We start from the raw sequence: 57671 nt of genomic DNA, 5'->3' as shown, positions 1-57671 counted from the left end.
GAGAAATAGAAAAAAGTAAAGAATATAATTATAGAGAATTTAAGAAAATATATCTAAAAAACCTTGTAGATGAATTGGGTAAGGATAGTTCAAAAAAGCTAAAAGAAAGAACTGATGAAAATAGCCAATTGAGAGAATCTACTACTGAAGAAATTGATTATCAGATGCAGGAAGATGTAACTATCGAATCAGCTTCTTTAACAAAACAAGAATTCGATTTTGCATCAAGCAAAGTAACTACTAAAGAGATTAATGACGTAATAAATGAAATAGAAGAATCAAATGCTAGTTATGGAATTACTCCTGAAGATATAAGTAGTGTTTCCCGTTTTGATAGTAATTCACAAGAAGTGTTAGATCATTCTATATTTAATAGCACAGATGTGGAAGGGCCTAAATTACCCGAAATAAATGGAGGACAGTATATAGGAATAGCAGGGATTGCTGGTGGTATATTTGGTGGAGTGCTAGCAGTAGCTTTTGCAGGATTAGGATACTTTGTATGGCATAGAAAAAATAGGGAAGGTAGCTACGATGTTGAAAAAGCGATGAAAAACCTTCCTGAACAAGCTCAACTTGAGCATTCCGGATCTACATCAGAAATAGAATCTTTGCTCAGCAATGCTACATCGGTAGCACATCTATCTTCTCAGATTAGTGTCGAGTAAGATTCCAGAGTTTGATGGCACAACAGTGCCATCAACTTAGCTCTTACAGCACTTATATGCTCTGGAACCAAAGGAGAAGAAATTTTCCTGTCTTACAAAAAATTTTATAACTCTTTCTCTAATTTTATATCGTTTTTACTAAGGTATAATAAATTGCAATGAGAAATTCAGATATTAATATATGTATTATTTAGTATAATAAAAATATAAAAATCTTAGTGAAAAGATGTGGACTTAAATAATTTATCTTTTATACATAAGGAAATATTGGTCAGCTTGGGGGTCATATATGTCAAGAAGATTTAAAAATACTGTAGGAAAAAAAAGATCAATCAATAAGGAAAAAAGGAATAGATGGATTAGTATTGAATCAGAATTGCGAGATGTAGAACAAAACAGAACAATATATTTTCTATTGGGAGGAGGTGATTTAAAACTTAAGTATGTATGTATGCTTGACGATACATCTTATCGTATTCTTGTTGCTGAAGGAGAAATAGTGCATGCAGAAAATCCAAAAGTGATGATTGATGATATTGTTTCTGATCTCAAGAGTGGAAAAATACGAAGTTATAAAAGATATAATGCCAAAGAGTTTTATGAAAAGTATCTCAAAGAGTTTTTGAGTAATGAGAACTTGCAAAAGCTGGAAGCTGGTGATATTGAAAATACAACAGCAGAACTACCAAACTTAAAACAAGTAATGGAAGAAATGAAAAAATCAAACGCTAGCAATGGAATTACAATGCGAAATATAGAAAGTGTTCAAAATACGACGAATATTTTGGGTAATCCTATGATTCATGATACAAACTTGAGAGAGTTTAAATTATTGGAAACACCTTCAAACGAGAAAAATAATATAGTGTTCACAGTAGGTATGTTAGCAGTAACAGTAGCTTTGGTAGCAGCTGTACCATTTAAATGTTGGTTTTATAATAGAAAAAATAAAAGCCATAGTAGTGCTAAGGAAGAAACTCCATCTAGTTATTTATTAAGTGCAATAACTTTAGAAAGTGGAACTAATTCTATTCGTTAGCCAAAATATTGCAAAAATAGAATTTTTTTATTATTTTTTTACAGTTTCCTCATTTAATAATTTTTATGCTCTAATTATTATACTTAATTTATCATTACCTGTTGTGTAAACAGGATGAGAATTTTCAATAATCTACATCCTTTAGTAAGAAAAAATCAATACATTCACGATAAATTTACCTCATATCTGTGTTTTATATGTGGAATTTCGAATGGAAAATTATGCAGGCAAAGAAAGAAGAATAGTGAATATAGTTACTCAACATTGGAGTGATATAAAAGGATCAGATAGAGAATGGCCAGAAAGACATGAAATAGACACTGCAGAAATCATGGAGTCATGGCAGCATTGTTTTATCATTGAAGTTAAAGATCGAGGTTATATTTGTGAAAATGCAGGAGAAAAAGCTATTGAATTCTATGGTTTTGAAAAAAAGATGTACATCGATGATAAGTATGCAATTGATGCACCATTTTTGCGGTTATATAAAATAGATGCAGTTATTGATAAACTTGAGACTGTAATAGAGAGTAAATGCTCAATTAACGAAGAGGAAGAAAGTGAAAGTGTTAAAATAAGGCAAGTATTGCTACCAATTGGGAATGAAGAAGGTATAACACATATACTGGGTGTGATTACATTCAAGCTGCTTTAAAATACAATTTTAATTTGATTCTTTAATAAAATTATCTATACTCATACTTAATTACTAATAAAGAACTAAATAGTGGTGTTTGTAAATTTGTTTAGAATATGACGAAAATAAAATTAAAAACAAAATCTTCTGTCAAAAAGCGCTTTCACCTTACAGCTAAGGGTAAAGTCATCTCTACTCAGTCAGGTAAGAGACATGGCATGGTAAAAAGAAGTAAATCTAATATTCGTAATCAACGCGGTACAACGATTCTCAATAAATCTGACTCGCGTATAGTTAAACTTTATATGCCTTATGGTATTTAATAAAATGGAGGTAAGATAAAAATGGCTCGGATAAAGCGTGGAACCGCTACTCATGCTCGTCATAAAAAGGTATTAAAATTAGCAAAGGGTTATAGAGGACGGGCAAAGAATTGTTATAGAATTGCATTACAAAGGGTTGAAAAAGCACTACAGTATGCTTATAGAGACAGAAGAAATCGCAAGCGTGATTTTCGTGGTTTGTGGATAATACGTATTAATGCAGCGGCAAGAGAACATGGACTTACTTATGGTAGGTTTATGCATGGTCTTAAACTTGTTGGAGTTGATTTGAATAGAAAAATTCTTGCTGAGATGGCTGTTAATCATAAGGATGATTTTGCTAAATTAATAGAAACTGTAAGTAGTAAGTTAGCAGAAAATTCCTAAAGCAAACACACCTGAAAACATGAGAATTATTTTCATGGGGTCACCGGGGTTTGCTGTTGGTGCGTTAAACTTACTATTGAAATTACAGAGTGAAGTAGTAGCAGTATATACCAAAGCTCCAAAGCCTTCTGGACGTAGGCAGAGGTTAACAAAATCGCCAGTACACATCGTTGCTGAAAAAAGTGACATAGAGGTATGTACTCCTGCCTCTTTAAAATCTTCGATAGAGCAAGAAAAGTTTGGAAATTTTAAGCCAGACGTTGCAGTTGTTGCTGCGTATGGATTGATACTTCCAAAAGAAATTTTAAATATTCCCAAATATGGTTGTATTAATATTCATCCATCATTGCTGCCTAGGTGGCGCGGTGCAGCTCCGATACAGCACACAATTTTAGCCGGAGATCAAGAAACCGGAGTTAGCATTATGCAGCTAGATGAAGGATTAGATTCTGGCCCTATTTTAAAACAGAAAAAATTTCTTATTGAAAAAAGCGATAATTATAAGACGTTGTATGATAAATTGTCTGAATTAGGTAGTGATTTACTGCTGAAAGTACTAAACGAAATTGAAAAGCAAGTTCCCTTAAAACAGAGCGATAACGATGCGTGCTATGCTGACAAAGTAAAAGACTATAAAATTTACGCAAGTGACACCTGTGAAATTGCTTATAGAAAGGTTAAAGCATTTTATCCAAAAGCATTCATTAAGGTAGAGAATAAACGTATCAAGATACTTGATGCTGAATTTGAAGCCTTCACTTCAGGACAAGGTGAGATCATTAATGATAATATGCATATAAGTTTAAAAGGTGGTACTTTAATTCCTAAAGTTGTACAAATGGAAGGAAGAAATCCTTGCGATATTAAAGATTTTGTTCGTGGCTTAAAATCAAGTTTAACAAAAAAATTTATAGAATAGACTACTTTGAAAGGAGAGTGAGGAGAGCTAAAGCAACTTCTACAATTTGGTATTCCGCTGCTTGTTAGCGGAATCTACAACAAGATACCGCGTTTTGGTGTACGAACATTGCAATTTGCAGGTAATTTGAGTAGTAGATGGTCAGTGCTTGACACTGGAATCCAGTTTCTATTACCTGGTGTGCTCATTTAAAGTGAAGTTTTCTGGATCCCAGTGTCTGGGGACTGGGATGACATCTTTCTTGATCTCTTGTATCACAATGTTCGTACAGCTATGTGCTTGTTAGCGGAATCTACAACGAGATACCGCAGTGGTATGACGTAGTAGCTATATATAGACAAATTTTCTTTTCTTAGATATAATCTTAAGAAACCTTCCATATGAAAATTAAAAGAGCTTTAATATCAGTATACGATAAGACAAATATAATTGAACTTGCATCGTTTTTGATGCAGCAACAAATAGAAATTCTCTCAACAGGGAATACTTATAAAGTGCTATCAGGTGCGGGAATAAAAACGCAAGAAGTTTCAGATTACACACAATTTCCAGAAATACTAGATGGCAGAGTGAAAACTTTACATCCTAAAATTCATGGAGGAATACTCTGTGATCGAAAAAGGCACGAAAAGGAAATGCAGAATCTAGAAATTAAGCCGATAGATCTGCTTATAACTAACTTATATCCATTTTGGAAAACGGTTAATAGCAACTCAAGTGAGAAGCAAATCATAGAACAAATAGATATAGGTGGAGTAGCATTAATTAGAGCTACAGCAAAAAACTTTCATTTCACTTCAGTGATTTCTAGCATTCAAGATTACGAAACACTGAAAGCTGAGATGATCAAAAATAACAATCAGACAACATTAGAATATAGAAAACATCTAGCAACTAAAGCATTTGCTCTGACTGCACAGTATGATTCTAATATTTACAATTGGTTTTTATCACAGGGTAAAAGCAATGAGTTACCAGAGTTTTTTACTTTATATGGATGTAAAGCACAAGGACTCAGATATGGTGAAAATCCTCATCAAAAAGCTGCATTTTATAGCAATCAATTTAGCAAGTATCCACTGGAGAAAATACATGGAAAAGAGTTGAGCTATAATAATATAGTCGACATAGAGTCTGCACTTAACATAATTTCTGAGTTTCAAGAACCTGCAGCAGTGATAATAAAGCACAATAATCCATGTGGCGCTGCTGTTAGTGATAGTGCTTTAAAAGCATATGAAAAAGCTCTATCATGTGATGAAATAAGCAGTTTTGGTGGAATAGTTGCTTTCAATCGGGAGATAGATTTAAAGCTAGCAGAGAAATTAAACGAGATATTTTTGGAAGTGATGATAGCACCATCGGTAAACAATGAGGCACTAAAAATTTTACAAAAAAAGAAAAATTTAAGAGTGATTATTCATCAATCTCTTCAGCAAAATGCAAAATATCAAATCAAAAATGTTGTTGGCGGGTTCTTAGTGCAAGAAAATAATAACCATACAGTAAAAGTAGAAGAAATAAACCGAGTGACAGAATGCACTACAACAAAAAAAGAGAAGGAAGATCTTATTTTTGCTTGGAAAATATGTAAACATGTAAAATCCAATGCAATAGTGATAGCAAAAGACGGTTGTGCTATTGGCATCGGTGCAGGACAAACAAGCAGAATAGATAGTGTGAATATTGCAGTAAAAAAAGCAGGTGAAAAATGTAAAGGCGCAGCGCTTGCTTCAGATGCATTTTTTCCATTTCCAGATAGTATAGTAGAAAGTGCAAAGCATGGAATTACAGCTATAATTCAGCCAGGTGGCTCATTGAAAGATCAAGACGTGATAGCAGCTGCAAATGAGAATAAAATTGCCATGTTTTTCACTGATGTTCGTAACTTTCTCCATTAAGCTTTGTATCCTGTCAAAATTATACCCACACAGGGCTTTGTTGCATAGCAGCTTATAGGTATGAAAATTGTAGTAAATTTATGTAGTTACTTTAAACTCAACTATACCTATCTGTAATTGTAAGCTGTACTCTTGAGCTCCTGATGCGATTTATAGCAAATCCTAAAATGCCTTGCTGTTTTTCCTTATAGACATTCAGCTTACCTTGTACATTAGCCTATCTGGATGACATTTTACTTTTTCTAGAATATAATAATTCCCTAGAAATTACCCTACTCAATTCTATTGTACCTTGTTTAACATTGAAACATGAGTCTGGAATCTAGAAATTTTTTAAGAACAAAAGTTATTCTAAGTTTTTGTTGGTAAGAAAGACTGGATTCCAGTGGGCTTTGTTACATAGCTCAGATAAAAAGAACTGGAAGTTACTGACGAAATTCACTATAAAACAGGCATTTAACCTACGAAAGAAAAATATGTCACAAAAAATGAGAGTCAGTAACTGCCATGGATATAACAGATTTCTGCAAGAAAGAGGAAATATTTTTCATTTTATTAATGAGGCAATAGAAAATTGGTACGAAAATAGCCCCAAAATGCGAGGTGGAAATTATATTTATAGTAATAAAGTTGTGATTTTAGTGCATATAGTCGCTAGTCTCTTTAGAATTGGCTTAAGACAAACGGTAGGGTTTATAAAAGGATATTTGCAGCAAGTAGTTAGCAGTCATTAGCTATTCGCAGGCTTCAAGAAGGTTTCAATATTAAGATCAATGATTGCAGAGTTGATAAAAACAATATGGAAGATATTGAAATTGCCATAGACAGTACAAGTATCAGATAATACACCTGGTCACAGTAAGGAAAATAGCGAAGTATCGCAGTTATAAACAGGTAAGAAAGCTACACGTAATATTGAGTATAAATAGTAAAAAAGCTATAGCTGCACAATATAGCAATGGTGCCTACTCCGACCATTATGGTGCTTGCGACTTGCTCAGCTTTCAGCATGCTATAAAAGCATTATATGCAGACAGAGCCTATCAAGCTTTATAAATTGTGCAAAAAATATGATATAAAGACAAAATTTTACCGAAAAATCGTGCAGCGGAGCATACAAAATTGGATTATATGGCTGAAAGGAATGCTGCCATTAGATTATGTGGTAAAGACGGTGTGAAAGAGTGGAAGAAGGAAGCAGTTTATGGAAAAAGGTCATATATTGAAGGATTTTTTTCAAGATTAAAGCAAATATTTGGGTTTAGTTTTAGAAATAGATCTGAAGTAAATCGAGAAAAAGAGTTGCTAATAAAATGTTACTTACTCAATAAATTTACTGATATTGGCATGGCTAAGTTTTAGGTAGTTTCATGAATTTTTTATGCTTTACCCACTATCCGATAAGCGATGCAACAAAGCCATCCCAGTGTAAGCTACTCGGTTGACACCATCATAGAGATCAGCTACTTGGATGATAAAAGTAAGAAATATCGAAGTGTTGTGCTAGACTTTATACCTCTTGCATTCAAACTCACATAAATCATGAATTGTGCACGCTTCACACAAAGGTTTTTGTGCCTTGCAAATGTATCTACCGTGTAAAACTAGCCAATGATGAGCATAAAGTAGGTATTTTTTTGGCACTACATTCAAAAGAGACTGCTCTGTTTTAAGTACATCTTTTTCTTTCACAAGCCCAACTCTATTGCTCACTCTAAAAACGTGAGTATCAACTGCCAATGTTGGAATACCAAGCCCTGAATTTAAGAACACATTAGCGCTCTTTCTCCCAACCCCTGGTAAAGATACCAAATCATCGAAATTAGTAGGCACTTTGCTATTGTACCTCTCAATCAATATTTTGCTGAGCCCGATTATATTTTTTGCTTTGGAATTATATAAACCAATACTGCTTATGCATTTTCTCAGCTCACTTTGCCCAAGATTCAACATCTTTTCTGGCGTATCAGCGATACTAAATAGCTCCTTTGTAATTTTATTAACACTTATATCGGTCGTCCGCGCTGACAGAACTATTGCAACTAATAACGTAAAATGATTGGTATAATTTAGCTCTATTTTTGGCGCAGGATTTGACTGTTGAAATTTTTCAAATATTAATTCTACTTTTTTTGAGTCCATGCATAGAGCTAAAAGCTTATACTATACTGTTTGCTGTGCAAATTCAATTGCTTGAGGATTAGATAGTCCTTCAGTATTAACATCAGACATATCAGTTTTTACCTCATCAAAATTCCTCTCAGCAAATTTGCTTGCCACTTCTGCAAAACACTTTCTAACAAGAGGCATAATTATCGGCATTAATAGCCTTCGTGGATCATACCGTCCTAACAGATCAGTCTCCTTTTGCACTCTATCTCTTGGATCCTCTTCTAGTAAATCTTTTGTGTGCTTGTCAGCATATATTTCACAGCCTTTTGAGAAAACAGGAGCTAACATTTCAATTAATACTGCCAATAACAATAGTGGACCAAGTACAGCTCCACCAACAGTTAATCCATTAGCAATGAAATTTATTGTAACTAAATAAACAGAAAAAGCAGCTAAAGGATAGTTGATAAGAAGCTTACTACTTAGCTCGATATAGCTCATTTTACTCATGAATTCATCAGTAGAAATTTCTGAATTTTTATACTTTTCCATATAATAATTCACTAATAAACCAGAGGCTCTACTAATAGCGATGTTAAATGCTATGATCCACCATGAAAAATAGCAACCTATAGTAACTGTAGTTAACAGGCCTAAGGGTAGAACACTAAGAGTCCGAATAAATAGTAAGGCATTTTTACGTTCTATAAATCTTAACGCTAATTCTTTTTTATCCTCATCTACTAGGTTCTTTTTTTCCTTTAGAGGAGAAATATAATTGAATAATTGTATGCTTGGCTTTGCTATATATTGATATAACTCTTGCATTAACTTTGCACTTTGTACACTCCTCTGAAAATTATCTAAATTTGGATTTAGCAAAATCCTCTCTATTTGAGCCTGAAGTTCATTATAGCTTTTTAGGTCTTCTCCAAACGAACAATCATTTCTTTTTAGTATAGCAATCAACCCATCAAAATCTTTACCTACAGCTTCTTCCTCACTGATTTTTAGCTCGTTAAACAACTTTCTCCTATAGTGAAACTCTCTTGCCGTTAAACGTCCATTACTTTCAGCATCAACGCTGACTTTAACACAAGGATTTCCTGACTCCAAAGGTTTAATGTACTTTTTTAGCTCTTGATAAGCTTTATAAATCTGATCAAATCTATTTTTGTTTCCACCTTTGTCAGGATGGTTTACAAGTATCAATTTATTATATTGTTTTTTCAGAAACTTGCTAAGAGCTTGATAATCTTTACCTACAATTTGTTCAGCTTTTATCTCTAGTACGTTAAACAGACCATTACTATCATAAAACTCCTGACCAGTTAACTTAAAATGTTGACTCATTACTACACCTCACATAAATACACGATGCTATCAGTATAATATATTTAATGTTTCACACAAGCATAAAAATATCAAGCAACCACTAAGAGAAGAAACCCTCTTTCCCATCATACAAATACAACTTATCCATTCTCACCACATCAAAATTGTGTTCCTCAAATTTGATTAGCAAGTTATTCACATCACTATTTGTAATTTCATTATTTGCAATAAACCTGCAGATTATTTGGTCACTTGAAGACTTTGAGCCTCCTGGCCAAATTGCAAGTCCTTTTGAGTATATTGCTATCATTTTCAGATTACTCGATTCAAATAACCTAACTATTTGATCAAAATTGTTGGATTTGTCCCAAGCAAGCGTTATATCACTACCCACTAGCTTTTTAACTTTGTAATCTTGTTCGTAATTGTCTTGTACTTTATTTATTTTACTATCCGAATCACTGCTAATTATAAGCTCAGATAACGTTGTGGGTTTTTTCCCTAGATTATCTATAACAGCTTTTGCAAATTCTTTTGTTCCAACCTTTTGTTTACTCTTTTTCTCCTTATATAAATCAGCGGTATGTACTCCATCTTCCAAAGTCTTGAGCCATGCATCGTAGATTAGTTTTGCAGTACTCACTTGACCAATATAGACCAACATATGTACTGCGGCATTTAAAAGACCAGAAGGATTAGCTATATTTTTTCCTGCAATATCAGGAGCAGAGCCGTGAACCGCTTCAAACATTGCATATTCATTACCTATATTGCTACTTCCTGCAAGCCCTACAGAACCTGAGGTTTGTGCTACTATGTCTGATAATATGTCGCCATATAGATTTTCAGTTACTATAACATCGAAATTCTCGGGTTCTGTGGCAACACGTGCCATTCCAATATCAACTATATAATGTTCCGCCTTTATATCCGGATATTCTTTTGCAATACGATCAAACGCTGCATGAAAAGCGCCGTCAGTCATTTTCATTATGTTGTCTTTAGTCAGGCAAGTTACTTTCTTTCTGTTATGTTTTTTCGCATATTCAAAAGCATACCTGCATATTTTTTCTGAGCCAGATCTAGTAATAATTTTAGTGCATTGGTACGAGTCACCAGTGAGCCTATGCTCTATTCCGGTGTAAACGTCCTCTTCATTTTCGCGTATTACAACAACATCAAATTTATCGAATTTATTTTCTATAACAGGGTGATACGAAATGCATGGTCTAATGTTTGCATACAGCCCTAAGTTCTTTCTGAGTGCAACGTTTAAGCTTTTGTGCCCTTTACCTTGAGGGGTTGTTGTTGGAGATTTGAGTAATATCTTTGTCCTTTCGATAGATTCCCAACCACTTGGAGAAATGCCGTGAGACCATTCTTTACTATAAACACACTCTCCTATTTCAATAATATCTACTGAAATCTTTGCTTTCGCTTCACGCAATATCGATAGCACCGCTTCCATAATTTCTGGTCCGATACCATCACCATACGCAACTGTGACTGATGTTGACATAACTTCCTTAACTGTAAATGATTTAATGTTAATTCAAATAATATAGTGGCACAAGCAGCTAGTACTGTACAAGTTGACATATTTACAGTTATTTAATAACATGTTCTTATGTCAGTTAGTAATGCGGGTGGGGTTATATGGATACTAAAATAAGCTATGCAAGAGTTACGAGACGCATTTTTGCATTTGCGTTTGATCATATTTTATTAACGGCGATAAAGTATTTTATTGGATTTAACGTTGGATGTACCTTAGGTTCTTTAACACCCAATGCGGTTAAAATAATTTCAGACAACGCAACAATTCTTAATGTAACAGCGCTAATATTGGCATTAGCATTTTATGCATTTACGATAATAGAATTCGGCGGAACTCCGGGACAATTATTGCTTCGTATGCATATAAAAGACAAAAATACACTTGAAAAAATCACTATAACACAAACAATAATCAGAACAGGAACTTTTGGAGTGTTATATTTTATAATTTTTTATACAATATTGAGTATTTCTAGTCTATTTATAATTTTACCAATTATTATCATATTGTTTGCAACATTTGATAAGCATAAACAGTTCCTTAATGACAAAATTGCAAAAACAGTAGTGATAGACTATAAACCTAGTTGATGTTTTTCTTTAGTTGTTATCACCAAGGGTGTTATTCCAGCGCGTGACCCACATCTGTACGAACATTGCAATTAGCAGGTAATTTGCATAATAGACGGTGTCATTCCAGTGCTTGACACTGGAATCCAGTTTTCCATATAATCTCATCGAAAACGTTGTAACCACTTTCTATGCTAGTGTGCTTTCATCAACCTGGATCCCAGTGTCAGCTACTTTCATGACAAGAAAAGAAGCACTGGTTTCACATGAATCTGAACAGATATCATGTTTTTCTTTAGTTTACTGCTTGCAAAGTGACTTTTTTCGTTTCTGCATGAGCTAAATTAACTACCAATATCATACCTGAAGAACCCACCTGACCATTCTAGAAAATTTAATGCTGAGTACACTTTACTTTTAGCTTCTTCCACAGTGTTTCCTTCTCCTACTATATTTAGTACCCTTCCGCCATCGGAAATCCAATTACCATTTTCATCTAGCTTAGTACCAGCATGAAATACTAGCACTCCAGGAATGTTTTCAATTTTATCCAATCCTTTAATTACCTCTCCTTTTTGATAATCACCAGGATAGCCTTTACTTGCAACGACTACACAAACTGTAGTTTTGTGATTAAACTCCACCATTTTTGTATTTAACTTGCCTTCTGCAACTGATAACATCAACTTTAGCAAATCACAATTTGGATCAAGTCTAGGTAACATAGATTGTATTTCCGGATCCCCAAACCTAACATTATACTCAAGAAGCTTTGGACTATCTTTGCAAATCATTAAACCAGCAAAGAGTACTCCTTTATAGGATGTTCCCATGTTAGTCAGTGCTTGAATTGTAGGATATATTATTTTTTGGATAATTTTTTGCTCCATCTCCTTACTTATAATCGAAGGTGATGAGTATGACCCCATGCCTCCAGTATTTTGTCCCTCATTATTTTCACCAACTCTCTTGTAATCTTTTGCACACCCAAGGGTTACTACCTTCAACCCATCAATAAGAGCAAAAAAACTTACTTCCTCTCCAATTAAAAACTCTTCTATGATTATTTCTTCACCTGACTCACCAAGATTTTTCTCCACTAGCATTGAATCTATTGCTGAAAAAGCCTCATTTTCTGTGTGGCATATTATGACACCTTTCCCTGCTGCAATTCCATTTGCTTTAATTACAAGCGGCAATTTTATTTTATTACTACGGACAAAATTTTTAGCTAACCTTTCATCAATAAAACGTTCATACTTGGCGGTCGGTATACCATATTGTTTACATAGTTCCTTCGTAAAAGACTTTGATGCCTCAAGTTTTGCAGCTGCTTGACTTGGAGCAAAAACGTTTATCCCCTCCGCAGTTAAATCATCAGCAAGTCCATTAATTATCGGTTGCTCTGGACCAATAATTACTAGCTCTATATTTTCTTTCTTGCAAAATTGTGTAACATCCACTGAATCTTGAATATTTATATTCACAAGAACTCCAAAATTCTCCATGGCCGGGCGACCAGGAGTAACATATAACTTAGTCAAGATAGGAGACTTCTTTAGAGCCCAAAGTAAAGCATGCTCACGCCCACCAGAACCTATAACCAAAACCTTCATCTTTATTTCCTCGCTTTTCTATATATGTCAAAATTATTGTTTGCTTATAACAGTATCATTACTCATGTATCTTTGCAACACGTTTGGTATTGTAACTGACCCATCGGAATTTTGATAATTCTCCATTATGGCAACAATTGTTCTTCCTATGGCTAAAGCTGAGCCGTTTAAAGTGTGAACGTATTTTTTTGTTTTTCTGTCATTTTCTAAGAAGTATTTAGTGTTCATTCTTCTTGCCTGGAACGTACCGCAATTTGAGCAGCTTGATATTTCTCTATATTTATTTTGCTCAGGTAACCATACCTCTATGTCATAAGTCTTTTGTGCAGCAAAACCCATATCGCCACTGCAAAGTAGCATTACTCTATACGGTAGTTCTAATTTTTTTAATATTTCCTCAGCAGCATTTGTCATGCGTTCAAGCTCATCATTTGACTGGTCTTCAGTTGTGATGCTTACCAACTCCACTTTACCAAATTGGTGTTGCCTTATCATACCTCTTGTATCTCGTCCTGCGCTACCAGCTTCTTTACGAAAACATTCTGAATATGCAGTAAAACGAATAGGCAGTTCTTTTTCTTCTATTATTTTGTCAGCAACTAAATTTGTTAAAACTACTTCACTTGTGGGAATTAATCTTAATTTATCGGTAGTTAAATATGAATCATCAAAAAATTTTGGTAGTTGACCAACATTATACATCGCCCTATCCTTTACTAAAACTGGATGATGCACTTCAGTATAACCAAATTCATTAACATGTGTTTCCAGCATAAAATTTATTAATGCTCGTCCAAGCTTAGCTAACTGTCCTTTTAGTATTGTAAACCTTGATCCAGAAATTTTTGCTGCTTGTTCAAAATCCATCAAGCCTAACCTTTCTCCGAGTTCATAATGAAATTTTGGTGTAAAATCAAATTTTCTTCTCTTTCCATATTTTCTGATTTCTACGTTGGAGCTCTCATCTTCACCTGTTGGTACATTTTGTGCAGAAATATTTGGTAAGTTAGATAAAATATCCACTAACTTATTTTTTTCTGTTTGCTCCTTGAGGCTGATTGTCTCTATCTCACTTGTGATGCTTTTTGATAACTTTACTTGTTCTTCACATGGGCTTTTGTTCATTTTAAGCCTCTTTATTTCTTCCGTGACCTCGTTTCGTTGCTTATTTAAAGCTTGCAATTTAGTAGTCAGTGATCTTTTTTTATGGTCAATCTCTAATATTTCTTTTGCAGTAAATTCTTTCACCCCTCTGCTTTTTATTGCTTTTTCAAATCCTTTAGGGTTTTTGCGTATATGTTCTATATCATGCATATGTTGTGCTATTACTAACATCATTACTCTACTTCAAAAGCTTTGAATGCTCAATATTTTTACATATAAATGCTAATATTGATTTTACCTTCATAATTTGCTAGAATTAATAAACGTGAAATATAATATGTTAGCCATCATAGAAAGATACAATAAATCTAAAGAGAGTACTCACTTCACTAAACTTAAGGCTAGTGGAAGATTTGCTGTCTACGCTTTTTGTATATATTTGGCGACTACATTTACCATTGGCTGTTTGGGATTAATAATGGGATCTTTCCTCTTAACCTTACCACTTGCTATGCTCATCTCCAACCCTATAGCTTGGATCTTAATGGGAATAGTGCTTGCAGCGACATACAAGATGGTTATTGAACCTTTATTTTACTTGGTAAAAGGTTATGTTGATGAAAAAGGAACTGTAAAGGAAGAAAAGAGTCCAAAAGAGCAAAAATTCACAAGAAGTAAATCACTGGATAGTGGACTAGATACTATATCAAGACAAACAAATGATTCGGATCAGAGGGTACGTAGAAATTCCTATTCTCCATCTACAGATAGTGGTATTGTACCAGGAAGTGAACCTGCCTCAAGTAACAATAGTCGTAGAAATTCTAATGCTTCAGGAGATAGTGGTTTGGGTGGCAAAGAGTTTCATGAAAATTTACAAACTCTTATGCATCAGACAAATAGAGAAAATTACTATTACTGGCTACAAGAACATGATATTTCTCATATTGCAAGAGCTGTATATAACTATTCAGAAAATTCAAGTGGCAATGTAGTTTTTTGTATTCCTGGTGATGTGAGTACTTTAAACTCAAAACTGAAAGAGTATAAAATAGAACAAGGGAACACAAAAAAAATCTTTGCCTCGATTATTAATTTAGGAGGAAATCACTGGGTAACACTGATAGTCACATGTAATGGTAACAGACAATTTAGAGCTTATTATTGTGACTCATTTGGTAATAAATTACCAAATGAGGTTGAAGGAAAGGTAAAAGACGATATAAGTCTTGCTAATGAGATTGCTGAGAAGTGTCTAGTACCCTTAAATAATGAGGTGGGAAGTTTAATACGGAAAAGAGAAAATAATCCAGATAATGCTAGCCTTAAAGAGAAAAAAGATGATGTTGAAAAAACATTAGGTCATGCAAGAGAATATAGAAATAAGTTAGTTAGTAAGCCAATTGATACTAGTTATATAGTGGGCATATTGCAGGAAACCTTAGAGATAGGAAATGATAGCATAAAGAGTTCTGCGGTTGATCAGCAAAAAGATGGCTGTAATTGTGGAGTATTTGCTTTAGAAAATGCTCATAGGATTACGGAAATGCTCAACGAGGATAAATCATTTGATGAAATTGACAGAGAGTTATCAAAGTACAAGCCTAGTCCAGGACAATTGCACGAGAAGAGAAGAGAGTTCGCAAAAGCACTTATGGAGGATGAAGAGTGGAAAGAATCCATTGCTGAAGGTGGAATTTTACATGATACTATACAGCAGCTCATTTCTGAAGATAGTAAGAAAGAGGAGGCACAATCTACCATAAGTTCGATTATTCAAAATGTTACCACAACGTGTGCAAGACGTTTGGGCTTAAGTAATTAATCTATAAAATCTATGTCCCTACAAATAGGAAGTTTGACGATTGATTCTCCAGTTATTTTAGCGCCAATGTCTGGAGTGACTGACTATCCATTTAGGAGTATTGTAAAGAAACTTGGTGCAAGTTTGCTAGTCTCAGAAATGATTGCAAGCAGAGCTATGATCATGCAAACTCGCCAGAGCATGCAAAAAGCAAAAGTCGATGAACTAACCGCTGTACAACTTGCTGGTTGTGAGCCTGATGTTATGGCGGAAGCTGCAAAGTTAAATGAGGGCATGGGTACAAAAATCATAGATATAAATTTTGGTTGTCCAGTTAAAAAAGTTGTAAACGGTTACGCAGGGTCAGCACTTATGCGTGATGAAAAAAAGGCTGCTGAGATAATAGAAGCTGTAGTCAAGGCAGTGAGTGTGCCAGTTACAGTAAAAATGCGTACTGGATGGAATGACGAAAATCGTAATGCTCCGCGCTTGGCAAAAATTGCAGAAGATTTGGGAGCAAAGATGATTACTGTACATGGAAGGACAAGGGCACAGCTTTATAATGGTCAAGCAGATTGGAAATTCGTTAGAAATGTTAAAGAGCAGGTAAAAATTCCAGTTATAGTAAATGGAGATATTAAGAGTTTGAATGATGTTCAAAGTGCACTTAAAGAATCTGGGGCAGATGGAGTAATGATAGGTCGTGGTGCTTACGGCAAACCTTGGCTGATTAATCAAGCAATAAACTTTTTGAGTGGAAATAAAGTTTCTGAGCCAACAGCCTCAGAGAGATTAAGCATAATACTCAAGCATTATGACAGTATTCTTGAGTACTATGGAAGCGATACAGGAATAAAGATGGCCCGCAAACATATAGGATGGTACAGTAGCGGGCTTCAAAACTCATCTGAATTTCGTGTAAGAGTAAATAACATAATAGACAGCACAGAGGTGAAAGAAAATATAATTGATTTTTTTAGTTAAAAACAGATTAAACATACTACCTCATTAGATATATTCAATTTGACTGATCATAGTGCGATGCCACCACACTCTCTTCTTCATCAGAATGTAATTGATAACTATTATCACTCAGCAATTTTTCGTCATAAGTCTCAATATCAAAATATTTTTCATATTTATCTATATTTTCACAAAGCGAAAGTGCTTTCACCTTATTCATAATCAGACCCGTACCAGCAGGAATTAACCTTCCTACTATAACATTTTCTTTTAACCCACTCAAAGGATCACTCTTTCCGCAAAATGCTGCTTCCGTAAGTACTTTTGTTGTTTCTTGGAAAGAGGCAGCAGAAATAAAGGAATTAGTTTCAAGGCTTGCTCTAGTAATTCCCTGCAGAATAGGAAGATAATGAGCAGGTCGTTTTCCAGAGTTATTCATAGCATCATTTTCTCTATCAATTTCCAGCCTGTCAATATTTTCTCCAATTAAGTACATAGTATCACCAGGATCGGTAATTTCTACTTTTTGTAGCATTTGCTTTAAGATCACTTCTAAATGCTTGTTATCTATGCGCACACCTTGCAATCTATAAACTTGCTGTATTTCAGAAATCATATAGTGTGCTAACGCTTCTAACCCAAGCACACGTAGAATATCATGAAGATCAGGATCGCCATCCATCAATAAATCACCTTTACGCACAAAATCACCTTCATTAACTATTACATGCTTACTTCTTGATACTAAATACTCAACTGGAGAAGCTTGCTTATCTACAGGTTTAATTACTATACTGCGTTTTCCTCTACGGTCTTTTTCAGAGAACATTACATAGCCATCTATTTCACTAACGATAGCATGCTCTTTAGGACGACGTGCTTCAAATAATTCTATAACCTTAGGCAAGCCACCAGTAATATCACGAGTTCTAACTGACTCTCTCGGCGTTCTTGTGATAACATCACCTGCATGAACCTTTTGGCCATCCTGTACATTAAGCACTGCACCAACTGGTATAAAGTAACATGCTTCCACACCACTTGAAAGTGTTATTACTTTTTCATTATCATCAAGCAGTGCAATACGAGGACGTAAATTAGCTACACCAGAGTACAATTTCCAATCTTTTACTACTCTATTTGATATCCCTGTAGATTCATCCATCACTTCAGTGATTGAAATTCCATCTTTTAAATCCTGGTAAGATATTGTACCACTCTTTTCCGTAATAATAGGTAGTGTATACGGATCCCATTCCGCAACTTTATCACCAATTTTTACTAACTCACCCTCATTTACATAAAGTTTAGCACCATAAGGCACACTGTGCTTCAATTTTTCACTACCAAGGCTATCAATTAAAACGACTTCACAGGAACGGCTTATCACAATTTTATTTCCGTTTTTATCTATAATTATATTACTATTGTTTAATTTTATTCTAGCATTAATAGAAGCTATAATATTTGAGGATTCAACACCTCTAGTCATTACCCCACCTATATGGAAAGTACGCATCGTTAACTGAGTACCTGGCTCTCCAACAGATTGAGCAGCGATAACACCAACTGCTTCACCTATTGAAACAATTTTACCAGTTGCAAGGTCTCTTCCATAACACAAAGAACACACACCAGGACTTATTTCACAAGTTAAAGGCGATCTAATTTTTATAACATCAAGACCTGCAATGTTGATTTGCTTTACTTTACCTTCATCAATTAGTTCCCCTGCTTTTAATAATAACTCTTTGGTTACTGGGTTATATATATCATTTGCAGCTGTTCTACCCAGTACAACACTCTCTAGAGATGCAACTATAGTACTACCTTCAACTATAGCTCTTACAATAAGGCCATTTTTCGTTTTACAGTCATGTTTTGTAACTATGCAATTTTGAGATACATCAACCAAGCGACGAGTTAAGTATCCAGAGTTTGCAGTTTTAAGTGCAGTATCAGCTAAACCTTTACGCGCACCGTGAGTAGAATTAAAGTATTCAAATACATTTAATCCTTCGCGAAAATTAGAAATTATAGGTGTTTCTATAATTTCACCAGAAGGTTTGGTCATTAACCCTCGCATTCCTGCTAACTGCTTCATCTGGGAAGTAGAACCTCTTGCACCGGAGCTAACCATCATATATATTGAATTGTACTTACTATTTTCATCATACAGAGATATCGCTTTTAACATATCATTCGCTATTATATCTGTGCACTTAGACCACTCATCTATAACTTTATTATACCTCTCACTTTTAGTGATTAGTCCGTCTTGATACTGTGCAGAAAATTTCTTAATTTCACCCCTTGTATAATCAACGTGTGTAGCTTTAGTTTCAGGTATGACCATATCGCAACGACTAAAAGAAGTACCAGAAAATGTAGCATACTCAAAGCCAAGTGTCATCAATTTATCAGAAAATACCACTGTAGCACTTTGACCGCAGCTACGATATACTAAATCAACAATACTAGTTATTTCCTTAACTGTTAATACCTGATTTATTAAATCGAAGCTTAGATTCTCATGTTTAGGAAAAATCTGCCATAATATTAAACGTCCAGGAGTTGTACAAATAGTTTTATACTGAATGTTTCCATCGCTATTGATGTGTTCCATTTTGTACTTTATATGAGAATGAATATGCAGAGTACCGTTGTTTAAGGAATGCTCAACTTCACAAAAAGCACAAAAAAGTGGTAAATCATCCTTCTTAAGTTGCTGTAAAGTTAGGTAGTATATACCAAGCACTATATCTTTACTAGGAACTATAATCGGTCTTCCATTAGAAGGACTTAAAACGTTATTAATTGACATCATCAACACTCTAGCTTCAAGTTGAGCTTCCAATGAAATTGGCACATGTACTGCCATTTGATCACCATCAAAGTCAGCGTTAAATGCTGTACAAACAAGTGGATGAAGCTGTATTGCTTTACCTTCAATAAGGACTGGCTCAAAAGCCTGAATACCAAGCCTATGTAGCGTAGGCGCTCTATTTAGCAAAACAGGATGCTCTTTTATTACTTCTTCAAGCATATCCCAAACTTCTGGCTTTTCTGCTCTTATTAACTTACTAGCAAATTTAATAGTTGGAGCCATTCCATATATTTTAAGCCTTGAGTAAACAAAAGGCTTGAATAGCTCAAGAGCCATTCTTTTCGGTAATCCACACTGATTTAGTTTCAAAGTTGGACCAACAACTATTACAGAACGTCCAGAATAATCTACCCTTTTTCCTAAAAGATTCTGACGGAAACGACCTTGCTTTCCTTTCAGCATATCGCTAATAGACTTTTTATATCCAGTAGCGCCAGCTTTATTTACCAGAGCATTACGACGACTATTATCAAAAAGAGAATCAACTGCCTCTTGTAACATTCTTTTCTCATTACGAATCATAATCTCAGGAGGATTTAAACTTAACAATTTTCTCAATCTATTATTTCGATTAATAATAGTTCTATAATGATGATTTAAATCAGAAACTGCAGGTCGACCACTTTCAAGCGATACCAAGGGACGCAAGTCAGGTGGTAAAATAGGTATAGCTGTAAGTATCATCCACTCAGGTCTGTTTCCAGACTTGATAAAATTTTCAACAATACGTAATCTCTTTATAATTTTCTTTCTTCTCATTTCAGAAGCAACAGACTCTAACTCCTGTCTTAAATTCTTCCTAATTTCATGTAAATCAAGGCGTATTAGCAATTCTCTTATAGCTTCAACACCTTGCATAGCTATAAAGCTATCGACCCCATAGCTATCTTTAGCTTCATTATAAGCTTTCTCACTAATAATTTCACCTTTTTCAAAAGAGGAAACAAGAGGATCTATTACAACATAATTATCACTATACAAAATACTTTCGATATCTCTAAGAGACATATCTAATAATGCTCCAATTCTTGAAGGAAGTGACTTCAAAAACCATATATGAGCAACAGGAGATGCAAGCTCTATATGACCCATTCTTTCTCTTCTTACTTTAGAAGATGTAACTTCTACTCCACATTTTTCGCATATACGGCCCCTATGTCTTCTTTTTTTGTACTTTCCACATAAACATTCATCATCATTGACAGGACCAAAAATTTTAGGACAAAATAATCCACCTTTCTCAACTTTGAATGTACGGTAGTTTGCAGTTGAAACATCTGTTATCTCTCCATAAGACATACGTTTAATACTTTCAGGGCTAGCAATGGAAATGCTAACCTCATTAAAAGATTGCGCGATGTTAGTATGAGATATATCTTCAATTACTATGTCATTTTGCTTCAAATCCACATTAAAACACAAGGAACGCAACTCTTTTATCATGACATTAAAGGATTCAGGAATTCCACATTCAAAGTTACTGTCACCTTTTATTACCGATTCATAAATCTTAACCCTGCCATTAATATCATCAGACTTCACAGTTAACATTTCCTGCAAAGTGTAAGCAGCACCATAGGCTTGCAATGCCCAACATTCCATTTCACCAAAACGCTGACCACCAAAATGAGACTTTCCTCCAAGAGGTTGTTGAGTAACTAAGCTATAAGGTCCTACTGAACGCGCATGAATTTTACCATCTACTAAGTGATGCAACTTAAGCATGTACATGTAACCAACTGTAACTTTGCGATCAAACTTCTCACCCGAGCAACCATCATATAATACAACTTGCCCAGAGTTATCCAATCCAGCAAGTTCAAATAGCTTTACTATTTGTTCATCTTTTGGACCTTCAAATACAGGTGCAGTAACAGGAATGCCATCACGCAACTTATACGCAAATTCAATGAGGTGATTATCATTAATATCGCGAATGTTATTACAAATAGATAAATTACTGCCACAACTATAAACCTCAATCAGGAAGTGACGTAAACTACTGTGTGCATCTTTACAAGAGTTGAAATAATTCTCTACTAATGTAGTCAATTCATTATTTAATTCATCCTTATTAGGCGTATCTAAAATAGAAGCCGTTATTTCATCATCATTAATATCCTCAAATTTTTTATTATCAAGATATAATGCTGCAAATTTTTCAAAATCATCATCACTGAGAGATCTAATTGCCTCACAAAAAGCACGTTTGATTTTATTGATCTCATCAAGAATATTGCCTACTTTTTCTCCTAATTTTTTACAAGCCCAACCTACATGCGTTTCCAATATTTGACCTACATTCATTCGCGAAGGAACGCCAAGAGGGTTAAGAATAATATCAATAGGAGTACCATCTTCTAAATAAGGCATATCTTCTACTGGAACAACTCGAGAAATCACACCTTTATTTCCATGTCTACCAGCCATTTTATCCCCTGGCTGCAAACTATGTTTTACAGCAATAAAAACTTTTACTGACATCGACACACCTTGAGGCAGATCATAGCCTTCATGCAATTTTTCTACTTTTCGCTTAAAGTTTGCTATCGCATGTGATACTTTTTCATCAAAATCTTTTTTTAAGCTCTCAACTTGCTTAGAAATAGATTGGTTTTTCAATCCTATATCCCACCATCCCTCACGTTCAATAAAATTAATACTTTCTCGATCTTGAGAGCCAGAATTAATAAGAATTTTTCTTAATTCATCATAGAAATATTGATTAATAACATTGATTATATGGTCTCGTTCTTTCTCAAAGTCGTTTGCCTCTTTTTGTTTAATAAGAAACGCCCTTTCGTTTTCTTCTTCCCCTCTGCGTGTAAAGACCTGCACATCAATCACTATCCCTTCAATATCTGGAGATGTATATAAAGAGGAATCCACACAATCAAATGACTTTTCACCAAAAATTGTCATTAACAATTTTGTCTCAGGAGGCAATGAAAGAGAATGCTTAGGTGTAACTTTCCCCACCAAAATATAACCTGGACCAACTCTTGTACCAACCTTTACTATACCACTATCATCCAAGTGATAAAGATTTTCTTCATTAACACCGGGTATGGCACGAGTTATTTTTTCCGACCCTAAAGGAGTGTCATGTACAACACATTCAAATTCTTCTATATGAATAGAAGTAAATAGATCTTTTTTAACAACTTCACTAGAAATAATGATTGAGTCTTCAAAATTATAACCTTGCCAAGACATAAAAGCGACTAGCAAGTTTTGGCCAAGTGCCAATTCACCGTTATTAATAGCAGGACCATCAGCTATCACATCACCTTCCTTAACACAATCACCTACATGCACCAGTGGTTTCTGGTTAATACAAGTATTATGGTTAGAACGCTGAAATTTTCTTAGATGATAAATATCTACATCCAAGTAGTTAATTCCTCCTTTGTCAAAAGCACGTATAACTATAGAGTTACTATCTGAGCTGTCAACTATGCCACCACGTTTTGCTAAAACTACAGCACCAGAGACAGAAGCTACGAAAGATTCCATGCCAGTAGCAACCAAAGGAGCAGTAGGCTTCAATAAAGGTACAGCTTGACGCTGCATATTTGAACCCATTAACGCTCTATTAGCATCATCATTTTCTAAAAATGGAATTAAAGAAGCAGCAACCGATATTACCTGCTTAGGAGATAAATCAATGTAACTTACTTGATTACTATTTACCATTACAAAGGTACCAGCATACCTACAGTATAACATATCATCAACAAAGCAGTTGTTCTCATCAAGCTTTGCGCTGGTATCGGCTATATAATATAAACCTTCATCTATAGCAGACAGATACTCAATTTGATCAGTAACAACCTTATTAACTACTTTCCTATAAGGACTTTCAATGAACCCATATTTATTAATACGAGCGTATATAGCTAAGCTATTAATTAAGCCTATATTCTGCCCCTCAGGAGTTTCAATAGGGCAAATTCTTCCGTAATGAGTTGGATGAACATCACGCACTTCAAATCCCGCCCTCTCTCTTGTTAAACCACCAGGACCTAACGCTGACAACCTTCTTTTATGTGTTATTTCAGATAATGGATTAGTCTGATCCATAAATTGAGATAATTGGGAAGAGTTGAAAAAATCTCTTAAGACATTGGTTAACACTTTTGGATTTATAAAATCAGATGGAGAGACTTTATCTAAACTAGAAGTAGACATAGAATCAACTACTGCCCGTCCCAATTTTAATAATCCAGTTCTAAATTGATTTTCTATAAACTCTCCAACTGAACGGACTCTTCTATTTGCTAAATGATCAATATCATCTACAGATCCTTGACCATCACGTAACAATACTATTTTTCTTATAATTTCAATAATGTCTTCATGTGTTAAAGTAGTTAAATTTTCCTCATAATTTAACCCAAGGCAAGAGTTAAGTTTTAATCTACCAATGTTAGACAAATCATAATATTCCGAACTGAAGAAAAGATTACGAAAAAACTCCTCTACTATCTTTAAAACAGGAACTTCACCAGGACGCAAAACCTTATATATTTCATATAGAGCGTTCTCATAAGACATGTTTTCATCTAAGAAAAGTGTGTTTAATATGTAAGGTCCAACAGAAACATTATCTATGTTCAACACTGATATTTTATCTATAGATAATAATTCAAGCTTTTTTATATCCTCTAATTTTATAGATTCACCAGCAGATAAGACTTTTGTAGAACTAGCACTATCTATTAAATCTTCTGCAAGAAATAAACCACATATAGAATCATAAGGAATTAGATACTCTTTCAATCCGTTATCATATAGATTTTTAGCTAATTTTGAAGTAATACGAACATTGGCTTTAAGTAACACATTGCCTTCAACATTCTTTAAATCAAAAGGAAGCCTCACTCCCTTGAATTTATCAGGGGAAAAAGGTACTCTCCAGCCACTTTTATGTTTTATATACTCTATTTTTTCATAAAATTTATTAAGTATGTCATTATTTGATAAGCCCAAAGCCTTTAATAAAACTGATATTGGCAACTTTCTCTTTCTATCAATACGAAAATACAAATGATCTTTAACATCAAACTCAATATCAAGCCAAGAACCTCTATAAGGAATAACTCTAGCAGAATAGATCAATTTGCCAGAATTGTAAGTTTTTCCCCTATCACTATCAAAAAACACTCCAGGAGATCTATGCATTTGTGAAACGATAACTTTCTCTACGCCATTGATGATGAAAGTACCTTTATCAGTCATCATAGGCAGTTCACAAAAGCGAACCTCCTGCTCTTCAGCAGATTTTATAACAGTTGCAAGCTTAGAATGATCATCATCTTCTTTAATCTCTTGATATTTTTCAAGAGAAACACCATCCTGCATAATAACAAGACGTATAGAAGCAATAACCTGAGCAGAAAAAGTTATACCACGTTTTATACATTCAGATTCACTATACTTAAGATCATCTACCCTACAATTCAAAAATTCGATAGTAGCCCTATGCAAAGGATCAGATATTGGAAAAATTGTATGAAAGATAGCTTCAAGTCTTTCATTACTCTCATTATTAGGAGTAAAGGAATTATATGACCCCTTTTGGACTTTAACCAAATCCAACAAAGAATCTTTTAAATCAATCGACCTGGAATAAGAAACTCTAGGAACAAAAGCACTAGAAGCACACATATAAGAAGAATCAACCATTAAAATACCTTCACTAATTAAAAGAGCTATATCAACATAAAATTAATATACTAACATTTTATTCAAGCTCAACTTTAGTTGCTCCTGCTTCAATAAGTTTTTGCTTTATTTTTTCTGCTTCGTCTTTAGAAACATTAGCAGTCAAATCTTTGGGTAAAGACTCAACTAATTCTTTCGCTTCTTTTAAATTCAATGTAGAATTAACTTCTCTAATAGCTTTAATCACTCCTATTTTTTTGCTTGCATCAATCTCTTTGATTACAACTTTATATTCAGCTTTTTCTTGAGCAACAGGAGCATTAGCATTATCACTAATAGGCACCCCAGCACCAACAGCTCCACCAAGAAAAGAACCACTAGGCAACCCTATTTTTTCTTCTAGAACTTTTACAAGTTCAGAAGCTTCTAATAGATTTAAAGATAATATTTTATCAACCAAATCACTTGTTACATTATTCATACTGACCACCTTATTTAACAACAAATTTATTTTTTAGAACTATAGTAATCCAAAACTCTCATAAGCCTCATAGAAGATGAATTAATAGACAATGCTAACCGAGCAGGAATATCATAAGATATTAAACGCATAATTTTAACACGCAATTCATCCAGAGAGGGAAGCTTAGCCAATTTGTTAACATCTTCCACTGTTAACAATTCATTTATATGAGCCGCACAAATCACAGACATTTTTTCTTTGTTAGCATTAATAAAATCAACTATTAACTTTGCAGCTTCTACTATAGCACTAGAATATATAATAGCAACAGAACCAGAAAATTTACCTGATAAATAAGAAAATTTACCAGTCCTTTCCAAAGCCAAGCAAGCTAGAGTATTTTTAACTACTAACATCCCACCCATTACAGATTTTAGACTATTCCTAAGAATTAATGAATTGCTAACATTCATAGACTTGAAATTTACCAATATTAAGAAATCATTATTTACAAACACATTCATTATGTTTTGTATAAATTCATCCTTATCTTTACGCTTCACAACTTCGCTCCCTTAAATTATATCTTCTACTTTGTTTATTTTATGAGCTTTACCCATAGTTGAATTTAAAAAAACGCTTTTAAAGTAAACTCCTTTCACAGAAGCAGGTTTATTGTCTCTAATTACTTTAAGAAAGGCTTTTAAATTTTCCAGCAAATCATCAATATCAAATTTAATACTTCCTAATTTACCATGAATAACCCCATTTTTATCCGTCCTGAATTTTATTTGACCAGACTTAATGGTTTTAGTAGCTTCCGCAATGTTAGAAGTCACAGTACCAAATTTAGGGTTAGGCATCAGCCCTTTAGCACCCAATACTTTTGCAATAGGAGTGATTTTTGCCATGAAATCAGGAGTAGTGATGCACCAATCAACATTCAACTTTCTACCTTTTTTTATCTCTTCAACTAAATCTTCTCCTCCTGTAATATCAGCACCAGCTTTTTCAGCTTCTAATAAATGTTTATCTTGAGCAAAAACAGCTACTTTAATATTCTTCCCGATACCTTTAGGCAAAACTACTGTACCACGCACCTGCTCTTCAGATTTACGTGAATCTACACCTAAATTGACTGCGATATCAACTGATTCATTAAATTTTGCTGAAGCAGACTCAACAATCTTCTCCAAACACTGCTTAGAATTATCATTATATGTACTCATTTACCTAACCTTCCACAACTTCTATACCCATAGATTTTGCAGTGCCTATAACCATCTTCACTGCTGAATCTTCATTATCCACTTTCATATCAACCATCTTACACTTTGCCACTTTAATGATAGCAGACATAGATAATTTAGCCACTAATTCTTTACCAGAATTACCAGAACCTTTACTTAATTTAGCTTCCTGCTTAAGCAAATAAGCCACAGGCGGACCGCTGACAGTAAAATCATGAGAGCGATCATCCTTTATGGAAATTCTCACTGTTACTAAATCACCTACTTTATAACTAGCGTTAGCAGCGCTAGTAGCTTTATTAAAAGCTTCACAAAATTTAGGAACAGGTATACCACGCGGGCCAAGTACTGAAGCAATTTTCGGTCCTGGAACTGCTTTCCCAGCTTCCATAAGTAAGTTAATCTTAGCAACTATATTACTCATAATTAATCCTCTATTTTCTCTACTTGAGCCAAATCAAGCTCTATTATTGTTGGCTTACCTAAGATTGATACTTCAACATTAATAATTTTTTTCTCGTCATTTACCATATCTACCTTACCAGTAAAATTTTGAAAAAGACCATCATTAATTTTTACTTTTTCACCTTTCTCATAACCATAACTCAACTTTTTCGTTTCTTGAGCATTGTAAAGCGCACTACACATTGAACGAATCTCATTATCCTCAATCACCTTTGGAACATTACCATTTTTCAAAAATCCATAAACCTTAAGAGATTTTGGTATATTATTAATAAAATTTAATACCTCATCGCATAAATTCATGTATAAAAAGACATAACCAGGAAAGGACTTCCTTCGTTTAGCATTTTTTTTAGATTTTAAATCCATCTCACTTAATTCTTCACAAGGAATAAAAACCCTATTAAAATAATTATTAATATTCAATCTCATAGAATTTTCTAATATATATTGGCGCACTTTCTCTTCATAATTAGAGGCAACTCTTAAAATGTACCACTTATACCTATTAAATTCCTTACGTTTTAAAATTACTTCATCATCTGAAATCATCTCAAAATGACCAGACTCATCACCACAAAACCCAGTCATTTGATTCAAAATATTTTTGCTTTCATCACACAGATGCATACATATATATACTTCACATAACTCTTTTATATCAGATTTTACATCACATACTGTCTGATAAGGAATAAACACCTCCTTAAAGTAAACAGTATTGGTTGCCAACTCGCATATATCCTTCTCATACCCGTAATCGACTTTAATGATATACCATTTATACTTATATTCCATAAATAATTCCAAATAAAGTCTTAATTACGTAAAGAGACATAAAATCTACGAAGCAAAAGAAAATCGAAAAGCATAATATAACAGTTATTACAATAAACAAAGATGACAATACCTGCTGTTTTTTTATCCAAGCAATTCTCCTTATTTCTTGCTTTATATCGCAAAAAAAAACATACAGGTTTTTTAACATTTCTACCATAATATTAATGCAGGAGCGATAGGAATTGAACCTACAACCTCTGGTTTTGGAGACCAGCGCTCTACCAATTGAGCTACACTCCTATAATTCAAAGTTTACTCTAAAATTTCCGAAACAACGCCAGAACCAACAGTTCTACCACCTTCTCTTATCGCAAAACGCAATCCTTTATCCATTGCTATTGGTACTTGCAACTCCACTTCTATACTTACATTGTCCCCTGGCATTACCATCTCCTTTCCATCTAGCAATTTTATGCTCCCAGTTACATCCGTTGTCCTTAAATAAAACTGTGGCTGATAATTTCCAAAAAATGGTGTATGCCTTCCTCCTTCTTCTTTCTTCAATATATACACCTCCGCCTTAAACTTTCTATGCGGGGTTATTGTCCCTGGTTTTGCCAATACTTGCCCTCTCTCCACTTCTTCTCTCTTTGTTCCTCTTAGTAGTATTCCTACATTGAGTCCTGCACTTCCCTTATCTAGCAACTTCTTAAACATCTCAACACCAGTACATATCGTCTTTTGCGTCGCTTTCAGACCTATTATCTCTATCTCATCTCCTGCCTTTATCTCCCCCTTCTCTATTCTTCCTGTTACTACCGTCCCTCGGCCCGATATTGAAAATACATCTTCTATTGGCAACAAAAACGGCAAATCTATAAGCCTTTTAGGTGCTACCACATACTCATCTAACTTCTCCATCAATTTATCTATTGATTTCTTTCCATACTCACTACTATCATCCTCTAATGCTTTTAACGCAGACCCAACTATCACAGGCACTTCATCACCTGGAAATCCATACTTATTCAGCAACTCTCTCACTTCCATTTCTACCAAATCTATCATATCAGCATCAGCAACATCAGCTTTATTTATATATACCACGATATATCCAACACCCACCTGTTTTGCCAGCAATATATGCTCTCTCGTTTGTGGCATCGGCCCATCAACCCCTGACACTACCAATATCGCTGCATCCATCTGTGCTGCACCTACTATCATATTCTTTACATAATCAGCATGTCCAGGGCAATCAACGTGTGCATAGTGTCTCTTTTCTGTTTGATATTCAACATGCGCTGTTGCTATTGTTATACCTCTCTTTCTTTCTTCTGGCGCTTTATCTATTTGATCATATGCTACAAAATTACCATAATGCTTTGTTATCGCCGCTGTTAACGTTGTCTTCCCATGATCCACATGTCCTATCGTTCCCACGTTTACATGCGGCTTTCCAAATGCTTCTACTATCGCTGTCATAATTACTAACCTTTAATTATACTTTAACTTTAACTCATCAACCACATATTGTGGCACTTGTTCATAACAAGAAAAATGCATACTATACTGAGCTCTTCCCTGAGATATAGAACGCAAAACATTTATATAACCAAACATATTTGCAAGAGGAACCGAAGCAGTAATTATTTTGCTATTATTACCTAAATCCAGCATATCAACAACACTGCCTCTTCTACTATTTATATCACCCATAACATCACCCATATATTCTTCAGGAGTAATGATTTCCACTTTCATTATAGGTTCTAGCATTTTTGGACCAGCTTTATTTGCCATTTCCTTAAAAGCACCTTTAGCAGCAAGTTCAAAAGCCAAAGGACTAGAATCAACATCATGAAAAGCACCATCAAGAAGAGTAGCCTTAAAATCAATCAATGGAAAGCCAGAAATTATACCACCTTCTTTTATCAACTCTAAGCCATTTTGCACTCCAGGTATATACTCTTTTGGAATAGCACCGCCTACAATTTTACTTTCAAACTGAAAGCCAAAACCAGGCTCAAGAGGTTCGAATTTTATTTTAACTTTAGCAAACTGACCAGCACCACCTGATTGTTTTTTATGAGTGTAATCAATTTCAACAGATTTAGTGATAGTTTCACGATATGCAACTTGAGGCGCACCAACGTTAGCTTCAACATTAAACTCGCGCTTCATTCTATCAATAATAATCTCAAGATGCAGCTCACCCATACCTTTCAATATAGTCTGCCCACTCTCTGCATTTACTGACATCCTTAAAGAAGGATCTTCTGCAACCAATCTATTCAAAGCAACACCTAATTTTTCCTGATCTGAGGTGGTTTTCGGTTCTATAGCAATTTCAATAACAGGATCAGGAAATTCCATACGCTCTAATAGTATAGGAAAATCAGATGAACATAAAGTATCACCAGTAATTGTTTTCTTTAATCCAACTAAGGCAACTATATCACCAACTTTAGCTTCGTTTATATCTTCTCTGTTATTTGCATGCATAAGCAACATTCTACCAATTCCTTCAGTCTCATTCTTTCCAGCATTTAATACAGCAGATTTAGATTTTAACTTACCGGAATAAATACGAATAAACGTCAAGCTACCTACAAATTTATCCGTCATCACTTTAAACGCAAGAGCAACGAATTTCTCTTTTTCTGAAGGTTTGATCTCAATTTTCTTTTCTGAATCTTTAGGATCAGTTCCAATAATTACATCAACATCAATAGGAGAGGGTAAAAAATCAACCACACCATCTAAAAGTGATTGCACGCCTTTGTTTTTAAAAGCTGACCCACATAATACAGGGACAAATTTTCCTTTAATGGTCCCGCTTCTCACACACTTTTTCAACAAATCAATTGGCAGATCGTTAGATTCAAAGTAAGTATTTATCGCCTCATCATCCATTTCAGCTGCAGTATCTAATAAAAGATTTCGATACTCTTGAGCCTTATCAAGCAAATCAGAAGGAATATCTTCATAAGAAAATTTAGCGCCTAATGTTTCTTCTTGCCATATAATAGCTTTCATAGAAATAAGATCGATTATGCCTTTAAAATCTTTCTCACTTCCTATTGGCAACTGAATAACTAAAGGTGATGCGCCAAGCTTCGTTTTTATCATATCGATACATCGATAAAAATTTGCCCCTATTCTATCCATTTTATTAACAAAGCAGATACGAGGAACGGTATATTTATCAGCTTGACGCCAAACCGTTTCAGACTGAGGCTCAACTCCAGCAACTCCATCAAATACAGCAACTGCACCATCCAAAACCCTCAAAGATCTCTCAACCTCAATAGTGAAATCAACATGACCAGGAGTATCTATTATATTAATCCTATGATCATTCCAAAAACATGTTGTTGCAGCAGAGGTAATTGTAATGCCACGCTCCTTCTCTTGCTCCATCCAATCCATAGAAGCCGCACCATCGTGCACTTCACCAATCCTATTTTGTTTACCAGTATAAAATAAAATACGCTCTGTTGTGGTGGTCTTGCCAGCATCTATATGAGCCATTATTCCTATATTTCTATACCTAGATATTAAAACTTCCATACCACAATCAATCAGCTAATATTAAAAACGAAGATGAGAAAATGCCTTATTAGCTTCAGCCATTTTATACTTTTCTTCACACATCTTAAATGCACCACCACATTTATTATAAGCATCTAATATTTCAGACTGCAAACAATAAACAGTAGTTCTACCACTCTTTTTGCGAGCAGCAGAAGTTGCTCTAGCAATCCACCTTAATGCCAAAGAAATTGCTCTATCTTGACGAATTTCAACAGGGACTTGATAAGTTGCACCACCAATACGCCGAGAGCGTACTTCTATAGAAGGGGTAACATTTTCTACTGCTGTTTCAAAAATTGATAAGGCATCTTTGCCTATTTTCTTTTCAGCTAAGGACAAAGCACTATAAGCAATCTTTTCTGCAATAGACTTTTTACCACATTTCATAATTATATTAATAAAACGCATAAGCAAGACACTACCATAACGAGAGTCAGGGCTTGTTCTTTTTTTTGCTTTATTACGACGTGCCATAAATTTTAACCAGATTTCTTTACACCATATTTCGAACGGGCTTTCTTTCGATTTTGCACACCACGTAGATCAAGAGCACCTCTTATTATGTGATAACGTACACCCGGCAAATCCTTAACTCGCCCACCACGTATTAAAACAACGGAATGCTCTTGTAAATTATGACCTTCGCCAGGTATATAAGCCGTCACTTCACCGTATCCACTAATCTTTACTCTAGCTACCTTACGTAGTGCTGAGTTAGGCTTTCTAGGAGTTGTAGTATATACCTTAGTGCAAACACCCCTTCTTTGAGGATTGCATTTTCCCAAAGCTGGCACCTTCTTCTTGCGAGTTAACCCTGATCTACCCTTACATATTAATTGATTTATCGTAGGCATATACTGTAAATTTAAAACTCTGAAAATAACTAAGTCTTAGTTATAAAATAATAAACCTCAATAGTCAATATAAAAATAAACATTACTACTCTAATAATCTCAGCCCAATTGCTTTGAAAGCTACTGATAATTATATGCTAAAGCGCATATTGGTTTTAATATTAAGAAATTATCACTTGCTGTGGTCGAATTAATATAGATATGGAACAAGTAATATACTGTGATGGCTATCAAAGAATATGCAGAAAATAATCCTTATAATAGAGCCAAGAGTTTCTAACATTAATGCAAAAATACTAACCGAATTACCAGTAAAGCCAGATGATTTTTACAATCCTACTCTTGACACTTAGATTTAATACAGCTACCCTAAGTTCAAAATTCTATATTCAATTTTGCTGTTCTTGCATACAAGGAACACGTTTTTAGAATAATGAAAACAATCAGCGCTTTAATTAAAGAAGGGTCAAAGCTACTATCATCACATAGAATTGAATCACCACATTTGGATTGTGAAATCATCATGCAGTACGTACTTGGAGTAGAAAGATCATTCACAATCATGAATCACACCAATCAGGTACCAAGAAACAAAGAGCTTCTATTCTGGAAATTAACAAAAAAAAGAGCAGAAAGATATCCAATATCGCAAATAATAGGTAATCGTGAATTCTGGAGTAAAAATTTTATAGTTAACCAACATGTTCTAGATCCAAGACCAGATAGTGAGACAGTAATTTCAACAGTGTTAAAATATTACCAAAATAAGAAGCAAAAAATAAAAATTGCAGATTTTGGCACAGGCACAGGCTGTTTGTTGATCTCCATACTGAGTGAGTATGAATATGCTATTGGAGTTGGTTTTGAAAAAAGCCTGGAAGCATACAAAATTACCTGCCAGAACACAAAGAAACATAATCTTCTCAACAGAGCTAAAATATTTCCAAATTCGTGGACAGAATGTAGAGATTTATTTGATCTTATAATAAGCAATCCTCCATATATTAAAAGAAGTAAGTTAAAAAATCTGCAAGCTGAAGTGCAAAAAGAGCCAAGAATTGCTCTTGATGGTGGTATCGATGGATTGAGCTGTTACCTGAGTATTTTTCCAATATTGAAAAAGTGCCTTAAAAAAGATGGGTTTGCGATACTGGAAATAGGCGAAGATCAGAGCAATATTGACAAAATAATACCCTTATATGGACTGGCTTTTCAGGAATACGTATACGACTTGGCTGGAATGAAAAGATGCATTGTTGTAAAGCAAGATAAAGAACATGACTAGTAGAACGCTAGCTTTCTAAGAACCTGTTCATAATCTCAAGAAAGGCATAAAGTAAGAAATAGAGTGTATAAATTAGGATATATGAGGAGTGTATACCCAAGTGACATAAGTCGAGAGAAGTTTGAGATTATTTCACCAGATCTGGAGTCTTGTGGAAAAAACAAAACCAAGAAAACTTGATTTGTATGAATATATTTTGCGGAGTGTTGTACGCCCTAAAAAGTGGTTATCAGTGGAGGATGCTACCAAAAGAGTTTCCCAAAACGGCGCAATTGTTATGATTATTTCAAAAATGGAGTGAAAAAGTAAAAGGAAATAAAAAAAAGTATTTTGGAGTGCATGTTAAAAAAAATAGTTAGTGTGGTCCGACAAAACAATGTTTGGAAAGAAAAAATCAGCTTTTGCATAATTGACACTCAGAGTGTAAAGAACGCAGACACTGATGAAGAAAAAGGCTATGACGCTGGTAAAAAAATCTCAGGAATAAAACGCCATATCGCACGAGATATAGATGTTTGCTATTTATTCTTAAGCTTGGGAGTGTTAAATAGCATTTTACTTTTTTTTAGTATGTAGAGATTTTCTAGGAATTATTCTATTGAATTCTATGATATTATTTTCTGTAGCATTGTTATACATACCATAAGAGTGAACTGACGAAATTTGTAAAGGAGTTTTATGGCTTAGCTACATGGTACTAACACTCAAGTAAATTTTCATCAATGACGCAATTTGCTATGTCTATATCTCACATAGCTTACAACTTGCTTTACTCCTTTTACTTTTCTTGCAATTGCTATTACAGCTTTTAATTCCGCCTTATTTTGAGCTATACCCATCAAATAAACGACTCTATCAACTGTATTAACGCTATAATTAATTGATTTAATATTTCTTTTTCCCAGAAGCCTCGTGCTTATCTCTGCTGTTATCATACCATCTACAGTAACATCTAGCATAGAAGTCATTTTAATTGGTGTGACTCTTATTTCATTTATCACTTCTTTAATCTCTTTTTGCTGCCAAGCTATTTTCTCTGCTGTGAGTTGCTTTTCATGATTATCAACATTTCCAATGAGTAATACTCTTCCTTCACTCACTTTAACTTTTATAGATGAGAACAGTCCGTGTTTTAAGAGTCCCTTATTGATTCTTATTACTATAGTTGTATCATCAATAATGTTTCCCAAGGATTTATCTTGCATTGTTATTGCTGTAGCCGCTGCAGTTGCTGTTACCACTATACCACTTACAAGAGTCGTACAGCCACTCTGTGTAATCAGAAAAATTGCGAGTAAGAAGCTTGCTATTAATCTCATTATTAATTTCCAGAGTTTAGAGCCTTAATTAAAGAATATTAATAAGCTTTTTTTATTGTGTAAATACTATAAATTGAATAAGCCTTGAATATTTCTAAGACAGTACTTATCTTAATAGTGTTAGTTAAAGTAATTTAGGCTTAGACTCATAGTGGAGTTAACCAGTATTATAAGTTCAGTCTGTGGTACTAAAATCTAATCTTTAAATTGCATAAGATGACAGAAGTGGTTATCTATAAGTTAATGAAGGGCTCTTGCGGATATGGCGAAATTGGTAGACGTGCCAGGTTTAGGTCCTGGTGAGCTTGCTCGTGGGGGTTCAAGTCCCTCTATCCGCACTTAAAGTCATGTAACTCAGGTTTTAAGAGAAAATTTATAATCACTAAGTACACTTTTGTTTGTATAAGAACCTGTTCTTAAGGATTGTATTTAACTTAAATTCTGGTAAAATGGCTTTATTAAAACATAAATAAAATATTGATAACAGGTTGTAATGTCTAGTAATATACCTCAAAATGCAGTCGAAGCAGATACATTAAGTAATATATATACCTATAAGGAACTTAGTGTAGATAAACTAAAGTATGAGTATGAAATCACAGTTAGTAGTGATTATATAGAACAAAAGATAAACTCTAGATTACAAGAAATAGCGAAGAATGCAAAATTTCCTGGATTTAGATCAGGAAAGATGCCTTACGATCTTGTTATTACAAATTATAAAAACGAAGCTTTGGAATATGTGATAAACGATACGATTGACTATTGCTCAAGTGATTTAATGAAAAAAATCGAAGTTAAGTCTCACATCCATCCTAAGGTTGATATTATGTCATTACCAAACCTTGATAAAAAGGATAAAAAAGGTGACTTTCTGTACAAATTATCTTTTGAATCGATGCCAAAAGTGCCAGTAATAGATCTTGATAAAATAAATTTGAAGAAAGTTAAGGCAAAAATCAAAGAGGGAGACATAAAAGAATTTATTGATTCTATAAAAACAAAATTTCCTAACTTTGTCTCTGTTGATGATGCTTCTTATCAAGCAAAAAACGAGGATAAACTGATAATTGACTTTGAAGGGCGAATTAGAAATAAGCTCTTTCAAGGTGGAAGTGGCAAAAATTTTACTGTTAATTTAGGATCTGGAACATTTATAAATGGTTTTGAAGATCAATTAATTGGCATGAAAAAAGGGGAAACAAAAAGCTTTAAGTTGAGATTTCCTGAAGATTACCAGGTAATTTCCCTTGCGGGACAGGAGGCTGCTTTTTCTGTTCGAGTTAATGACATTCAGGTTGCCAAAGATTTGCAAAGTGATAATGAAATAGCTAGGAGAATTGGTTTTGAAGATCATTCTTCGCTAATAGATCATGTAAAAGAAGTAATTGATAATCAGTGTAAAGAAATGGAAGATCTCTTAATTAAGAAAGAGCTATTTGATTGTTTGGATGCTAGTTATAGTTTTGATTTGCCTATAGAAGTAGTAAAACAGGAACAGCAGAGAGTGGAAAGAGAGTTGAATGCTAAAGATGATTCGTGTAAAGAAGCTGAAAGACGCGTAAAGCTTGCAATGCTATTCATGGAGTTCAGTAAAGAACATGAAATATCATTAACTCAAAGTGATATTATGAATGTTATTGTAAATCAATATGTCAGTAAAGATGTATCATTTGACAGGGTATTTAAACATTTTAAATCAGATGGACAATTTCAGGAATTAGTTAGAGGGCAAGCGCTTGAGTATAAAGTGACGGATTATATGATAGAAAAAGCTAGTAAAGAAGAACAGATTGTTTCTGTGAAAGAATTAAAGGAATTATTTGATAATATTTGATAGGAAAAGGTATGACTCTTATACCAATTGTAGTTGAACAAACTAGTCGCGGTGAGCGGGCTTATGACATATATTCAAGGCTAGTAAAAGAAAGAATAATTTTCGTAACTGGCCCTATTGAAGACAACATGGCCAGCGTAATAGTAGCACAGCTTTTATTTTTAGAATCGGAAAATCCCGATAAAGACATTTGTATGTATATTAACTCACCAGGTGGTGTTGTAACTGCTGGTTTGTCGATCTACGATACAATGCAGTATATAAATCCAGACGTTTCAACTTTGTGTATAGGTCAAGCTGCATCTATGGGTTCTTTGTTGCTTACAGCTGGTGCGGAGGGTAAACGTTACTCGCTACCTCATTCAAGAATTATGATACATCAGCCATCTGGTGGTTATCATGGGCAAGCAACTGATATAGAAATACATGCTAATGAAATTTTGCGAGTTAAGAAAAAATTAAATCAAATTTATGAAAAACATACTGGAAATTCACTAAAAAAAATTGAAGAAATGATGGAAAGAGATAAATTCATGGATCCTGAAGAAGCAATGAAAACTGGCTTAATTGACAGAGTAATAGCTGAGCGTAAAGATATGAAGATTGAAAATATTAAAGTTAAACAAAAGGTAGTTTAATGGATAACAATAATGATTTACACTACTGTTCTTTTTGTAACAAGGCACAAAACGAAGTAGATAAATTGATTACTAACTCTTCAGATGGTTTAAAGGTGTTCATTTGTAATGAATGCATAGAGTTATCCCATAAAGCAATAAGTCAAAAGAAAGAGAGAGCTTTTAATTCAGATCATATATCTGATATGAAGCTATTACTAAAGAAACCTGAAGATATAAAAATTTTTCTTAGTAAGCATGTTGTAGGTCAGGAACATGCGCAACACGTTTTATCTGTGGCTATGTATAACCATTGTCAATCCATGGTGCAACTTCATTCTATAAGTGATATTGAAATTGAGAAGTCAAATATAATGCTTATTGGCCCTACTGGTTCTGGTAAGACTTTGCTAGCAAAAACACTTGCTAAAGTTTCAGATGTGCCATTTGCTATGGCCGATGCGACAACTTTGACTGAGGCAGGTTATGTAGGTGATGATGTAGAAAGCGTGTTGTCACGTCTATTACAAGCTGCAAATTATGATGTTGCAAAGGCACAGCATGGTATAGTGTTTATCGATGAAATAGACAAGATTACAAGAAAATCTGAAAGCACTTCAATAACCCGTGACGTTTCAGGTGAAGGGGTCCAGCAAGCTCTGCTTAAGATTATGGAGGGTACAGTTGCTTATGTTCCGCCACAAGGAGGGCGAAAACACCCGCAACAAGAGTTTATACAAGTAGATACTAGTAATATACTATTTATTTGTGGAGGAGCTTTTGAAGGCCTAAATAAAATTATTGAGGCAAGAAAAAAGGGAACATCAGTTGGCTTTGGAGCAGATATAAGTCAGTCTAAAGCACAAAAGAAAAAAAATGCTTTACGCGATGCTCAACCTGAGGACTTAATCAAATTCGGTTTGATACCCGAATTTGTAGGACGAGTTCCAATAACTGCTGTTCTAGATGAGCTGGATCACGAAGATTTAATACATGTGTTGACAGAGCCAAGAAATGCGCTAGTAAAACAATATAAAGCATTGCTTGCATTTAGTAAAGTAAACCTTGAGTTTTCAGATGAAGCAATATCAGCTATTGCTAAAAAAGCTATAAGCTATAAAACAGGTGCAAGGATGTTACGTGCTATCTTAGAGTCACTTTTGCTTGATGTTATGTATATATCCGGCAACGGAGGTTTTGAAGGTAGCACTATAACGGTTACTAAGAAAATGGTAGAATTAGGCAAAGTGACGATTAATCATAATAATAAGGGTAGTGTTATAACGGTTAATGATTAATTTGAGGCATATATTATGAGTATTGGACGTGCTGTAAACTTTAATTCTACTGTATTACCAGTATTACCTCTAAGAGATGTAGTAATTTTTCCAAATATAATGTTGCCTTTATTCGTAGGTAGAGAAAAATCTGTTCATGCACTAGAGTATGCAATAAGTAGCAGTAGTCACCAAAACGAGATTTTTCTCATAGCACAAAAAGATGGTTCTATTGATAATCCAGAGCCAGAGAATCTTTATGAAGTAGGCGTGTTAGCAAACATTATACAACCATTAATAAAACTGCCTGACAATGCAGTAAAAGTCATGATTCATGGGGTAAGAAGGGGAAGAGTTATAGAATATATTAGCTCTCACACTTTGTTACAGGCCAGAGTAGCGTTAGATGGTCATTATGAGTATGGAGAAAATGAAGATAATATTGATTTAGAAGCTTTAAGGCGTTCTGTTATAGATGCATTTGACAATTGGTGTAAACTAAGCAAGAAAAGTCGGCCCGAGATTATTATTGACCCCATTGATCAAGTTAAAGAGGTTAATCAAATTGTAGATATGATAGCTTCGTACTTAAATATAAAGGTATCAGACAAGCAAAACATACTTGAAGTTTATAACCCAAAAGAGCGTTTAAAAAAAGTTTTTGCTCTTATTGAGAGAGAAATAAGTATTTTGAGTGCACAAAACCGCTTGTATAAGACAATTAAATCACAGGTTGAAAGTACTCAAAAAGTTTACTACCTTAATGAGCAATTAAAAGCTATACAGAAAGAATTAGGTGAGTTTGAAAATGGAGATGAAGGGAATATACTCAATGAATTTGAAAAAAAGATAAATGAAACAAAGCTTTCTGAGGAAGCAAAAGAGAAAGCCATAACTGACTTAAAGAGATATAAGAAAATGAATCCCATTTCTCCTGAAGCAACAGTTATATCTAGTTACTTGCATTGGTTGCTTGATTTGCCATGGGGAAAGTACAAAGATGCAAAAATTAACTTAAATGCGGCTAAAAAAATCTTAGATGAAAATCATTATGGCATAGAGAAAGTAAAAGATAGAATAATAGAATTTTTAGCAGTATTAAAGAGAGTAAAAGAGATAAAGGGTCCTATACTTTGCTTAGTTGGACCACCTGGTGTTGGTAAAACTTCTTTAGCTAAGTCTATGGCAAAAGCAGTAGGAAGAGATTTTGTTCGCATATCTCTTGGTGGTATACGTGATGAGTCTGAAATACGAGGACACAGGAAAACTTATATTGGCTCAATGCCTGGTAAAATCATTCAACACATGAAAAAAGCTAATTCATGCAACCCGCTTTTCCTGCTTGATGAAATAGATAAGATGGGTTCTGATTCGCGTGGTGATCCTGCATCTGCATTACTTGAGGTTTTGGATACTGAGCACAATAAACATTTTACAGATCATTACTTGGAAGTTGAGTTTGATCTTTCAAGTGTAATGTTTGTAGCCACAGCAAATAGCTTAAATTTACCGCATCCTTTGCGTGATAGGATGGAAATTATACAATTATCTGGGTATACCGAAGACGAGAAGATCAGTATTGCTACACATCACCTTATTCCAAAATTAAAAAAAGAGCATGGTTTGCATCAGAAGGAGTGGGAAATAACCAATGAAGCATTATACGAGTTGATACGTTTATATACACGTGAAAGCGGCGTGCGAAGCATGGAAAGGGAACTTGCAAAACTCATGAGAAAGGCAGTTAAAGCAATATTAACTGATAAAAATAAGAAAATATCCGTAGAGACTGGTAATTTACAAGATTATCTAGGGGTACGTAAGTATACCTTTGGCATTGCAGAAAATGAGAGTTTGGTAGGGATAGTAACTGGTCTTGCCTATACTGAAACAGGTGGTGATATTTTAATGATAGAGTCAGTCCTAATTCCGGGCAAGGGGGAAATAAAATACACAGGAAAGCTTGGAGAGGTTATGCAAGAGTCTATAAAAGCTGCGTATAGTTATGTGCGATCAAATTGTTTATTTTTCGGTATAAAACCCGAAAAATTTCAAAATAATGATATACATTTGCATGTACCTGAGGGTGCTGTGCCAAAAGATGGTCCCTCTGCTGGCAGTGCAGTATGTACATCTATTGTTTCTCTTATGACAAATATACCAGTTAACAAAAGTGTTGCTATGACAGGTGAAGTAACATTGCGTGGTAGAGTGTTGGCTATTGGGGGTTTGAGAGAAAAATTGCTTGCTGCGCTAAGAGGATCAATCAAAACTGTGATTATACCAAGTGAAAATGAGAAAGATATGCAAGAGATTCCTGCAAATATAAAAGAAGAAATCAATGTAATTTTTGCTGAGAATATTGATGAAGTTATAAAAGTTGCTTTGATGCACCCTATTACTTCAATTGATGATAATAACGAAATTAGTGTGTCTACCTCCATAGAAAATAAGGATAATACCTTCCCTTCATCAGAAACATTAAAGCACTAAATTGAAAAGGTTTATGCAATTTTCGTTTCTTTTTTTTAACCTCAAAGCTCTGATTTGAATATATAAATTACAAGTAACATATATGGCAATTTCATAAGTTCATTTTTCAAGCATATATTGCAATATCTCACTAGCAATTGCAACATCTTGGCGTGGAGTTTTACCATGTTCTATAAACACTGAGATTGCATAGCGCGGATCATGGTAGGGGCCATAAGCGATAAACAATTTATGACTTTCACCTTTAGAGTTTATCTCTGGTGTTCCGGTTTTGCCAGCAATTTGTATACTGCCTAGTCCTTTTCTATAGTTAGAATTCACCACGTCAAACATAGCTTTTCGAACCACACTAAGATGCTCATGATTCACATCAATATCAAGAAAGTCTTGCCCTGATTTACTCATCTCAATGTGGGGAATTACCTCCTTTCCTGTTGCAACCCTCGCTGCAAGAACTGCAAGCTGTAATGGCGTTGTAAGTAAATACCCTTGTCCTATAACTAAGTTAATGGTATCACCTAAATACCACTCTGAATATAGCTTGCGTGCACGCCAATCCACATCAGGCAACAATCCCGGAGCTTCTTCCTTAAACATTCCAATTAATGGTCCACTTCCTATACCAAATTTGCTAGCCATTTCTAGTAGAGAATCTACATTTATTTTTTTTCCTATATTATAAAAGTAAGTGTTGCATGAGAAGGCCATTGCCTCGTTTAAAGATACATATCCATGGACTTTGCTTTTTAGGCAACGAAATTTTCGTTCACCTATTTTCATATAGCCCCTACACGAGAACTTTTCTTCTGGTGTTATTATTCCATCTTTTAAACCCGCAAGCGCATCTATTATTTTAAATATTGAACCAGGTGGAATTTGATATGATAATGCACGGTTTACAAGCGGTAATGAAGGATTGTTTAAATTTTTCCAAGTTTCATTTGATAATCTGCTAGTGAAAAGATTATTATCGTAAGAAGGTGAATTATATAATGCTAAAATTTCTCCGTTATTTACATCAATTACCACTGTGGAACCTTGGTGATCTTTAAATATCTCTGCAATTTTCTTCTGTAAATCAACATCAATTGTCAGCTGTATATCTTGTCCATCTTGCTGCGGTATGCTAGATAACTCTCTCATGATACGCTTCTTAGAATTTATTTCCTGCTCAGATTTTCCGGTCTTGCCTTTTAATACATGATCATATGTATATTCAATTCCACTAACCCCTGCTTCATTTATGTCTTGCTGTTTTTTTGTATATCCGATTATATGAGAACATATCGAACCAAACGGGTAATAACGTTTATAAAGAGCAGTTATTTTTGTATCTGATGATTTTGTTGTATCAGGTTTAATTTCTGATAACATCTGCAAATCAACTTCCCTAGTAAAGGTTTTTTGCCCATCAAATAAAACAATATACGAAATTTTGTTTACTGCGAGTTCAACGCTATTCCTATCCAAAATCCTGCCTCGTTTAGGCACAATAGTAACAACTTTTATCCTATTATTATTGGATAGCACTTCATATTTTTGTCTATCTCGTACTTGTAAAGTATACAACCTATAACTAAAAATAGCAGAAATAGTAAGCTGAATACCACCTAATATGAATGCCCTGCGGTTGAAGACCTTGTTTTTTGTCCACATAGAATTCCTTTAGAACGCACTCATTCTCCTTTTATTGACACATTTCTAGCTTTCACTACATCACAAACCCTTTCTTCCCACTCACTTAAGGTAACAAGTTTGTAACCCGATTTTTTTAGTATTTCAATAATCTGAGATAAAGCTTCAACTGTATTTGATTTGTTATCGTGATCATGGAACAATATAATCGCTCCATTATGTACATTGCTTAAAACTCTTTCAACCAGAATTTCTGATTTATCGCCTTGCCAGTCCAGAGAATCAACTGTCCATAATATGGAATACATATTTAATCGATTAGTATTTTTGATCAAATTATCGTTATGACATCCATATGGTGGACGAAACCATTTTACATTCTGTTCTGTTGCATTTTTAATTGCCACATTTGTCTTTTCCAGTTCTTGCAATTGCTCCTCACTTGAAAGTGATGTCAACTTCCTATGCGACCAAGAATGATTACCTAATTCATGACCTGCTTTATGGATTTTGTTTACTATTTCAGATGTTTTTTTATTTATACGCTCACCAAGCACAAAAAATGTCGCTTTTGTTTCATTGCTCTCCAGAATATTAATAATATCTCCTGCTCTATTATAAGACGGTCCATCATCAAACGTAAGTGCAACGAACTTATCTTTGTTATTCAATAATTTCTTTATATTACTTAAATTTCTATATGATAGATCCAAATCACAACTGAGCCCACGATATGGTAAGTTAAAGTTACAATCACTACAGAAAACTGCGCTTGAATATAGCAAAAGAAAAGCGATTATTCTTATAAACATATATAATCAGCAAAGTGATAGAGTACTACACTTTTTTGCTAAATTAAACCACTTTTAGCAGCTACTGTTTACTTCGTTACTTTGTCAATATATTATATTAATAACTTTATATAATATAGTATGATTGCAAATATAAATACCGTTGCTCTTCAGGGAACCAGCACAGTAAATATTAATGCACAAATTCACATGGCAAATGGTATTCCAGCTTTTAAAGCAACAAGGACAACATTGCAAATTTAGAGTTCAAAAGGGTTATTCCTCGAGAACTACTGCGTCAGAAAGCTGGCGTTGAATTTGTATATAATGTTGATCTTGGAGGTTTTTATGAATAATAGTGAGAGAAAAGAGAAATTAGAAACTCGTATTCTATCAAGCAGAGGTAGGTCTTTGCTTGACCATGAGCTACTGGAACGTAATCTATCTGCATACACAGAAGGAAGAGAAGTTGCCAAAAAGTTAATGGAGCTCTTTAGTAGTTTAGGAAGGGTAATTAATGCTGACTTTCATGAACTAAAAAATGTTACAGGAATGAATGATGGAGCAATAGCAAATATCTTTTGTCTGAAAGAGATTTTTGATAGGATATTGAAAGGTAAGTTAAAAAAGCTGTCGATTCTTGATAATAGAGAAGAGCTATTAAAATACTTTAAAGCAGCAATAGGGCAGTCACGAAAAGAAAGCTTACGAGTGGTATACTTAGATCGAAGTGGTCATTTAATATATGAGTATATTCAAGATTGTGGAACTATAGATAGAGTACCTCTATATGTGAGGGCAATAATAAAACAGGGATTACTGATTGACGCATCATCTGTTGCAATTTCACATAATCATCCAAGCGGAGATATAGAACCATCAAAGGAGGATGAGGATAATACACCTACGACAATGTTGCAAATTTTTATTTTCCTTTCCATTATGTCCAGAAGAGTTCGGTAGCTCTTTTACGCGAAATACCACATTTACGTCCTCAAGGTTAATTTCAATTCTCTTGACCAATGTTCTGATAATATCACGTTTAGTTAACCAGTCTGCGTTATCAAGGTTTAACGTAATATTGGAAGAAAAGTCTTCTAAATTGGCCACAACCAGAGTTACCTCCTGTTCTAATTCCTTTTGATAAAATATCTTTTTCTTCTCTTCTTTAATTGTTTTTAAGCTTTGTTTCATTGCTTTAATTCGTGGTTCAAATTCCTCTTGATTGATATATTCTTGAGCATAACTATCGATAAGTCTAGCAATACCACGTTTTAATTTATTTTCTTGTTTCTCTAGCAGGTCACTTTTTTGATCCAATGATGATTTTTTTAGTTCTGAAAGCCTACGCTTGTATTCTTCTAAAATCCTGTTTGGATTTTTCAATAACTGCTTAACCTCTTCCCACACAGCTGTTTCTAATGCATCTGAGCGAATGGGTTTATTGTCACAAATCTTATTACCACCAAAACGGTAAGAATCTTTACCACTACAACGGTAATATGCATAATGACCACCTTCTTCTTCTCGTCTACTTCTCATGCAAGTTCCGTAACATCCGTAATTACAACGCTTACATATGACTAAACCTTGTAGTAAGTACTTTGCTCCTCTTTTTCTTGTCCTTGCTACTTTTCTATTTTCAGCTAATTGTTCTTGAACAATATCAAATATATCTTCATCTACTATATTTGGCACTTTAATATAAATCCAATTTGCTTTTTCAACAGGATAGACAGAGTGGTTACTTTTTGGCTGCTCACAAGAGCCTTTCTGTGGTCTTACTTGCTTTAATCTTACTCCTAACCTTCTTCTACCAAAAGCTGCTTGTCCTTTGTAAGCAGGGTTTTTCAACATACTCCAAATTGTACCTTTATTCCAGCGTTCTTTTCCTTTTTGTGTCTTAATGGACATAGTATTTAGCCGACGACATACTTCCCCAATACTTGTTCTTTCTCTGCCTATCCACAAAAATACTTTACGAACGACATCAGCTTCTTTTTCGTTAATCTCAAATAAAGCTTGTCCTCCTCCCATATGCTTATCTATATAACGATAACCATAAGGAGCTCCTCCCATTACATTTACATAGCCTTTGTTAGCTGCATAGATTTTACCACGACGACTTCGTTCCATAATTTTCGCACGTTCATATTCTGCTATCATACCTTGCATTTGTAACAGTAATTGAGATTCTGGGTGGCTTTGTTGCATAGCACTGATAGGCATGTAAATCACAGTGAATTTACGCAGCTAATTTAAATTCAGCCATACCTATATCAGTAAATTTGTTCAATAAGTAGCACTTAATTAACAGCTCTTTTTCACGATTTACCTCTGATTTATTTTTCAAGCCAAACCCAAATATTTGCTTCAACCTATAGAAAAAGACTTCAATATAAGACCGTGCTCCATACTTAACTTTTTTCTTCCATTCATTAATACCATCTTCATAATTCTCATATGACCTAATTCTACTAATATACTTGTTTCTTTCTGATAAGTAGTCAGCTAAACAAATTTTAGTATCCTTCCTAGGGCGAATAATAGGCACAATATTGTATTTTCTGCATTCTTTATACACACTTTTTATATCATAAGCCGCATCTGCTCGAATAGAACAAATGTTATATTTATCACTGACTTCTTCTAACATATCGCAGACCGGCAAATAGTCTACAGCAACACCACTAGTGTAGTTCATGCTTATTGCTTTCTTATCATTTATGTTTAAAACAACATGTAATTTTCTTACTTGACCATAACCACTGTATTTTCTTTTTCGAATATTAAGCTTACTATGCCCACCGTTATTATTGTAGATACTAACTCTAGTGCTATCTACGGCAATTTCAACATTTTCCAGATCATCTTTATTGCTTCTATGGTCATCAATCTTCAAATTAAGCTTTTTAAATCTTCTGGAAGCTTGTGTATAGCTGATAATCTTAAGTTTTTTGCCTATTTGTACCATATAACCTTTTACAAAACCTACAGCTTGTCTCAAGCCAATTCTAAAAAGATGAACTATTATGTGTATTAAAATTACAACTTTATCACTATAAGTGTTATTGCCACCTGCAACTTTTGGACTATTTTCATACCAATTTTCTATGGCTTGATTAACAAAATGAAAAACATTTCCTCTTTTTTTGAGAAACTCGTTATATTCTCTTTGGTTACTTACTCTCATTTTTTGTGGCATAAGTTGTACTTGTTTGAAAAATGCCTATTTTACAACAAAATTCGTTAGTAGCCATATATTAAAAAGCTTTTCTTCTTACAATAACCTCAACCAACACTAGCTATGCAACAAAGCCATTCTGGGTTACCGTTAATCTCATAATTTAAAAAAACCACTTTTGCTCCTGCTTTTTCAAATTCTTCAATCAGCACCATTTGATATGCATATTTTCTAGATAAACGATCAGGAGAATGAATGTAAATCTTATCAATTTTACCTTCTGTTACTTTATCACGTAATTTTTCTAAATCAGGGCGGACTAAATGAGATCCACTGTAGCCGTTATCAATAAATTTATACTCACTTAACAATCTGTATCCGTCCAGATTAATTTGCTTCTCTAAAGCTGCAATTTGACTTTCTATCGTATTTCCTTCTACTTGTTTCCCCGAAGAAACTCTCGCATATAAACATACTGTTACCATTTGACCCTCCTTGAATCCCATTTTTATGTTTTAAGTTTTTTTGACTTATTTCCTTTGACACTACCTTTTCATAAGCATCTGATAAGCATTGTTCTGCTAACCGATTAGGTTCATAGCTACAGCTAATTTGGATAGCTAATCTCTTGTTTCTCATGACTTTTCCTTGAAATAATATGTTCATATCATTCCTTAAAGCCGATGGTTAATTGATTATTAGCGCTATAAGTAAATCGGACTCTTGGTTCTGGACACAGAAGTTTTCGAGAAATGGTTTTCTCTAGTTTTATTTTTATGTTTTTTGCAACATTGTCGGTAGTGTAAAAGCGCTGTTATCCGATATATCCACTTAGTCTCTTTTTCCATCTTTTCCAGTTTTCACTTCAACTTCACCATCACCTATTTTTAGGATATTGCCACCAAGATTTAAATCTCCCTTGCTCAGGCCCAAGTTTTTTGCACCTTCTATAACTTTTGCAACATCAACTATGCAGCTATGTGAAAATTCAATATAGAAGGTCTTATTATCGATTTCTACATTTTCAACAGTCCCTTCTATAGTAGCGTTCTCTCCAACTTCCCTGAGCTTTTTGAGTAGATTATATATTTGTGGCTCAATTTCTTTTTGCACTTTTTCAGTTATTTTCTTATCAACTTGTACATTAAATTCTGCTCCATTTAAGGCTAACTTCCTGATTATATCTTCTTGTTTATTTCCTTTGAATTCATCACGATAAATCTTAAACATTGTAACGTTAGCGAAGCTAAAGCCATCTTCATTGGCAGCATTTATTCTTATTCCTAAGTCCAAAGCTTCATCGATAACTTTACTTAACTCGTTTATATTTTTAGCTGCAATAGCTTTTTCCAGGAATTCATTTAGTTTCATATTTTCATATTCACTTAGTCTTGTCCTGCATAAAGCTGATCGAAATGGATTGAGCTTCTCAGGATATGTTAAGACAGGTAATTTACTAATCTTTTTATTCGCTGTTGGAGCAGCTTTTATTAAATTAGGCAATAATCCTTCTTTTGCTATTCGCTCTACCGCTTTTAACATTTTACTAGACAATCTTTTACTATTTATTTTTTTCATTGTAACTCTCACTTAATCTAATTACTATTCGATCATATCGTGATAAATATTATTTAATTGTTAATATTATACGACTTATTAATTTACTGTATATTATAATAACAAGTTTTACGGGCATTTACACTAGAAAAACACATCTTGTAAAAATTATTTCAATTTCAATCAAAGTTGGGTATTATGATTGTAAAACTGAAAGAAATGGATCTCTTGTCTTACTCCACTGAAAAGTTGAAGAAGCATTGTCAGCTACTTGATAATGAAGAAAAAATAATTCTATATGAGCAGCTGCTAGACAAGGCTAAAGACATACTTGAAAATTCAAGAGATAATGTTTCTGAACTGAAAAAGATCAGTAAAGCTGCTTTAGCAATAGAGGAAACTACCGATAAGCAGTTACTAGAAAAGTTTAATGATGACCACCCGCTAAGAGAATTGGATATTCTGATCTATTCTCCTCAAGGAAACACTGACGTAGCAAACTATTTATTCAGTATAGATAACTCATCAGAGCTTTATGATTTAAAAAAAGATAAGGATAAAGCTCTTTATAATGCAGTTAAGTCAAATGATGTTGAGCTCATAAAAAAGCTGCTCATGATTCTTGTACCTGAAAAAGTAAGTAATTTTGATACGAAATATTTGGAAGAATTAAAAATATCGTTATCAGGAATTCACAAAGAATTGCAATTATCACAAGATATGAAAAATTATCTTGTGAAGACGATAAAGTTCTATAGTTTTTTATGTAGTAATTTTAGCTTATTAGTTGCAAATCCTACTGATGTAAAAGCTATGATCAATCTATTTGCTGATCAACCAAATATTGATTACCAAATAGATAAGCTTCTCCTTTCTTTTATTGTGAGAGATATTGAGGAAAAAAAGCTAAATTCTGAAATCAGTCACATGATAGAACTCCTTGAAAAACATGAAAAATTTGCTGAGCTCGAATATAAGGTTAGGAGATTAAGATCAGAGTTTACAGGTGGCAAAAGTAGATATTCAGCTGAAGTAATAAGAAATAGCATTGCAGAGCGAGAAAAAGAGATGAGGGAAATTGAGAAAAAATACGTAAGGCCAAGCGATTTAATTAGCGAGAGGCAGAAATTATTAAAGCAATTACTTTGCTAGCTTTTTCATAAAATTTGTTGTAAATTGAATAGCTAAAATTAAAGGTGGATCGCATACAATTAGGTAAAAAAATAAAACAACTTAGGTTAGATCGTGGTTTGACACAGACCGAATTAGGAAAGAGAATAGGTGTTTCATACAGACAGATACAAAAATACGAAAATGGTTCAAATTGTGTTTTAGCCAGTAGGATATATGACTTAGCAAAAGCTCTATCTATTGATGTTGCTAACTTTTTTACTGATATGCATGCTGACTCACATGAAGCTTATGATGAAGAGGTGTTAAAGTTAGTTAAAGGATATAACGAAATTAAGAGCAAAAGGTTACGTAGTGCAGTTTATATATTGGTAAAATCTTTTTCTCAAAGTGATAATACATAGTTAATATTACCTGATACGTAAAATGACTATACAACATCCTATCGATAAACAAATAGGGGAAAGAATAAGGAAAAGAAGGTTAATGTGTGGTTTTAGTCAAAGAGACTTAGGAAAGAAGCTTGGAATTTCATTTCAGCATATACAAGGATATGAAACTGGAGAGGTAAGGCTTGTAGTTGATAGATTGTATAATTTGGCAGAAGCTTTGTCAGTTGATATGTCATATTTTTTTACCAAAGCCTCTGAAGATTTGCATGATAAGGCCTTTCGTAGCGATGTGGGCAGCGAAGAAATATCCCGATTAGTAAGGGAATATAGAAAAATTAAGGATGAAGCATTGCGCGATATTGTTCATTTAGTGATTAAAGCTCTTGCTAACACAGGCTTCAAATGGGATGTTAAATGCACGTCAATCTCAGAGTAGAGAAGTTAAGGTATTGTTTCAGTATTCTTTCCTCAAGCCACCTAATCAGTTATTTGTACTTTATACTATAGAAAGACAGCAATTCCATTTTTTTAATTCTTTAACATGGATAGCGCTGTTTCGCGCAGGAAATTACTTTATTCCAGAAGACTGTATTCTATTTTGTAATTATTGAGTTTACTCTACTTTCCGGTCTTTTCTGTTTTCCTTTAATCCAAAACTTGCATTTTTAAAATAAATATTGCACTGTAAAATGTTTATACATAACCTATTAATGCAAAGAGCTTTTTGGTGAGGATTTTGTCAATTTTAGAGAGGGTTAGATGCCATCAGAGCAGTTTGAAAATATAAAACAAGCTATAAGAAATAATAATAACAGAAAAGTTGTAGAACTTATAAACGATAATGTGACTATTGCTGGGCATTCTGACGTAGATGGGTGGAATTTGCTACACTATACTGCTCAGTATGGCAACTTAAACGCTACAGAATTTTTAGCAAACTTAACAGGTATAAACCTTATCGATGGTAAAACCAATGCTCAGCAGAAGCCTATACATATTGCTGCAGATAATGGACATACAAAAATCGTAGAGTTTTTTATTAATGAGAAAAAAATGGATGTTAATGATCCAGGAAAAGATTACGTGACGCCACTTCACTATGCCGCTAAAAAAGGTGAACTTGAGATGGCAAAGTTTTTAGTAGGAAAAAACGCAACGATTGATGCTCTAGCTAATGGTGCTTGGACACCATTGCATTACGCTTCTGAAGAAGGTAAGTACTCAGTTGTGGTATTCCTCGTAGAAAATGGAGCAGATATTAGCAAAAAAAATCCTGTTGGTAAAACACCATTACAGCTTGCTGAGGAAAAGAGGTTTCAATCTATTACAGAATTTTTGAGGGGAAAAGAATCAGAAAGGGAAAAGTTACGACAAAATAAAGCATTGCTTGATGCTGCAAAGGAAGGAAGTAGTAAAAAAGTTCAGGAATGTCTTGAAAAAGGAGAAATTGATTATAAAGATCAGAATGGTTGGACAGCCTTACATTATGCTTCTAATAGAACAGTAGATGATTTGGAATTTGTAAGGTTTTTAGTAGATAAAAATGCAGACATTAATTCTAGAAATTCTGATAATAATAAGCCCTTGCACATTGCTGCAAGAAACGGACATGAAAATATTGTAAAGTTCTTTTTGGATGAAAAAAAACTAAGTGTTAATGATCAAGGAAAGGATAATTGGACACCCCTACATTATGCTGCTGAAAGTAATCGCGTTGATGTCGTTAGGTACTTAGTAGAGAAAAAGGGAGCAAATATCAATGCTAAAAATTATGGCAATAAAACTCCATTTGACCTCATTAAAGACAAGGACTATGAAAAAGTGAAAGAAATACTGCTAGGTAAGGCATTAATTGATGCTGTAAAGCAGAATGATATTACAGAAGTCTCAAATCTTATTGAGAGGAAAGCTAAAGTTAGTTATCTGTATGAAAGTAATAAGTGGACTCCATTACACTATGCTGCAAGTTTAGGTTATAAATCTTCAGCAGAAGTGCTCATAGCAGAGGATTTAAGTGTTATTAATGCTAAAGACTATGAGAGAAATACGCCTTTACATATTGCTGCTGATCAAGGTCATAAAAATATTGTAGAGCTTCTTCTTGAAAAGGAAGCAAATATTGAAGCTATAAATTCTGGTAACAAGACACCGTTACAATTAGCTAAAGAAAAAGACCATCAGGCAACAACACGGTTATTATTGAGTAGAGCATTGCTTAATTCAATAGAAGAAGGAAATATTAATAAGATCAAAAAATGCCTTGAGGAAGGAGCTGAAATTAACCGTGAAGATAACAACCGATGGACCCCGTTACATTATATTGCTAATAAAAAAACAGAAGCTCAAGAGCTGGTAAAGCTACTAGTGGAAAGAGGAGCAAACATTAATGCTACAACTAATGATGGAGATAAACCCTTACATATTGCGTCCAGCCATGCACATACAAAAATTGTAAAATTCTTCATTGATGAGAAGGGACTAGATATTAATGATCAAGGAAAGGATAATTGGACACCGCTACATCATGCTGTTAACAAAGGTAGCAGCGATTTAGTAAAGTTTTTGATAAAAAAAGAAGCAGATATTTATGCTGAAAATTCTAATAGTGTAACTCCACTTGACCTTGCTCAACAGCTTTCCCAAGGTGAAAGTAATCGGCAAGAAGTTAAAGCAATGTTGCAGGGCAAGGCGTTGATTGATGCTATAAGGAAAAATGATGTATCAAAGGTCAGAAAATATATTCAAAATCTTAATTATTCATACGAGAAAAATGGATGGCAGCCGTTACATTACGCTGCTAGCTTAGGGTATAAAACGCTAGCAACAGAACTTATCAATAAAGATCCAAATGTTGTTAACGCTAAAGATTCTGACGGAAATACACCTTTACATCTTGCTGCTACTTATGGCAAAGGTGACGTGGTAGAGCTTTTTCTGAGTAAGCAAGCAAATATTGATGAAGTAGGAAAAAATAACTGGACACCGCTTCACTATGCCGTTTATAAAAATCGATTACCGGTAGTAAAATTTCTTATAGAAAAAGGAGCAAATATTGGCGCTACGGGTTTAAGTGGAGAAACGCCGTTGCAACTTGCTGTTGAAAAAGGAGATAGTCACAGGGAGGTGGCAAAGTTATTGCGGAGTAGAGAGCTATTCAATGCTGTAAGAGGAGATAACTTTGGTGATGACATTAATAAGATTAAAGGTCTTTTTGCAAATGAGATTGATGTTAACTATTCAGATCTGAATAACTGGACACCACTCCATTATGCTGCTTGCAACGGTTATACAAAAGCAGCAGAATTTCTGGTAGAAAAAAAAGCAAATGTAAACGCAAGAGCAGATAGTAGGGAAAAACCTTTGCACATTGCTGCAAAAAATGGGCATAAGGTATAATAGTTTAGACTTGATCTGACAGACTAATAAAGTAAGATAAAAATATAAATAAATTTTAAAGGAGTGTCAGATATGAGTATAACACAAGAAAAAATACTAAAACCAAAGTTGGGTTGCAAAACAATTAGGGAATGTATCACAGGCATGTAAAGTGATGGGATATTCGAGAGATACATTTTACCGTTTTAAAGAACTGTATGAAGCAGGAGGAGAAAAAGCATTATATGAGATAAACAAAAGCAAACCATTACTTGCCAATAGAGTACCAAAGGATACAGAAGAAGCAGTAGTTAGTAGAGTTTCCAGCATATGGACAAGAAAGAGCAGCTAATGAATTAAAGAAAAAAGGAATTCTAATATCTGCTAGCGGCATAAGGTCAATATGGCAATCTCGAAAATTTTAAAAAGAGATTGAAAGCACTGGAAGCGAAGGTGATCCAAGACGGTATAATTTTGACAGAGGAGCAAGTTGCTGCTTTAGAAAAAACCAAGGAACAAAAAGAGGCCAATGGCGAAATTGAGACACAACACCCTGGATACTTAGGTAGTCAAGATACCTATTATGTAGGTAATATCAAAGGTATTGGACGAATTTATCAACAAACTTTTATTGATACCTACTCTAGAGTGGCCTTTGCTAAACTTTATACGGAGAAAACTGCTATCACAGCTGCAGATCTTCTCAATGATAGAGTTATACCATTTTTTGACGAACAGAAAGTTCCATTGCTACGCATTTTAACTGATCGTGGTACAGAGTATTGTGGCAAGCCAGGAAATCATGCTTACCAGTTATATTTGGGAGTAGAAAATATTGATCATTCTAGAACCAAAGCTTACTCTCCACAGACTAATGGTATATGTGAAAGGTTTCATAGAACTATGCAAGATGAATGTTATAATATTATTTTTAGGAAAAAGATTTATAGTACTTTGGAGGAGCTTCAGTTAGATTGGTTGCATTCTTACAACAGAACTAGACCTCATTCCGGTAAGTATTGCTATGGTAAGACTCCTATGCAGACCTTTTTTGATAGTATGCATATTGCTTACCAAAAAAATATTGATAACATTAAAACAGATTCTGATATCGGTTTTGACTTCGTCGATTCTTCTGTCAGATAATTCATGACTGTCAGATCAAGTCTAAACTATTACACATAAGGATATTGTAGAATTTTTTATCGATCAACAAGGATTAAGTGTTAATGAACAAGGGGAAAATAAGTGGATGCTGCTGCAAGCAATAGCCTTAATGTTGTACAATACTTGATTGAAGAAAAAGAAGCTACTATTGATAGCAAAGATAGAAATAATTGGACAGCTTTACATCATGCTTCTAAAGGAGGTCATATTGAGATTGTAAAGTTTCTTAGAGCCTGTTCATAATCTTTTCAGAAGCAAAGCAGCGAAAGCAAGAAAGACCATTTGTAGGCTAGTGTTGAGTTTCCGCTCGCAATTTTTCCACAATCGCCTACATTTTTGCAACCAAGCAAAAGATCTCTCAACAACCCATCTTTTCGGCAATACGACAAAGGTGTGTAATTCGTTTCGCTTTATTATAGCGCTTCCCATAATAGTCCAAAAAGAGTAAGATGTAGATTTATAGTAGTGAAGGTAAGGATGCCAGTAGCATATAGTTATGACTTAAGGAAAAAGGTAATGGAAGCGTTGGATGAAGGGGAGAGTGGAGAAACTGTTGCCAAGAGATTTAAGATCGGAAAAACAACTTTATATGAGTGGAAGAAAAGACGTGAGAAAACGGGAGATTTTCAGTCAAAAAAGCCTGGAAGCGTGGCATAAAATTACCGACTGGAATGCATTTGCCGAATTTGCAAATGAGCAAGGTGGCAAAACTCAGTCAGAGATGCTGGGGCAATATTAGTAGACAAACAATTCATCGAGCACTTAAAAATATAGGATTCACAAGAAAAAAAAGACCTACGGATATAAAGAAAGAAATGAAGAAAAGCGAGCTCAATTTTCAAAGGTTATAGCAACAAAAGAACCTAAAGAATTAGTGTATATAGATGAGTCTGGCATTGATAACACTGAACCTATGGGTATTGCCAGAAAGGACAGCGGTTTTATGCCCTAAAATCTGGGAAGAAAACTCAACGAATTAGCATGGTTGCAGCCTTAAGTGGAAGAAAAATAATTGCTCCGTTAACCTTTGAAGGCCACTGCAATATGGATATCTTTAATAAATGGTTTGAGCAGTTTCTGACACCGATTTTGGAACCTGGACAAACTGTTATCCTTGATAATGCTACTTTTCATAAGTCTAATAAGATTACCGAACTTGCTAAAGGGGTTGGTGCAGAAATTTTATATCTGCCTCCGTATTCTCCAGATTTTAACAAAATTGAGCATAATTGGTTTGCTATAAAAAACAGAATCAGGAAAAACATTCCTCTATTCAAATCTTTTCGTCATGCTGTCGATTCTTCCTTCTTATGACCTTTTTGGACTATTATGGGAAGGGCTATACTTCAACGGTAGCGCCAATAGTTGCTTTTATTTGTGTTGCAAAATTTTCTCCTGTGTAGCCAGCATCAACTATAGTATTTTCTAAAATGGATGATAAAGTTCCATTATGGTATTACCAACCAAAAGCTGTAAGTCTGTATATTTATACATGAGAGGTCTGAGGCGGCTTTTGATGGTATGCCAACAGTATTCTATAGGATTCAAATCTGGTGAATATGTTGGAAGATACAGCAAATGACAGCCAAAAGACTCTATTAATGATTTTGTTTTAGTGGTCTTATGAAATGTAGCATTATCCATAACTATAGTTGTGCCAAGTGGCAATGTAGGTAATAACATCTTCTCCAACCATGTATTGAATACCTCTTTGTCACACCCACCTTTGAAAGTCATTGGTGCAATAAATCTCTTTCCAATCCACCCGGCTACTATACTGATTCTCTCTCGAGTTCTCCCTGGAATATCTGCATAAATTTTCTTTCCTCTTGGAGCGCGTCCATATTCTCGGTATAACTTATTATCAACTCCTGCTTCATCTATATATAAGATGCTGGAATGGTCTATTTTTGAGATTTTATCAATAAATTGCTCCCTATCTTCTTGATTGCGCTCTTGATATAGTGTGACTTTTTTTTAAAGTAATTTTTAGCTGTTTTAGTCTATACCAAATTGAGTTTATTCCAAATCCAAGATTTTGTTTCATCTCTGCCAGAGTATGATCTGGATTCTTTGTAACATATTCTTCGAGTATTTTGGGGTCTATTTTTCGAATAAAGCTACCGTTTTTAGATGGCTTGAGGCTTTCACCAGCAGCTTTCTTTTTTAACCAACGGTACAGAGTTGCTATTCCTATCTCCATAAGCTCTGCTACCTCAACCTTTGTCTTACCTTTTTCTATCATCAATACTGCCTTTTCCCTTAAATCCACACTATATGCCATTATAACTCAAATACTTTATTATACCTTTATCATTTACTTTAGGAAATACTATACCTTGCTTAAACCAATGAATATGTGCGTTTAGTGTGTGTGGACGCACATATTCATTAACTAATTTTAATTATTGCCATGTAAATTTCTAAACATGCAAATTAATTGCTTCTTTAAGTCTGGCATTGGCGATGACTATAATTTTACGCATAAGTGCAGTGAGTGCTACCATCTTTCTTTTACCACTATCAATAAGCTTACAATAAAAAGCAGCAAGTTCTGACTGGCTTTGTTGCATAGCTAGTGTTGGTTGAGGTTATTGTAAGAAGAAAAGCTTTTTAATATATGGCTACTAACGAATTTTGTTGTAAAATAGGCATTTTTCAAACAAGTACAACTTATGCCACAAAAAATGAGAGTAAGTAACCAAAGAGAATA

49 protein-coding genes, 2 tRNA genes and 6 pseudogenes (2 of these 57 running past the window's edge) are annotated in these 57671 nt (G+C 34.2%); 28 read left to right on the top strand and 29 right to left on the bottom strand.

Annotated features, from left to right (window positions below):
- The 6 genes from AAGE00_RS01890 to fmt all read left to right on the top strand — a co-directional run.
- A protein-coding gene (locus AAGE00_RS01890) for a hypothetical protein (protein ID WP_007302084.1) crosses the window boundary here: on the top strand, positions 1-668 show its 3' portion. Its footprint begins 289 nt before the window's first position; 668 of the gene's 957 nt are visible here — the last part of the coding sequence; its start codon lies off the left edge, out of view; its stop codon occupies positions 666-668.
- A gap of 289 nt (positions 669-957) precedes the next feature.
- Positions 958-1707 (top strand): hypothetical protein, encoded by a 750-nt coding sequence (locus AAGE00_RS01885; protein WP_007302083.1) that lies wholly within the window; start codon positions 958-960, stop codon positions 1705-1707.
- 211 nt (positions 1708-1918) lie between these two features.
- Positions 1919-2362 carry a PAS domain-containing protein gene (locus AAGE00_RS01880; protein WP_019236701.1) on the top strand — a complete coding sequence of 148 codons (444 nt, stop codon included), beginning with the start codon at positions 1919-1921 and terminating at the stop codon, positions 2360-2362.
- A 98-nt stretch (positions 2363-2460) separates the two neighbouring features.
- Positions 2461-2667: a 50S ribosomal protein L35 gene (gene rpmI, locus AAGE00_RS01875; protein WP_006013548.1), complete on the top strand. Its 207-nt coding sequence runs from the start codon at positions 2461-2463 to the stop codon at positions 2665-2667.
- A 21-nt stretch (positions 2668-2688) separates the two neighbouring features.
- Positions 2689-3054 carry a 50S ribosomal protein L20 gene (gene rplT, locus AAGE00_RS01870; RefSeq protein WP_007302081.1) on the top strand — a complete coding sequence of 122 codons (366 nt, stop codon included), beginning with the start codon at positions 2689-2691 and terminating at the stop codon, positions 3052-3054.
- 19 nt (positions 3055-3073) lie between these two features.
- Positions 3074-3973, top strand: coding sequence for a methionyl-tRNA formyltransferase (gene fmt / locus AAGE00_RS01865; protein ID WP_096097199.1), 900 nt, complete (start codon positions 3074-3076; stop codon positions 3971-3973).
- Between the two features lie 143 nt (positions 3974-4116).
- On the opposite strand, the pseudogene AAGE00_RS01860 reads toward fmt, so the two are convergent.
- A pseudogene (locus AAGE00_RS01860) lies at positions 4117-4249 on the bottom strand (WPE palindromic element domain-containing protein); the annotation flags it as partial.
- 104 nt (positions 4250-4353) lie between these two features.
- Between AAGE00_RS01860 and purH the strand changes: the two are divergent.
- From purH to AAGE00_RS01845, 3 genes are all read left to right on the top strand, one after another.
- Positions 4354-5874: a bifunctional phosphoribosylaminoimidazolecarboxamide formyltransferase/IMP cyclohydrolase gene (gene purH / locus AAGE00_RS01855; protein ID WP_007301976.1), complete on the top strand. Its 1521-nt coding sequence runs from the start codon at positions 4354-4356 to the stop codon at positions 5872-5874.
- Between the two features lie 476 nt (positions 5875-6350).
- Positions 6351-6608 (top strand): transposase, encoded by a 258-nt coding sequence (locus AAGE00_RS01850; protein ID WP_012481854.1) that lies wholly within the window; start codon positions 6351-6353, stop codon positions 6606-6608.
- A 397-nt stretch (positions 6609-7005) separates the two neighbouring features.
- Positions 7006-7236 (top strand): hypothetical protein, encoded by a 231-nt coding sequence (locus AAGE00_RS01845; protein ID WP_019078687.1) that lies wholly within the window; start codon positions 7006-7008, stop codon positions 7234-7236.
- A 141-nt stretch (positions 7237-7377) separates the two neighbouring features.
- Here the strand turns inward: AAGE00_RS01845 and nth are convergent, their stop codons facing one another.
- The 3 genes from nth to icd form a co-directional block, all read right to left on the bottom strand.
- Positions 7378-8016 carry an endonuclease III gene (nth, locus tag AAGE00_RS01840; protein WP_007301977.1) on the bottom strand — a complete coding sequence of 213 codons (639 nt, stop codon included), beginning with the start codon at positions 8014-8016 and terminating at the stop codon, positions 7378-7380.
- 21 nt (positions 8017-8037) lie between these two features.
- Positions 8038-9339 carry a molecular chaperone DnaJ gene (locus tag AAGE00_RS01835; protein WP_213864012.1) on the bottom strand — a complete coding sequence of 434 codons (1302 nt, stop codon included), beginning with the start codon at positions 9337-9339 and terminating at the stop codon, positions 8038-8040.
- 82 nt (positions 9340-9421) lie between these two features.
- A complete protein-coding gene (gene icd, locus AAGE00_RS01830) occupies positions 9422-10840 on the bottom strand; it encodes an isocitrate dehydrogenase (protein ID WP_264376920.1) in 1419 nt (472 codons plus the stop codon).
- Positions 10841-10977: 137 nt separating this feature from the next.
- On the opposite strand from icd, the gene AAGE00_RS01825 reads away from it, so the two are divergent.
- Complete coding sequence (locus AAGE00_RS01825; RefSeq protein ID WP_026097229.1) at positions 10978-11469, top strand: RDD family protein; 492 nt, start codon at positions 10978-10980, stop codon at positions 11467-11469.
- Between the two features lie 323 nt (positions 11470-11792).
- On the opposite strand, the gene purD is transcribed toward AAGE00_RS01825, so the two are convergent.
- Positions 11793-13064: a phosphoribosylamine--glycine ligase gene (gene purD, locus AAGE00_RS01820; RefSeq protein ID WP_213864009.1), complete on the bottom strand. Its 1272-nt coding sequence runs from the start codon at positions 13062-13064 to the stop codon at positions 11793-11795.
- Positions 13065-13097: 33 nt separating this feature from the next.
- Positions 13098-14378 (bottom strand): serine--tRNA ligase, encoded by a 1281-nt coding sequence (gene serS / locus AAGE00_RS01815; protein ID WP_213864010.1) that lies wholly within the window; start codon positions 14376-14378, stop codon positions 13098-13100.
- Positions 14379-14505: 127 nt separating this feature from the next.
- Here serS and AAGE00_RS01810 point away from each other — a divergent pair, with 127 nt between their 5' ends.
- Together AAGE00_RS01810 and dusB are read left to right on the top strand one after the other, a co-directional pair.
- The gene (locus tag AAGE00_RS01810) at positions 14506-15993 is read left to right on the top strand and encodes a hypothetical protein (protein WP_213864008.1); all 1488 of its coding nucleotides are present in this window, start codon (positions 14506-14508) and stop codon (positions 15991-15993) included.
- A gap of 12 nt (positions 15994-16005) precedes the next feature.
- Entirely contained in the window at positions 16006-16956 is a 951-nt protein-coding gene (gene dusB, locus AAGE00_RS01805) for a tRNA dihydrouridine synthase DusB (protein WP_213864007.1), read from the top strand.
- Between the two features lie 34 nt (positions 16957-16990).
- Here dusB and AAGE00_RS01800 read toward each other — a convergent pair whose 3' ends face one another.
- The 12 genes from AAGE00_RS01800 to rpsL form a co-directional block, all read right to left on the bottom strand.
- Positions 16991-25510, bottom strand: coding sequence for a DNA-directed RNA polymerase subunit beta/beta' (locus AAGE00_RS01800; protein WP_341815303.1), 8520 nt, complete (start codon positions 25508-25510; stop codon positions 16991-16993).
- Between the two features lie 58 nt (positions 25511-25568).
- On the bottom strand, positions 25569-25970 hold the full coding sequence (rplL, locus tag AAGE00_RS01795; protein ID WP_007301986.1) for a 50S ribosomal protein L7/L12: 402 nt from the start codon (positions 25968-25970) through the stop codon (positions 25569-25571).
- 26 nt (positions 25971-25996) lie between these two features.
- Entirely contained in the window at positions 25997-26515 is a 519-nt protein-coding gene (gene rplJ / locus AAGE00_RS01790; RefSeq protein ID WP_007301987.1) for a 50S ribosomal protein L10, read from the bottom strand.
- A 12-nt stretch (positions 26516-26527) separates the two neighbouring features.
- On the bottom strand, positions 26528-27181 hold the full coding sequence (gene rplA, locus AAGE00_RS01785) for a 50S ribosomal protein L1 (RefSeq protein WP_213864005.1): 654 nt from the start codon (positions 27179-27181) through the stop codon (positions 26528-26530).
- A gap of 4 nt (positions 27182-27185) precedes the next feature.
- On the bottom strand, positions 27186-27626 hold the full coding sequence (locus AAGE00_RS01780) for a 50S ribosomal protein L11 (protein ID WP_143689749.1): 441 nt from the start codon (positions 27624-27626) through the stop codon (positions 27186-27188).
- A 2-nt stretch (positions 27627-27628) separates the two neighbouring features.
- Positions 27629-28465: a transcription termination/antitermination protein NusG gene (gene nusG / locus AAGE00_RS01775; protein ID WP_052264680.1), complete on the bottom strand. Its 837-nt coding sequence runs from the start codon at positions 28463-28465 to the stop codon at positions 27629-27631.
- A complete protein-coding gene (gene secE / locus AAGE00_RS01770; RefSeq protein WP_007301991.1) occupies positions 28455-28655 on the bottom strand; it encodes a preprotein translocase subunit SecE in 201 nt (66 codons plus the stop codon). The genes nusG and secE overlap by 11 nt, the downstream gene beginning before the upstream one ends.
- A 19-nt stretch (positions 28656-28674) precedes the next feature.
- A tRNA-Trp gene (locus tag AAGE00_RS01765) sits at positions 28675-28747 on the bottom strand.
- Between the two features lie 12 nt (positions 28748-28759).
- On the bottom strand, positions 28760-29932 hold the full coding sequence (gene tuf, locus AAGE00_RS01760) for an elongation factor Tu (RefSeq protein ID WP_341815302.1): 1173 nt from the start codon (positions 29930-29932) through the stop codon (positions 28760-28762).
- Between the two features lie 12 nt (positions 29933-29944).
- Positions 29945-32020, bottom strand: coding sequence for an elongation factor G (gene fusA / locus AAGE00_RS01755; protein WP_213864004.1), 2076 nt, complete (start codon positions 32018-32020; stop codon positions 29945-29947).
- Positions 32021-32041: 21 nt separating this feature from the next.
- On the bottom strand, positions 32042-32518 hold the full coding sequence (rpsG, locus tag AAGE00_RS01750) for a 30S ribosomal protein S7 (protein WP_006014699.1): 477 nt from the start codon (positions 32516-32518) through the stop codon (positions 32042-32044).
- 5 nt (positions 32519-32523) lie between these two features.
- On the bottom strand, positions 32524-32898 hold the full coding sequence (rpsL, locus tag AAGE00_RS01745; RefSeq protein WP_010406837.1) for a 30S ribosomal protein S12: 375 nt from the start codon (positions 32896-32898) through the stop codon (positions 32524-32526).
- A 433-nt stretch (positions 32899-33331) separates the two neighbouring features.
- Between rpsL and prmC the strand changes: the two genes are divergently transcribed.
- Together prmC and AAGE00_RS01735 are read left to right on the top strand one after the other, a co-directional pair.
- Positions 33332-34183, top strand: coding sequence for a peptide chain release factor N(5)-glutamine methyltransferase (gene prmC, locus AAGE00_RS01740; RefSeq protein WP_019236648.1), 852 nt, complete (start codon positions 33332-33334; stop codon positions 34181-34183).
- Between the two features lie 81 nt (positions 34184-34264).
- A pseudogene (locus AAGE00_RS01735) lies at positions 34265-34690 on the top strand (transposase); the annotation flags it as partial.
- A gap of 212 nt (positions 34691-34902) precedes the next feature.
- Here AAGE00_RS01735 and AAGE00_RS01730 read toward each other — a convergent pair.
- Positions 34903-35502 carry a BON domain-containing protein gene (locus AAGE00_RS01730; protein ID WP_019236651.1) on the bottom strand — a complete coding sequence of 200 codons (600 nt, stop codon included), beginning with the start codon at positions 35500-35502 and terminating at the stop codon, positions 34903-34905.
- Positions 35503-35758: 256 nt separating this feature from the next.
- Here AAGE00_RS01730 and AAGE00_RS01725 point away from each other — a divergent pair.
- The 5 genes from AAGE00_RS01725 to lon all read left to right on the top strand — a co-directional run bounded on the left by AAGE00_RS01725 (position 35759) and on the right by lon (position 41726).
- A tRNA-Leu gene (locus AAGE00_RS01725) sits at positions 35759-35840 on the top strand.
- Between the two features lie 155 nt (positions 35841-35995).
- The gene (gene tig / locus AAGE00_RS01720; RefSeq protein ID WP_341815301.1) at positions 35996-37339 is read left to right on the top strand and encodes a trigger factor; all 1344 of its coding nucleotides are present in this window, start codon (positions 35996-35998) and stop codon (positions 37337-37339) included.
- A gap of 11 nt (positions 37340-37350) precedes the next feature.
- Positions 37351-37977, top strand: coding sequence for an ATP-dependent Clp endopeptidase proteolytic subunit ClpP (gene clpP, locus AAGE00_RS01715; protein ID WP_007301999.1), 627 nt, complete (start codon positions 37351-37353; stop codon positions 37975-37977).
- On the top strand, positions 37977-39254 hold the full coding sequence (gene clpX, locus AAGE00_RS01710; protein WP_007302000.1) for an ATP-dependent Clp protease ATP-binding subunit ClpX: 1278 nt from the start codon (positions 37977-37979) through the stop codon (positions 39252-39254). Before clpP ends, clpX begins: the two co-directional genes overlap by 1 nt.
- A gap of 15 nt (positions 39255-39269) precedes the next feature.
- Complete coding sequence (lon, locus tag AAGE00_RS01705; RefSeq protein ID WP_213864002.1) at positions 39270-41726, top strand: endopeptidase La; 2457 nt, start codon at positions 39270-39272, stop codon at positions 41724-41726.
- A gap of 99 nt (positions 41727-41825) precedes the next feature.
- Here the strand turns inward: lon and AAGE00_RS01700 are convergent, their stop codons facing one another.
- Together AAGE00_RS01700 and AAGE00_RS01695 are read right to left on the bottom strand one after the other, a co-directional pair.
- Positions 41826-43382 carry a penicillin-binding transpeptidase domain-containing protein gene (locus AAGE00_RS01700; RefSeq protein WP_149168628.1) on the bottom strand — a complete coding sequence of 519 codons (1557 nt, stop codon included), beginning with the start codon at positions 43380-43382 and terminating at the stop codon, positions 41826-41828.
- Between the two features lie 20 nt (positions 43383-43402).
- A complete protein-coding gene (locus tag AAGE00_RS01695) occupies positions 43403-44032 on the bottom strand; it encodes a polysaccharide deacetylase family protein (protein ID WP_341815300.1) in 630 nt (209 codons plus the stop codon).
- A 468-nt stretch (positions 44033-44500) separates the two neighbouring features.
- On the opposite strand from AAGE00_RS01695, the gene AAGE00_RS01690 reads away from it, so the two are divergent.
- Positions 44501-45115, top strand: coding sequence for a RadC family protein (locus AAGE00_RS01690; RefSeq protein WP_341815298.1), 615 nt, complete (start codon positions 44501-44503; stop codon positions 45113-45115).
- Here AAGE00_RS01690 and AAGE00_RS01685 read toward each other — a convergent pair.
- From AAGE00_RS01685 to AAGE00_RS01670, 4 genes are all read right to left on the bottom strand, one after another.
- Positions 45032-46366: a recombinase family protein gene (locus tag AAGE00_RS01685; protein ID WP_341815297.1), complete on the bottom strand. Its 1335-nt coding sequence runs from the start codon at positions 46364-46366 to the stop codon at positions 45032-45034. The genes AAGE00_RS01690 and AAGE00_RS01685 overlap by 84 nt on opposite strands.
- Before the next feature lie 31 nt (positions 46367-46397).
- Positions 46398-47357, bottom strand: a complete 960-nt coding sequence (locus AAGE00_RS01680; RefSeq protein ID WP_341815149.1) for an IS5 family transposase — start codon at positions 47355-47357, stop codon at positions 46398-46400.
- A gap of 86 nt (positions 47358-47443) precedes the next feature.
- Positions 47444-47842 (bottom strand): recombinase family protein, encoded by a 399-nt coding sequence (locus AAGE00_RS01675; RefSeq protein WP_341815178.1) that lies wholly within the window; start codon positions 47840-47842, stop codon positions 47444-47446.
- 325 nt (positions 47843-48167) lie between these two features.
- A complete protein-coding gene (locus AAGE00_RS01670) occupies positions 48168-48914 on the bottom strand; it encodes a hypothetical protein (RefSeq protein WP_341815161.1) in 747 nt (248 codons plus the stop codon).
- Positions 48915-49091: 177 nt separating this feature from the next.
- On the opposite strand from AAGE00_RS01670, the gene AAGE00_RS01665 reads away from it, so the two are divergent.
- From AAGE00_RS01665 to AAGE00_RS01640, 6 genes and pseudogenes are all read left to right on the top strand, one after another.
- Entirely contained in the window at positions 49092-50045 is a 954-nt protein-coding gene (locus AAGE00_RS01665; protein ID WP_341815296.1) for a hypothetical protein, read from the top strand.
- Between the two features lie 44 nt (positions 50046-50089).
- Complete coding sequence (locus tag AAGE00_RS01660; RefSeq protein ID WP_265014711.1) at positions 50090-50428, top strand: helix-turn-helix domain-containing protein; 339 nt, start codon at positions 50090-50092, stop codon at positions 50426-50428.
- Positions 50429-50450: 22 nt separating this feature from the next.
- Positions 50451-50852, top strand: coding sequence for a helix-turn-helix domain-containing protein (locus tag AAGE00_RS01655; RefSeq protein ID WP_213864023.1), 402 nt, complete (start codon positions 50451-50453; stop codon positions 50850-50852).
- Between the two features lie 323 nt (positions 50853-51175).
- The gene (locus AAGE00_RS01650; RefSeq protein ID WP_213864024.1) at positions 51176-53812 is read left to right on the top strand and encodes an ankyrin repeat domain-containing protein; all 2637 of its coding nucleotides are present in this window, start codon (positions 51176-51178) and stop codon (positions 53810-53812) included.
- Between the two features lie 154 nt (positions 53813-53966).
- Positions 53967-54937: pseudogene (locus AAGE00_RS01645) on the top strand (IS481 family transposase).
- A 102-nt stretch (positions 54938-55039) separates the two neighbouring features.
- Entirely contained in the window at positions 55040-55201 is a 162-nt protein-coding gene (locus tag AAGE00_RS01640) for an ankyrin repeat domain-containing protein (RefSeq protein WP_265014714.1), read from the top strand.
- On the opposite strand, the pseudogene AAGE00_RS01635 reads toward AAGE00_RS01640, so the two are convergent.
- Positions 55196-55375: pseudogene (locus AAGE00_RS01635) on the bottom strand (transposase); the annotation flags it as partial. The gene AAGE00_RS01640 and the pseudogene AAGE00_RS01635 overlap by 6 nt on opposite strands.
- A gap of 60 nt (positions 55376-55435) precedes the next feature.
- Here AAGE00_RS01635 and AAGE00_RS01630 point away from each other — a divergent pair.
- Positions 55436-56272, top strand: a pseudogene (locus tag AAGE00_RS01630) (IS630 family transposase).
- A 111-nt stretch (positions 56273-56383) separates the two neighbouring features.
- On the opposite strand, the gene AAGE00_RS01625 reads toward AAGE00_RS01630, so the two are convergent.
- The 3 genes and pseudogenes from AAGE00_RS01625 to AAGE00_RS01615 all read right to left on the bottom strand — a co-directional run.
- A complete protein-coding gene (locus tag AAGE00_RS01625) occupies positions 56384-56866 on the bottom strand; it encodes an IS630 family transposase (RefSeq protein ID WP_265015457.1) in 483 nt (160 codons plus the stop codon).
- 28 nt (positions 56867-56894) lie between these two features.
- On the bottom strand, positions 56895-57230 hold the full coding sequence (locus AAGE00_RS01620; RefSeq protein WP_341813349.1) for an IS630 transposase-related protein: 336 nt from the start codon (positions 57228-57230) through the stop codon (positions 56895-56897).
- 151 nt (positions 57231-57381) lie between these two features.
- A pseudogene (locus AAGE00_RS01615) lies at positions 57382-57522 on the bottom strand (IS110 family transposase); the annotation flags it as partial.
- A gap of 111 nt (positions 57523-57633) precedes the next feature.
- Between AAGE00_RS01615 and AAGE00_RS01610 the strand changes: the two are divergent.
- Positions 57634-57671, top strand: partial view of an IS5 family transposase gene (locus AAGE00_RS01610; protein WP_341815149.1) — the start only. It continues 922 nt past the right edge of the window; the window shows 38 of its 960 coding nt (coding positions 1-38); the start codon lies at positions 57634-57636; the stop codon falls past the right edge of the window.

The organism is Wolbachia endosymbiont (group B) of Aricia artaxerxes, assembly GCF_964026975.1.
In the GTDB taxonomy this organism is placed as follows: domain Bacteria; phylum Pseudomonadota; class Alphaproteobacteria; order Rickettsiales; family Anaplasmataceae; genus Wolbachia.
This window is presented reverse-complemented; position numbering and strand designations above follow the sequence as displayed.

Bases quoted from the DNA above. Each gene is read 5' to 3' on its own strand.
- AAGE00_RS01885 (WP_007302083.1), top strand. From the start codon at position 958: ATGTCAAGAAGATTTAAAAATACTGTAGGAAAAAAAAGATCAATCAAT.
- AAGE00_RS01880 (WP_019236701.1), top strand. From the start codon at position 1,919: ATGGAAAATTATGCAGGCAAAGAAAGAAGAATAGTGAATATAGTTACT.
- rpmI (WP_006013548.1), top strand. From the start codon at position 2,461: ATGACGAAAATAAAATTAAAAACAAAATCTTCTGTCAAAAAGCGCTTT.
- rplT (WP_007302081.1), top strand. From the start codon at position 2,689: ATGGCTCGGATAAAGCGTGGAACCGCTACTCATGCTCGTCATAAAAAG.
- fmt (WP_096097199.1), top strand. From the start codon at position 3,074: ATGAGAATTATTTTCATGGGGTCACCGGGGTTTGCTGTTGGTGCGTTA.
- purH (WP_007301976.1), top strand. From the start codon at position 4,354: ATGAAAATTAAAAGAGCTTTAATATCAGTATACGATAAGACAAATATA.
- AAGE00_RS01850 (WP_012481854.1), top strand. From the start codon at position 6,351: ATGTCACAAAAAATGAGAGTCAGTAACTGCCATGGATATAACAGATTT.
- AAGE00_RS01845 (WP_019078687.1), top strand. From the start codon at position 7,006: ATGGCTGAAAGGAATGCTGCCATTAGATTATGTGGTAAAGACGGTGTG.
- nth (WP_007301977.1), bottom strand. From the start codon at position 8,016: ATGGACTCAAAAAAAGTAGAATTAATATTTGAAAAATTTCAACAGTCA.
- AAGE00_RS01835 (WP_213864012.1), bottom strand. From the start codon at position 9,339: ATGAGTCAACATTTTAAGTTAACTGGTCAGGAGTTTTATGATAGTAAT.
- icd (WP_264376920.1), bottom strand. From the start codon at position 10,840: ATGTCAACATCAGTCACAGTTGCGTATGGTGATGGTATCGGACCAGAA.
- AAGE00_RS01825 (WP_026097229.1), top strand. From the start codon at position 10,978: ATGGATACTAAAATAAGCTATGCAAGAGTTACGAGACGCATTTTTGCA.
- purD (WP_213864009.1), bottom strand. From the start codon at position 13,064: ATGAAGGTTTTGGTTATAGGTTCTGGTGGGCGTGAGCATGCTTTACTT.
- serS (WP_213864010.1), bottom strand. From the start codon at position 14,378: ATGCATGATATAGAACATATACGCAAAAACCCTAAAGGATTTGAAAAA.
- AAGE00_RS01810 (WP_213864008.1), top strand. From the start codon at position 14,506: ATGTTAGCCATCATAGAAAGATACAATAAATCTAAAGAGAGTACTCAC.
- dusB (WP_213864007.1), top strand. From the start codon at position 16,006: ATGTCCCTACAAATAGGAAGTTTGACGATTGATTCTCCAGTTATTTTA.
- AAGE00_RS01800 (WP_341815303.1), bottom strand. From the start codon at position 25,510: ATGGTTGATTCTTCTTATATGTGTGCTTCTAGTGCTTTTGTTCCTAGA.
- rplL (WP_007301986.1), bottom strand. From the start codon at position 25,970: ATGAATAATGTAACAAGTGATTTGGTTGATAAAATATTATCTTTAAAT.
- rplA (WP_213864005.1), bottom strand. From the start codon at position 27,181: ATGAGTACATATAATGATAATTCTAAGCAGTGTTTGGAGAAGATTGTT.
- AAGE00_RS01780 (WP_143689749.1), bottom strand. From the start codon at position 27,626: ATGAGTAATATAGTTGCTAAGATTAACTTACTTATGGAAGCTGGGAAA.
- nusG (WP_052264680.1), bottom strand. From the start codon at position 28,465: ATGGAATATAAGTATAAATGGTATATCATTAAAGTCGATTACGGGTAT.
- secE (WP_007301991.1), bottom strand. From the start codon at position 28,655: ATGTTAAAAAACCTGTATGTTTTTTTTTGCGATATAAAGCAAGAAATA.
- tuf (WP_341815302.1), bottom strand. From the start codon at position 29,932: ATGACAGCGATAGTAGAAGCATTTGGAAAGCCGCATGTAAACGTGGGA.
- fusA (WP_213864004.1), bottom strand. From the start codon at position 32,020: ATGGAAGTTTTAATATCTAGGTATAGAAATATAGGAATAATGGCTCAT.
- rpsG (WP_006014699.1), bottom strand. From the start codon at position 32,518: ATGGCACGTCGTAATAAAGCAAAAAAAAGAACAAGCCCTGACTCTCGT.
- rpsL (WP_010406837.1), bottom strand. From the start codon at position 32,898: ATGCCTACGATAAATCAATTAATATGTAAGGGTAGATCAGGGTTAACT.
- prmC (WP_019236648.1), top strand. From the start codon at position 33,332: ATGAAAACAATCAGCGCTTTAATTAAAGAAGGGTCAAAGCTACTATCA.
- AAGE00_RS01730 (WP_019236651.1), bottom strand. From the start codon at position 35,502: ATGAGATTAATAGCAAGCTTCTTACTCGCAATTTTTCTGATTACACAG.
- tig (WP_341815301.1), top strand. From the start codon at position 35,996: ATGTCTAGTAATATACCTCAAAATGCAGTCGAAGCAGATACATTAAGT.
- clpP (WP_007301999.1), top strand. From the start codon at position 37,351: ATGACTCTTATACCAATTGTAGTTGAACAAACTAGTCGCGGTGAGCGG.
- clpX (WP_007302000.1), top strand. From the start codon at position 37,977: ATGGATAACAATAATGATTTACACTACTGTTCTTTTTGTAACAAGGCA.
- lon (WP_213864002.1), top strand. From the start codon at position 39,270: ATGAGTATTGGACGTGCTGTAAACTTTAATTCTACTGTATTACCAGTA.
- AAGE00_RS01700 (WP_149168628.1), bottom strand. From the start codon at position 43,382: ATGTGGACAAAAAACAAGGTCTTCAACCGCAGGGCATTCATATTAGGT.
- AAGE00_RS01690 (WP_341815298.1), top strand. From the start codon at position 44,501: ATGAATAATAGTGAGAGAAAAGAGAAATTAGAAACTCGTATTCTATCA.
- AAGE00_RS01685 (WP_341815297.1), bottom strand. From the start codon at position 46,366: ATGCAACAAAGCCACCCAGAATCTCAATTACTGTTACAAATGCAAGGT.
- AAGE00_RS01680 (WP_341815149.1), bottom strand. From the start codon at position 47,357: ATGCCACAAAAAATGAGAGTAAGTAACCAAAGAGAATATAACGAGTTT.
- AAGE00_RS01675 (WP_341815178.1), bottom strand. From the start codon at position 47,842: ATGGGATTCAAGGAGGGTCAAATGGTAACAGTATGTTTATATGCGAGA.
- AAGE00_RS01670 (WP_341815161.1), bottom strand. From the start codon at position 48,914: ATGAAAAAAATAAATAGTAAAAGATTGTCTAGTAAAATGTTAAAAGCG.
- AAGE00_RS01665 (WP_341815296.1), top strand. From the start codon at position 49,092: ATGATTGTAAAACTGAAAGAAATGGATCTCTTGTCTTACTCCACTGAA.
- AAGE00_RS01655 (WP_213864023.1), top strand. From the start codon at position 50,451: ATGACTATACAACATCCTATCGATAAACAAATAGGGGAAAGAATAAGG.
- AAGE00_RS01650 (WP_213864024.1), top strand. From the start codon at position 51,176: ATGCCATCAGAGCAGTTTGAAAATATAAAACAAGCTATAAGAAATAAT.